The sequence below is a fragment of the Bartonella sp. AP21QHHD genome (genome assembly GCF_042196205.1).
GTDB lineage: Bacteria > Pseudomonadota > Alphaproteobacteria > Rhizobiales > Rhizobiaceae > Bartonella.
The window spans coordinates 22,671-80,341 of sequence record NZ_JBHIPT010000011.1 but is presented as its reverse complement, the minus strand read 5'-3'; the positions used below and the strand labels follow the sequence as shown (position 1 = coordinate 80,341).

General features: G+C 38.4%; 40 protein-coding genes (1 of these 40 only partly in view). 22 read left to right on the top strand and 18 right to left on the bottom strand.

All coding sequences use genetic code 11. The features are described 5' to 3' along the window. From rpsA to pncB, 3 genes are all read left to right on the top strand, one after another. On the top strand, positions 1-1,593 hold the 3' portion of the coding sequence (gene rpsA, locus ACFIMC_RS00700) for a 30S ribosomal protein S1 (RefSeq protein ID WP_026500132.1). It extends 108 nt beyond the left edge of the window; only the last 1,593 of its 1,701 coding nucleotides appear in the window; its start codon lies off the left edge, out of view; its stop codon occupies positions 1,591-1,593. A gap of 226 nt (positions 1,594-1,819) precedes the next feature. Continuing rightward, positions 1,820-10,390 (top strand): GH36-type glycosyl hydrolase domain-containing protein, encoded by an 8,571-nt coding sequence (locus ACFIMC_RS00695; protein ID WP_375680931.1) that lies wholly within the window; start codon positions 1,820-1,822, stop codon positions 10,388-10,390. A gap of 132 nt (positions 10,391-10,522) precedes the next feature. Beyond that, positions 10,523-11,827 carry a nicotinate phosphoribosyltransferase gene (pncB, locus tag ACFIMC_RS00690; protein WP_375611404.1) on the top strand — a complete coding sequence of 435 codons (1,305 nt, stop codon included), beginning with the start codon at positions 10,523-10,525 and terminating at the stop codon, positions 11,825-11,827. A 1,466-nt stretch (positions 11,828-13,293) separates the two neighbouring features. On the opposite strand, the gene ACFIMC_RS00685 is transcribed toward pncB, so the two are convergent. The 10 genes from ACFIMC_RS00685 to nth all read right to left on the bottom strand — a co-directional run bounded on the left by ACFIMC_RS00685 (position 13,294) and on the right by nth (position 23,041). After that, entirely contained in the window at positions 13,294-13,680 is a 387-nt protein-coding gene (locus ACFIMC_RS00685; RefSeq protein ID WP_273790249.1) for a YbaN family protein, read from the bottom strand. 411 nt (positions 13,681-14,091) lie between these two features. Then, positions 14,092-14,997 carry a metal ABC transporter permease gene (locus ACFIMC_RS00680; RefSeq protein ID WP_273790250.1) on the bottom strand — a complete coding sequence of 302 codons (906 nt, stop codon included), beginning with the start codon at positions 14,995-14,997 and terminating at the stop codon, positions 14,092-14,094. Then, complete coding sequence (locus tag ACFIMC_RS00675) at positions 14,994-15,860, bottom strand: metal ABC transporter permease (RefSeq protein WP_273790251.1); 867 nt, start codon at positions 15,858-15,860, stop codon at positions 14,994-14,996. The genes ACFIMC_RS00680 and ACFIMC_RS00675 overlap by 4 nt, the downstream gene beginning before the upstream one ends. After that, entirely contained in the window at positions 15,857-16,687 is an 831-nt protein-coding gene (locus tag ACFIMC_RS00670; RefSeq protein ID WP_375615605.1) for a manganese/iron ABC transporter ATP-binding protein, read from the bottom strand. Before ACFIMC_RS00670 ends, ACFIMC_RS00675 begins: the two co-directional genes overlap by 4 nt. Beyond that, complete coding sequence (locus ACFIMC_RS00665) at positions 16,684-17,592, bottom strand: metal ABC transporter substrate-binding protein (protein ID WP_375671730.1); 909 nt, start codon at positions 17,590-17,592, stop codon at positions 16,684-16,686. Before ACFIMC_RS00665 ends, ACFIMC_RS00670 begins: the two co-directional genes overlap by 4 nt. A gap of 290 nt (positions 17,593-17,882) precedes the next feature. Then, the gene (gene pheT, locus ACFIMC_RS00660; RefSeq protein WP_375671731.1) at positions 17,883-20,297 is read right to left on the bottom strand and encodes a phenylalanine--tRNA ligase subunit beta; all 2,415 of its coding nucleotides are present in this window, start codon (positions 20,295-20,297) and stop codon (positions 17,883-17,885) included. A 32-nt stretch (positions 20,298-20,329) separates the two neighbouring features. Further along, the gene (pheS, locus tag ACFIMC_RS00655; RefSeq protein WP_375680930.1) at positions 20,330-21,412 is read right to left on the bottom strand and encodes a phenylalanine--tRNA ligase subunit alpha; all 1,083 of its coding nucleotides are present in this window, start codon (positions 21,410-21,412) and stop codon (positions 20,330-20,332) included. 94 nt (positions 21,413-21,506) lie between these two features. Further along, a complete protein-coding gene (gene rplT, locus ACFIMC_RS00650; RefSeq protein ID WP_012754515.1) occupies positions 21,507-21,908 on the bottom strand; it encodes a 50S ribosomal protein L20 in 402 nt (133 codons plus the stop codon). Positions 21,909-21,941: 33 nt separating this feature from the next. Further along, positions 21,942-22,145: a 50S ribosomal protein L35 gene (gene rpmI, locus ACFIMC_RS00645; RefSeq protein WP_183193590.1), complete on the bottom strand. Its 204-nt coding sequence runs from the start codon at positions 22,143-22,145 to the stop codon at positions 21,942-21,944. A gap of 155 nt (positions 22,146-22,300) precedes the next feature. Then, complete coding sequence (nth, locus tag ACFIMC_RS00640) at positions 22,301-23,041, bottom strand: endonuclease III (RefSeq protein ID WP_375611411.1); 741 nt, start codon at positions 23,039-23,041, stop codon at positions 22,301-22,303. 120 nt (positions 23,042-23,161) lie between these two features. Between nth and ACFIMC_RS00635 the strand changes: the two genes are divergently transcribed. The 3 genes from ACFIMC_RS00635 to ilvD all read left to right on the top strand — a co-directional run bounded on the left by ACFIMC_RS00635 (position 23,162) and on the right by ilvD (position 26,681). Beyond that, positions 23,162-23,593 (top strand): Hsp20 family protein, encoded by a 432-nt coding sequence (locus ACFIMC_RS00635; RefSeq protein ID WP_375612819.1) that lies wholly within the window; start codon positions 23,162-23,164, stop codon positions 23,591-23,593. Between the two features lie 26 nt (positions 23,594-23,619). Next, positions 23,620-23,871, top strand: a complete 252-nt coding sequence (locus ACFIMC_RS00630; RefSeq protein WP_012754519.1) for a DUF1150 domain-containing protein — start codon at positions 23,620-23,622, stop codon at positions 23,869-23,871. A gap of 971 nt (positions 23,872-24,842) precedes the next feature. Further along, complete coding sequence (ilvD, locus tag ACFIMC_RS00625; RefSeq protein WP_375611414.1) at positions 24,843-26,681, top strand: dihydroxy-acid dehydratase; 1,839 nt, start codon at positions 24,843-24,845, stop codon at positions 26,679-26,681. Between the two features lie 1,031 nt (positions 26,682-27,712). Here the strand turns inward: ilvD and mutS are convergent. After that, positions 27,713-30,457, bottom strand: a complete 2,745-nt coding sequence (gene mutS, locus ACFIMC_RS00620; protein ID WP_375680929.1) for a DNA mismatch repair protein MutS — start codon at positions 30,455-30,457, stop codon at positions 27,713-27,715. A gap of 195 nt (positions 30,458-30,652) precedes the next feature. On the opposite strand from mutS, the gene ACFIMC_RS00615 reads away from it, so the two are divergent. Further along, complete coding sequence (locus ACFIMC_RS00615) at positions 30,653-32,953, top strand: NADP-dependent malic enzyme (RefSeq protein WP_375671733.1); 2,301 nt, start codon at positions 30,653-30,655, stop codon at positions 32,951-32,953. 67 nt (positions 32,954-33,020) lie between these two features. Here ACFIMC_RS00615 and secB read toward each other — a convergent pair whose 3' ends face one another. Then, positions 33,021-33,497: a protein-export chaperone SecB gene (gene secB, locus ACFIMC_RS00610; protein WP_375611417.1), complete on the bottom strand. Its 477-nt coding sequence runs from the start codon at positions 33,495-33,497 to the stop codon at positions 33,021-33,023. 142 nt (positions 33,498-33,639) lie between these two features. Continuing rightward, positions 33,640-34,134, bottom strand: coding sequence for an FxsA family protein (locus ACFIMC_RS00605; RefSeq protein ID WP_375612822.1), 495 nt, complete (start codon positions 34,132-34,134; stop codon positions 33,640-33,642). Positions 34,135-34,308: 174 nt separating this feature from the next. Between ACFIMC_RS00605 and ACFIMC_RS00600 the strand changes: the two genes are divergently transcribed. Continuing rightward, a complete protein-coding gene (locus ACFIMC_RS00600; protein ID WP_375612823.1) occupies positions 34,309-35,001 on the top strand; it encodes a Tim44/TimA family putative adaptor protein in 693 nt (230 codons plus the stop codon). Between the two features lie 52 nt (positions 35,002-35,053). Continuing rightward, complete coding sequence (locus ACFIMC_RS00595) at positions 35,054-35,644, top strand: Smr/MutS family protein (RefSeq protein ID WP_375612824.1); 591 nt, start codon at positions 35,054-35,056, stop codon at positions 35,642-35,644. A 913-nt stretch (positions 35,645-36,557) separates the two neighbouring features. Here ACFIMC_RS00595 and ACFIMC_RS00590 read toward each other — a convergent pair. After that, entirely contained in the window at positions 36,558-37,094 is a 537-nt protein-coding gene (locus tag ACFIMC_RS00590; RefSeq protein WP_375617530.1) for a GcrA family cell cycle regulator, read from the bottom strand. A 492-nt stretch (positions 37,095-37,586) separates the two neighbouring features. On the opposite strand from ACFIMC_RS00590, the gene ACFIMC_RS00585 reads away from it, so the two are divergent. Genes ACFIMC_RS00585 through ACFIMC_RS00575 form a run of 3 tightly spaced genes read left to right on the top strand, consistent with a single transcriptional unit; the run spans position 37,587 to position 40,771 of the window. Next, positions 37,587-38,801 (top strand): aspartate aminotransferase family protein, encoded by a 1,215-nt coding sequence (locus ACFIMC_RS00585; protein WP_375671742.1) that lies wholly within the window; start codon positions 37,587-37,589, stop codon positions 38,799-38,801. After that, the gene (gene argF, locus ACFIMC_RS00580) at positions 38,798-39,733 is read left to right on the top strand and encodes an ornithine carbamoyltransferase (protein ID WP_375671734.1); all 936 of its coding nucleotides are present in this window, start codon (positions 38,798-38,800) and stop codon (positions 39,731-39,733) included. The genes ACFIMC_RS00585 and argF overlap by 4 nt, the downstream gene beginning before the upstream one ends. Before the next feature lie 36 nt (positions 39,734-39,769). Next, a complete protein-coding gene (locus ACFIMC_RS00575) occupies positions 39,770-40,771 on the top strand; it encodes an Hsp33 family molecular chaperone (RefSeq protein ID WP_375671735.1) in 1,002 nt (333 codons plus the stop codon). An 841-nt stretch (positions 40,772-41,612) separates the two neighbouring features. Here the strand turns inward: ACFIMC_RS00575 and ACFIMC_RS00570 are convergent. The 4 genes from ACFIMC_RS00570 to ccmA all read right to left on the bottom strand — a co-directional run bounded on the left by ACFIMC_RS00570 (position 41,613) and on the right by ccmA (position 44,533). Further along, a complete protein-coding gene (locus ACFIMC_RS00570) occupies positions 41,613-42,227 on the bottom strand; it encodes a DsbE family thiol:disulfide interchange protein (RefSeq protein WP_375630725.1) in 615 nt (204 codons plus the stop codon). 191 nt (positions 42,228-42,418) lie between these two features. Continuing rightward, positions 42,419-43,198 (bottom strand): heme ABC transporter permease, encoded by a 780-nt coding sequence (locus ACFIMC_RS00565; protein ID WP_375638163.1) that lies wholly within the window; start codon positions 43,196-43,198, stop codon positions 42,419-42,421. Between the two features lie 46 nt (positions 43,199-43,244). Further along, positions 43,245-43,910, bottom strand: a complete 666-nt coding sequence (gene ccmB / locus ACFIMC_RS00560) for a heme exporter protein CcmB (RefSeq protein ID WP_375611427.1) — start codon at positions 43,908-43,910, stop codon at positions 43,245-43,247. 11 nt (positions 43,911-43,921) lie between these two features. After that, positions 43,922-44,533: a heme ABC exporter ATP-binding protein CcmA gene (gene ccmA, locus ACFIMC_RS00555; protein ID WP_375611428.1), complete on the bottom strand. Its 612-nt coding sequence runs from the start codon at positions 44,531-44,533 to the stop codon at positions 43,922-43,924. 295 nt (positions 44,534-44,828) lie between these two features. Here ccmA and acnA point away from each other — a divergent pair, with 295 nt between their 5' ends. The 10 genes from acnA to cyoD all read left to right on the top strand — a co-directional run. Then, on the top strand, positions 44,829-47,516 hold the full coding sequence (gene acnA, locus ACFIMC_RS00550; RefSeq protein ID WP_375612829.1) for an aconitate hydratase AcnA: 2,688 nt from the start codon (positions 44,829-44,831) through the stop codon (positions 47,514-47,516). Positions 47,517-47,753: 237 nt separating this feature from the next. Continuing rightward, positions 47,754-48,020, top strand: a complete 267-nt coding sequence (gene rpsT, locus ACFIMC_RS00545) for a 30S ribosomal protein S20 (RefSeq protein ID WP_273790272.1) — start codon at positions 47,754-47,756, stop codon at positions 48,018-48,020. A 701-nt stretch (positions 48,021-48,721) separates the two neighbouring features. Continuing rightward, a complete protein-coding gene (dnaA, locus tag ACFIMC_RS00540) occupies positions 48,722-50,293 on the top strand; it encodes a chromosomal replication initiator protein DnaA (protein WP_375680928.1) in 1,572 nt (523 codons plus the stop codon). 186 nt (positions 50,294-50,479) lie between these two features. Further along, positions 50,480-51,601 (top strand): DNA polymerase III subunit beta, encoded by a 1,122-nt coding sequence (dnaN, locus tag ACFIMC_RS00535; RefSeq protein WP_375680927.1) that lies wholly within the window; start codon positions 50,480-50,482, stop codon positions 51,599-51,601. Between the two features lie 20 nt (positions 51,602-51,621). Continuing rightward, a complete protein-coding gene (gene recF, locus ACFIMC_RS00530; protein WP_375611469.1) occupies positions 51,622-52,755 on the top strand; it encodes a DNA replication/repair protein RecF in 1,134 nt (377 codons plus the stop codon). Between the two features lie 54 nt (positions 52,756-52,809). Continuing rightward, a complete protein-coding gene (gene aroQ / locus ACFIMC_RS00525; RefSeq protein ID WP_375611431.1) occupies positions 52,810-53,262 on the top strand; it encodes a type II 3-dehydroquinate dehydratase in 453 nt (150 codons plus the stop codon). Between the two features lie 130 nt (positions 53,263-53,392). Continuing rightward, a complete protein-coding gene (gene cyoA, locus ACFIMC_RS00520; protein ID WP_375611432.1) occupies positions 53,393-54,364 on the top strand; it encodes a ubiquinol oxidase subunit II in 972 nt (323 codons plus the stop codon). Positions 54,365-54,440: 76 nt separating this feature from the next. Further along, on the top strand, positions 54,441-56,459 hold the full coding sequence (gene cyoB / locus ACFIMC_RS00515; protein WP_375680926.1) for a cytochrome o ubiquinol oxidase subunit I: 2,019 nt from the start codon (positions 54,441-54,443) through the stop codon (positions 56,457-56,459). Then, entirely contained in the window at positions 56,456-57,124 is a 669-nt protein-coding gene (locus tag ACFIMC_RS00510; protein WP_375671738.1) for a cytochrome (ubi)quinol oxidase subunit III, read from the top strand. Before cyoB ends, ACFIMC_RS00510 begins: the two co-directional genes overlap by 4 nt. Next, positions 57,124-57,671, top strand: a 548-nt coding sequence (gene cyoD / locus ACFIMC_RS00505) for a cytochrome o ubiquinol oxidase subunit IV (RefSeq protein WP_375685617.1), incomplete at its 3' end; no start/stop codon positions are given. The genes ACFIMC_RS00510 and cyoD, both read left to right, overlap by 1 nt.

The window sequence follows — 57,671 nt, the reverse complement described above, 5'->3', positions numbered from 1 at the left end:
ATCGAAAAAGACATGGCCATTATTGATGCTGGTCTTAAAGTCGAAGGACGTATTCCTCTCAAAGAATTTGGAGCTAAAGCAAAAGATGGTTCTTTGCAAGTTGGCGATGAAGTTGAGGTTTACATTGAACGCATTGAAAATGCGATGGGTGAAGCTGTTTTATCGCGTGAAAAAGCACGGCGCGAAGAAAGTTGGGTCCGTTTGGAGGAAAAATTCAATGCTGGTGCACGCGTTGATGGAGTGATCTTTAGCCAAGTAAAAGGTGGTTTTACAGTTGATCTTGATGGTGCCGTTGCTTTCTTGCCTCGCAGCCAAGTTGATATTCGTCCCATTCGTGATGTTTCACCCCTCATGCATAATTCACAGTCCTTTGAAATTTTGAAGATGGATCGTCGTCGTGGCAATATTGTGGTCTCACGCCGCACTGTTTTAGAAGAAAGTCGCGCTGAGCAACGTTCAGAAATCGTACAAAATCTTGAAGAAAATCAAATCGTTGAAGGTGTGGTGAAAAATATTACAGATTATGGTGCCTTTGTTGATCTTGGTGGGATTGATGGTCTCTTGCACGTTACAGATATGGCATGGCGGCGTGTTAATCACCCATCTGAAGTGCTCACAATTGGCCAAACGATTAAAGTGCAGATTATTCGCATTAATCAAGATACGCACCGTATTTCTCTTGGAATGAAACAGCTTGAAAGTGATCCTTGGGAAAGCATCAGTGTCCGGTATCCGATTGGTAAAAAAATTACGGGTGCTGTTACCAACATTACTGATTACGGTGGTTTTGTTGAAATTGAACCAGGAATCGAAGGGCTGATCCATGTTTCTGAAATGAGCTGGACAAAGAAAAATGTTCATCCTGGAAAAATTCTGTCTACATCACAAGAAGTAGAAGTGGTTGTTCTTGAGATTGATCCTTCTAAACGGCGTATTTCTCTTGGCTTAAAACAAACATTTGAAAATCCATGGGAAGCTTTTGCCAATAAATTTCCTGTCAATTCGCAAATTGAAGGAGAGGTTAAAAATAAAACAGAATTTGGTCTGTTTATTGGGCTTGAAGGCGATGTTGACGGTATGGTTCATTTGTCTGATCTTGATTGGAACCGTCCTGGTGAACAAGTTATTGATACTTATAATAAAGGCGATATCGTTAAGGCTGTGGTCCTTGATGTTGACATTGAAAAAGAGCGCATTTCTCTTGGAATTAAGCAGCTTTCCAGCGATAAAGTTGGAGAAGCAGCTGCTTCTGGCGAATTGCGAAAAGGTGCAGTTGTAACATGCGAAGTGATTGCTGTTAACGACAATGATATTGGTGTGAAATTGATTGACCACAACCTTGAGACAACCATTCGGCGTGCTGATCTTGCGCGTGATCGTGATGAGCAACGTCCTGAGCGTTTCGCAATTGGGCAAAAGGTTGATGCTCGCATCACAGCATTTGATAAAAAAACACGTAAAATTTCAGTATCGATTAAAGCTTTAGAAATTGCAGAGGAAAAAGAAGCTGTTGCACAATATGGTTCTACAGATTCAGGTGCTTCTCTTGGTGATATTCTGGGTGCAGCTTTGAAAAAACAAGAACAAGATTAATCATCAATCATTAAAGTTGGTTTTATTATTAAGGTCACTCATTAGGAGTGACCTTTTTATTTTATAAAAAAATTGTCTGCTTATTTTTAAATTATTGAAACAAAAATTATAAATGCTTGCAAATAAAAACAAAAAGTTTGTTTTTTGTCTAACAACGGTTCACTATTCAGATAAAATGCTTAAAATTTAAATAAAAAACAATGTAATTGAATAACAATGGGACACTATGACGTGCATAATACCTTTCATAAAGTGCTTTTTTTCTCAAAAAGAGAAAAAAGATCATTTTATTAATACGGATTTTCCTCTTCGTGCAATTTATAAGGTACAGGAAGATCTTTATAACTTAGGGCATGATATAGCTTCTGGTAAAGAAATTTTACTCCCTGAATATGAAGGAGTAGGAGATTTTCGCAAGAGATTGAATGAAAATGCTAAACTTATTCTTCATGCCTTTCATACCAGTGATTTTGCTGCTCGAAATGATGAAACCATCGCACCATCTGCTCAATGGCTCATTGATAATCATTACACCATTGATAAAACCATACAAAAGCTACGTCGTAATCTACCCAAGTCCTTCATAAAGCAACTTCCTCTTTCTACACACAAAGCCGGAATACCACGAATTTTTGCTTTAACTTGGCTTTATATTGCGCATACCGATAGCAGCTTTTCACAAGAAACACTCATGGCTATGACCAACGGATTTCAAGAAGTTTGTGCGCTCACAATTGGTGAATTGTGGGCTCTTCCTTCAGTTATGCAAATGCTGCTCATTGAAAATGTCCGTCGTCTTTCAGTACGTATCGAAAAAGCGCGACATATGCGCCATCTTGCTAGTCAAGTAGCTGATAAAATTTCTCTTGTAGAAAATAAAACAAATCTACACTCTCTTTTTACGCAGTATAAACCATTTACTGTTGATCCAACTTTTTCAGCACATTTATTCTATCGCCTGCGCAGTGCATCTGTCGATTCAACCGTAGCATTAACTTGGCTTGAAAAGCAATTGAAAAGCCAAGGCAGTAGCTTAGAGATTGCAACAGCTGATGAACATACCCGACAAGCAGCAGATGGTGTGACCATGGGAAATATTATCTGTTCTCTTAAAGCTATAGATGATGTTGATTGGACAGCATGGTTTGAAACAGTGAGTTGTGTCGATTCTATTTTGCGTAAAAATAGTGATTTTTCTGAAATTGATGCTCACTCACGCAATATTTATCGACAAGTCATTGAAAAAGTTTCTCGCTTTTCGCCTCTTAGTGAACTGGAAGTTGCACATAAAGTTGTAGAAATGGCAAATTCCACTTCTAAAGATATGCCTCATCATTCTTGTGTGGGGTGGTACCTTGTTGATGATGGTCGTGGCATATTTGAAAAGGCTTGTGGGTATATTCCGCCCTTTCTCATAAAATGGACACGCGCTTCCTGTTGCTCAAAATTGAGAGTCATCGCCGTTCCTGTCTCTCTTCTGACGCTTGCTCTTTTGCTGGTAATTTACGCCCTTTTACAGCTATCTGGCATGACACAATGGATGTCTTTTTGCTTTACTGGATTGGCGCTTTTTCCTGCTATCGATGCTGCTTTTGCTTTATTTAACACTGTTGTTTCGTGGTTTGTCCCATCAAAACAACTCATTGGTTATGAATATAAAGAAGGTATTCCAAAACATGCACGGACAATGGTTGTTGTACCTACTTTGATGACATCACGCGCTGACATTGATGAACAAGTGCGCAATCTTGAAGTGCACTATCTTTCCAATCCTAAAGGTGCCATTCATTTTGCACTCATTACAGATTGGGTGGATGCTCCATTGAGAGAAACGCAAGATGATCTTGATTTATTGCACTATGCGCAAAAGAGTATTGATAAACTCAATAGTCGTTATCATCGTGATGAACTTCCGCTTTTCTTCCTTTTACATCGCCGACGCCTTTATAATACAAGCGAAAAATGTTGGATGGGATGGGAACGAAAGCGAGGAAAACTTCATGAACTTAATCGGCTCTTAAGAGGCGATAAAAATACAAGCTTTTATCCTCCCAATCCACATCTTCCCATGGATTGCCGTTTTGTTATGACGCTGGATTGTGATACACGTCTTACTCCAGAGAGCGTCGCGAAACTTGTTGGAAAGCTTAACCATCCACTCAATTATCCCGTTTTTGATCCACAAAGTGGAAAGGTTGTAAAGGGCTATAGCATTTTACAACCACGCATTATTCCTTCTCTTACAACAGGAAAAAAAACATCAATTCTCCAACGGGTTTTTTCTATAAACCGTGGCATTGATCCTTATGTTTTTGCTGTTTCTGATACTTATCAAGATCTTTTAGGAGAAGGCACCTTTATCGGTAAAGGTCTTTATAATATTGATGCATTTGAACAAGCGCTTGATGGCAAAATTAAAGAAAATACTATTCTTAGCCATGATCTCTTAGAGGGAGGTTATGCTCGTACTGCTCTGGTAAGTAGCATAGAAGTCATTGAAGACTATCCAACCGCTTACAATATTGATGTTATGCGTTATCATCGTTGGGTCCGCGGTGATTGGCAGCTTTTGCCTTATCTTTTTCCCCACCGTCAAATAAGTTCCGTGACGCGTTGGAAAATGCAGGATAATTTACGTCGTTCTCTCACGCCACTTATGTGGTTAATCGCAGCATTTGCAGGATGGGCTTTTTTGTCTTTAAAGAGTGCAATCGTCTGGCAACTATTCTTGTTGTTTAGCTCCTTCATTTCACCCATTCTATGTGTATTAAAAACGCTTGTCTCATCCAATATAGATCATTCTTTGCGTGGACATTTTCAATTAATTTGGAACAAAATTGCTCTTACAAGCGCTGATATATTTCTTAAAACGACGTTTCTTGCTCATTCGGCGTATTTTATGACCGATGCGATTATTCGTACACTCTATCGTATGACGATTTCAAAACAGCATCTTCTTGAATGGAAAACTTCTGCCGCAACAAAATCAATACCCAATAGTTTGCGTTTCTATGTTTTTACAATGGCACCAGCATCGCTTATTGGTATTCTTACTATAGCACTCCCTCTTTTTTCTGATAGTTTTGCAAGCTTGGTTGCTTTGCCTTTTGGGATAGCATGGTTTTTTTCACCCTTCATTGCTTGGATTGTGAGTCAACCTTCAACCTTTCAAGATAGCCTTGATCTTTCTTCAAAAGATGAAAAAAAACTCCGTTCTATTGCACGTCGGACATGGCTTTATTATGCAACCTTTGTCAATGCACAAAACAACTATTTGCCTCCCGATAATTTTCAAGAAGATCCTGAACCTCTTGTTGCTCAACGTACATCGCCTACGAATATTGGGGTTTATCTCCTTTCTATTATTGCAGCACGTGATTTTGGCTGGATTGGTTTTGAAGAGACCATCACCCGTATTGAATGTACATTACGCTCTCTTACAAAAATGGAAAAGTTTCGTGGTCATCTCTATAATTGGTATGAAACGGATACACTCAGGCCTCTTTTACCTACTTATGTATCAACCGTTGATTCAGGAAATCTTGCCGGTCATTTGGTAACACTCTCTTCTGCTTTAAGTGAATGGGCTGAAAAACCGCCTCTTTTTTTCCAAAGTGATCGAGAAGGCTTATCGGATGTTCTTGCTATTCTTGAAGAAACTGTCAGAGAAATTCCAGATCATCAACCCAGTTTACGCTCTTTACGCCAAAAAATCGAAGAAAACATCACTCGTTTTCATGACTCTGTCTTCACTTTTTTAGAACAAGAAAATACGGTCCCTTCTCACATCATAGATCTTTCACTTGCAGCCCACGATATTGTGCACTTAGTCGGTGAACTTGACCACAAAATTCAAACGATAGAATCTGCTGGTGCGCTTTCTTGGGCTAAATGCCTTATCGACACCTGTAACGCTCATCATAATGATGCGACTGCTCATTGTGATACTGAAAAATTAAGTAAAAAACTAAACAGGCTGGCTATAATGGCACGGCAAATAGCCTTTGATATGAAATTTGACTTTTTAGAACAGCCTAAACGGCATCTCTTATCCATAGGATATCGTGTTCAAGAAAACAAACTCGATGAAAATTGTTATGACCTACTTGCTTCAGAAGCACGTCTTGCAAGCTTTTTTGCCATCGCAAAAGGAGATATAAAACTTAAACATTGGTTTCGTCTTGGTAGACTTCTCGTACCCATAGGTGGGAAAGGTGCACTCCTATCATGGTCTGGATCAATGTTTGAATATCTTATGCCATCTCTCGTAATGCATGAACCTTTAGGATCTCTCCTAGATCAAACAAATCGATTGATTATTCGTTGTCAAATACAATATGCCCATAAACGGGAATTGCCATGGGGTATTTCAGAAGCCGCATTTAATGCTCGCGATCATTTAATGAATTACCAATACGCTCATTTTGGTGTTCCAAACCTCGGACTCCAACGTGGTCTTTCACGCAATGCTGTCATTGCTCCCTATGCCAGCCTTCTAGCGGCACAATATGCTCCTGCTTGCGCTGTCGCTAATTTAAAACGACTCCGTGATCTTGGAGCTTTAGGAACATATGGTTATTATGACTCTGTTGATTTTACTCCAACACGTGTGAAAACAGGGGAAAAATACGCCATTGTACGCAATTATTATGCGCATCATCATGGCATGTCTATTCTTGCTCTTAACAATGTTATTTTTCAAGGGCGAATGCGTGATCGTTTTCACCGTGATCCCGTTATTGAAGCAACACAATTGCTCTTACAGGAAAGAGCGCCTCATCTCATTCCTATTATTCATACCAAAGCTGTTAATCGTATGCGCAATAAGTCTCAAGCATTTGACGCAGCCCCTTTGCGCATTATTACAAACCCGTTACTCAAACCACGAGCAACTTTACTTTTGTCTAATGGCTTTTATTCTACCATGTTAACAGCGAACGGTTCTGGTTACAGTCGTTGGCACGATTATGCGATTACGCGCTTTATTCCTGATGCAACAGAAGATCAACAAGGTACTTTATTCTTCTTACGTGATACGCATAGTGGACGGTGGTGGTCTGTTACTGGTGAGCCAACACGTGTTATTGAAGAAGACGCTGTCAGCATTTTTACAGATGAAAAGGCTGAATATACAAAAATGGTTGATGGTATTAAATCAACACTTGAATGTCTTATTACATCTGAAGGATGTGGCGAAGGGAGACGTATTCAACTGATGAATACGACAAATAAAGACCGACTCATTGAAGTGACTTCTTATGGTGAATTAGCACTTGCCACGATGGATACAGACCAAGTTCATCCTGTTTTTTCCCGTATGTTTATAGAGACAGAAATTACTGAAGAAGGTAAAACAATTTTTGCCAAAAGGCGCAAACGCTCGCCTAGTGACCCTGAAATCTATGTTGCTCATTTTGTTTCTAGTACAACAGATATTCTCCAAGAGACAGAAGCTGAAACAGATCGCTCTCTGTTTATTGGTCGGGGGCGATCCATTCATCGTCCTGCTGCATTTGACCAAAATGCTCGTTTCAGTAACAGTCAAGGTTGTGTTCTTGACCCTGTTATGTCATTGCGATGCCGTATAAAAATTCCAGCCCATGAAAAAGCAGAACTTATTTTTTGGACTTTTGCTGCTCATACAAAAGAAGCGCTAAATAATCATATTAAACATTATCGACAACCTGATATGTTTCAAAAAGAACTTTCAATGGCATGGACGCGCTCACAAGTCGCATTGTATCAGAGCGGAACCCAGCTTAAAGAAGCTATTGTCTATCAAAAATATGCAACACCACTTATTTATCCAGAAAGAACGTGGCGTCTTCCTTCTGAAATATTAGCAAAAACGCTAGGAAAACAGTCTAATCTTTGGCCCATGTCTATCTCAGGAGACAATCCACTCTGTCTTCTTAGATTAAATAACGAGGGAAATATAACTGTACTGCGCGAGCTCCTTAAAGCACATGAATATTGGCGTATGCGTGGACTCATTGTTGATTTGGTCATTCTTAATGAACAAACATTTTCTTATATACAAAGTACACAACGCGCTCTTGAGTGGGTCTGTGAATCTTATTATCACCACACGCAAAAAGCAGATGAACGCCAACATATTTTCATGCTTCGACGCGATCAAATGAGTGAACAGAGTTTTAAAACGCTTCTTGCATCAGCGCGTATCGTTCTTGATGCCCAAAATGGCTCTTTATCTGAACAACTTAAACGACTTGATGAGAATGATTTTAATCTCACAGTTCGTAAAAATTATCAAGAACCTTATGATCAATTAGACTTGCCAAGATATAACGAAGGACAGCAATTTACAACACAAACTGAACAAAATCTTTTTTCTTCCATTGGTCTTATTAGCCAACAAAAACCATCCTCTTTTCTCCCAAATGGAGAAGATCTAAGATATTGGAATGGTTACGGTGGTTTTAATCAGCACAATCATTATGTAATACGTCTTCATGGACGTACCACTACACCGCATCCGTGGATTAATGTCATTGCTAATCACAGATTTGGTTTTCATGTCTCTGCTGAAGGTGCAATTTTTACTTGGGCTAACAATAGCCGCGATTATCAACTAACTCCTTGGGCGAATGATCCAACGTCTAACCGACCAGGAGAAGCTCTTTATCTGGTTGATCGCCAGTCTTTAAAACGTTTCTCACCCGTTTCTACTGTTGAATGTGACGAAAATATTGTCTATGAGGCGTGTCATGGGTTTGGATTCTCAACTTTTAAATCAACACATTCAGAAATCGCATTAGAATTGACTCATACACTTGATCCCGAAAAACCTATTCGCTTTTCACGTCTTATCCTTACGAATGAAGGGAAAAAACCACGCAGTTTACGCCTTTATAATTATGTTGAATGGGTTTTGGGAAATGTCCGTACAAAATATGCCCCCTTTATTGTTTCCTCTTATGAGACCAGATGGGGTGCACATTTTATTCAAAATCCCTATCACATCGAGAAATCTCAACAAGTTACATTTTTATCAGCGTCCGAAATGCCAACCAGCACTACGACCAATCGCGCTGAATTTATTGGTGCAACGGGAACCGTAACACGTCCAAATGCGATCCGTAAAGCCGCTGCTCTTTCGAATACCATTGAAGCAGGATGTGATCCTTGTTCAGCATTCGCCTATGATATTGATCTTCAACTAGGGCAAACAAAAGAAATCATCTTCTATCTTGGCAGTGCTGAAAATAGGCAAGAAGCTGAAAAATTACTCAATCAAGTACGTGCAAGTGATTTTGAAATTCAGCTCACAAAACAAAAACAGCAATGGAGTGATTTTGTTTCTCCTTTCCAAGTCAAAACACCTGATGCTTCTTTTAATCTTATGGTCAACCATTGGCTTCCTTATCAAATCTACGCATGCCGCATCATGGCACGCGCAGGCTTTTACCAAGCGAGTGGTGCATTTGGTTTTCGTGACCAGTTACAAGATAGCTTGTCTTTGTTATTGCTGGAACCACAATTAGCACGTGAACAATTGTTAAATGCAGCAGCGCACCAATTTCTTGAAGGTGATGTGCAACATTGGTGGTTGCCTGACACAAATGCTGGTGTTCGTACATACATTTCTGATGATATCGTTTGGCTTGCATATGCAACAGCTCTTTATGTCACTACCACTGGTGATGACGCTTTTCTTGATACGCTCATTCCTTTTATTGAAGGTGATGTTCTCAAAAGTGGGCAACAGGATGCTTATTTTCAACCCACCCAATCCCCAAAGGTTGCAACAGTTTATGAACATTGTGTTTTAGCTTTAGACCTTGCCATTAAACGCTGCGGACCACATGGTCTCCCTCTTATTTTAGGTGGGGATTGGAATGATGGCATGAATTTGGTCGGTGTGGAAGGAAAAGGCGAAAGCATTTGGTTAGGATGGTTTCTTGGGTACACATTACAAGCATTTATCTCTTTAGCCAAAAAACGTGCTGACAATAGCCATATGCAAATATGGAGTACGTACCTTGAACATTTAACAAAATGCCTAGAGAAAAATGGTTGGGATGGTGCTTGGTATCGACGTGGTTATTTTGATGATGGAACACCTCTTGGCTCTAAAATCAATGATGAATGTCAAATTGATACCATTGCTCAATCTTGGGCTATCATTTCTCAAATGGCATCGCCTGAACGTCAAAAACAAGCAATGACATCAATGTTGGAACATCTCTATGATAAAAAAGGCGGACTCATTCGCCTTTTTTGGCCGCCTTTTGATAAAGGTACGCTCGAGCCTGGTTATATAAAAGGTTATCCTCCAGGAATTCGAGAAAATGGTGGTCAATACACGCATGGTGCCATTTGGAGTATTTTTGCGTTGGCTGAAATGGAACAAAACGATAAAGCTTATGCTTTATTTTCTATGATAAACCCAATTACCCATGGACAAGATCCTGAAATTTATCGTGTTGAACCTTATGTAATGGTCGCAGATATTTATGCTGTTGAACCACGATGTGGTCAAGGCGGTTGGACTTGGTATACAGGTTCAGCCGGTTGGTTTTATCGCGCCGCAACACAAGCTATTCTTGGAATACAGCGTCAGGGAGACCTATTGTTTTTGCAGCCACATTTACCCTCTATTTGGCCAAAATATGAAGCAACAATGAAGTTTTATGATGCCGTTTATTGCATTAAAGTAAAATGGGGACCTAAAAATATGCTCTATATTAATAGCAAAGAATATACCGAAGTTCATATAGGGATAAAGTTACAAAAAACAGGTCAGCATGAAATTATACGTATTGTCAAATCTTAAAGATTAAAGATGAAAAAAGAGAGCAGACTTTTTATTCTTGTCCAAAACTGTAGAGTTGTTATATTGCACCGCCTATATTAGCCGTGTTGGTGCATAATATTTTAGATTTTATGAAAATGAAAGAAAAAGGTTATGAATCATCCGGATATTGCTAGACGTGTTTACAATCACACTTGGAAACTTGATCCCATTATTCGGTCACTTCTTGATACGGATTTTTATAAGCTTCTAATGGTGCAGATGATTTGGGGGTTATATCCTAATGTTAATGTTACTTTTTCCCTCATAAATCGCTCTAAAACAATACGTCTTGCCGACGATATTGATGAGAGTGAATTGCGTGCCCAACTTGATCATGCTCTTAGTTTGCGCTTTACAAAAAAAGAAATGATTTGGCTTGCTGGTAATACATTTTATGGACGCAAACAAATTTTTGAACCGGATTTTCTTCAGTGGCTTGAGAATTTTCAACTTCCAGAATATGAACTCACCCGCAAAGATGGCCAATATATCCTTCATTTTCATGGACCCTGGGCCCATAGTTCCATGTGGGAAATTCCTGCCCTTGCTATTATTAGTGAATTACGTTCACGTGCTGCTCTCAAAAAACTAGATCGTTTTGCTCTTGATGTACTTTATGCGCGTGCTAAAGCAAAAATGTGGAGTAAAGTTGAACGTCTCAAAAAATTGCCTGATATTAAAATATCTGACTTTGGGACAAGGCGTCGCCATTCTTTTTTATGGCAGCGCTGGTGTGTGGAAGCATTAAAAGAAGGCATTGGTCATTCTTTTACTGGAACTTCTAATGTTCTTCTTGCCATGGATACGGATTTAGAAGCTCTTGGAACCAATGCACACGAATTGCCTATGGTTATTGCGGCTCTCAGCAACAATGATGATGAATTACGCAGAGCTCCGTATCAAGTCTTGCAAGATTGGAATCGTTATTATGGTGGAAATCTTCTCATTGTATTACCTGATACCTTTGGTACAGAAGAATTTTTACGCAATGCACCAGATTGGGTCGCTGATTGGACGGGTTTCAGACCCGATAGTGCGCCTCCTATTGAAGGTGGTGAACGTATTATTCAATGGTGGAAAGAAAAAGGAAAAGATCCACGCAAAAAACTTTTAATTTTTTCTGATGCTCTTGATGTCAATACAATTGAAAAAACCTATCATCATTTCCATGGTAAAGTGCGCATGAGTTTTGGATGGGGCACGGATCTTACCAATGATTTTACAGGCTGTGCACCTCAGGAAATTGAAACTCTTGATGCTCTTTCCCTTGTTTGTAAGGTGACCTATGCCAATGGTCGACCAGCCGTAAAACTTTCAGATAATCCTGAAAAAACGATCGGTGATTCAAAAGAAGTACAACGTTATCTCAATTTTTTTGGTAATAAAAAACGAATTGCTAGACCTATAAAGACATAGTTTCCGGTTCTTTAAAACAAGTATATTGATCCATCATATTGTTTATAAGATTGATTTTTGTCCTACCCTAAGGACGAGGATTCTTAACCTTTGCTGGTCTGTAAACAGTTCGGCTGTTTTTGAGCAGATTCTACTTGGCCTACCACGCATACGCTTCACTTACATAAGGCGCGATAGATAAGACTTAAAAATATTTACGACGCATTAAAAAAATACTTAACGGGCCAAGGAAGTTTAGCCAAGGAGATTTTCTCATTTTAACCCTGTTAAATCAAGCACACTCATCTCCTTGCATGTATGAAGGTTTTCAAGTTCTAAGGGTTATTGTTGTAGTTTGACAGTAGGTTTTATACTAAGTGGGAAGAGGTTGGATTAAGTAGGAATACGTGGTAATTTGTTGTTTTTATGTACAATTTTGACCATTCAATGCGCGTTTTATCAAAATAGATTTTGACACCTAAAATTGCAAAAATTACCGAAAATCAGAAAAAAGTGCGTTTCCATAAGTAAAAATGAGAAAAGGCTTTCAAAACCCTTTGAGAACATCTTTAAACTCTTTGAAAAAATAAATTGGTACAAAATCTAGTGTCAAAATATACAAAACCAGATGACAAGCTATAATTGTAGCATTAGGAATTACTAAGGCAACATTGGAGGATGACAAATAGCATGGTGACTATTGGTGTGCATTTTGAAAGGCAAGGATGATGGTGCTCAAATAGATTTTATACACGTTACAATGAGATTTTACTTTATCCATGTATGGTCTGCTATTATGAAATGAGTAAAGCGTTGAGAAATGTTTCATTAAAATAAATGTGTAAATAACATGATTTGGGAGACCTTTTGTTTTACGTGAGGGGCATGACTTCATTAAAAAACAGAGAATGCAATAATATTTTTATTTCGAATAAGCTTTATATCAAGACAGAGAAATTATTTATTCGCATATTATAATGAGAATGCGTGTATGTATAAACCATTTGAAAAATTCTGTTGTTTCTTATGAATTATTCTTAAGTTAAGAACAGATGTAACCTTAAAGATTGATATAATAGACCGGCTTCTTAACTGTATAAGTATAAAAATGAGGGTATTTAGTAAGCTTTGTATTATATCCTCATTAAGAGATATGAAAACAAACGAAATGTCTATCATATCAATGACTTTTCAATGATGTATATGTAGAGATTCATACAAACATGCTTTACAAAAATAATGACTCTCTTCCATGAATGTGATTTATCATTGTTTACCAAGTGAGAACATTTTGAGTGTTCGTAAACAATCTTCTTTGTTCATAAAAATTATTTCACAAACATATTATTAATTAATTGCGCTCAAAAAGCTTGCTATTTCATATGTATTTTGGATATGGAGAGCTTATATTCAAAACTTAAAAGTCCTCATAGTTTTTACAAATAAGTCGAAGCTAAAAAGAGTATCTCATAAAGCCTTTTTTATCATTAAGAAGATGGACGTGTTACAATATAAATGGCAATCAGCAATAATATAACCGCAACAAGTAAGGAAATCCATAAAGGAGGGTGTAGCATTACGAAAAAGGATAAAAATCCTCCTGTCATACTCATCATTGCAAAAACTTTAACGAATGGAGAGATTGCTTTTTTTTCTTCCCATCGCTTAATAGGGGGACCAAAAATACGATGATTATTCAACCATTGATGAAAACGTGGAGAAGAACGCGTAAAACACCATGAGGCAACCAATAAAAAAGGCACCGTTGGCATAATAGGTAATACGACACCGATAATACCTAATATAACCATCGCCCACCCTGCTATATAATAGCAGATACGTAAAGGGTGCGATATCTTCGAATCTTTTTTCATTCTCTCGTACTATTTTCCTCTACGCAAAACCCTATACAAAAACATTGTATCTGTTTTTTTCTGTTTACATGTCTGAGTGCACAATTACGCTCTACCCCTTCATGCGTAAGTGTCTTTGCTGTTATAAGTTCCTTGAAAATACCGAATAGCTTACACAATATTATAATCATTTTAAATGATTTCAAGAAAAGAGGAGAGATTTTAGAAAAACAAAAAAATAAAAAGGCTGCAGAAAAAATCAATGCAGCCTCTTAATTAAGAATGCAGTGTTGGGGGGGGGGAGAAAATTTACTGCATTCACCTGCTAGATATTAGGAGGAAAAATAACCTAGCACCCCAAACTCTAATTAAAATAAAAATGAGAAACAATATATAAAAATGCATGGCTGATATGCATGAATTTTAACACTTTCAAGTTTCTTGAACTGTGTTTCGACGAAAGAAAATCATCATGAAAATAGCCATAAAAATCAACGTCAAGATCAACACAATTGTGGAAGCAGAATCAGAGCCGATAAATAAGCTGAGATAAATCCCTAAAAAACCAGAAAAAGCTGCAACAAGTATCGCGATCATTAACATAAAAGAAAACCGCTTTGTGACAAGATAGGCAATTGCTCCTGGTGCTATCAGTAAAGAAATAACGAGCACGATGCCGACAGCTTTCAAAGCTGCAACAATTGTAAGAGAAATCATCGTTAGAAGGGTATAGTGGAGTAGAGATATTGGTAACCCCATTGCACGTCCTTGAACTGTGTCAAAAATATACAGCATAAAGTCGCGCCATTTTGCTGCTAAAATAAAAGTGACAACAGCAGAAATGATTGCCGTCTGCGTTATATCAAGCCAGTTAACACCCAAGAGATTACCAAATAGAATATGATTCAAATCTAAGCTACTATAAATAGACGTGGCTAAAACAAGCCCTAAACCAAACATTGAAGAAAAGACCACGCCCATCACCGTATCCTGTTTGATACGGCTATTGCTCCCTAAAAAACCCGTTAATAGTGCACACACCATTCCTGCAACAAAAGCACCGCAAGTAATCAAAGTCATTGTAATATTCTCTGGACGCATATGCTGAAACCAAGCAAATGGCAAAGAAGTTAAAAATGCGATTACCCATGGTGTTGTCATATAACCAACAACAACACCTGGAAAAACTGCATGAGAAATGGCATCGCCTAACAGCGCCCATCCTTTCAAAATAAGAAAACAGGAAAGCATCGCCATGGGAATAGAAAGAATCATGACAATAAGCATACCCTTAAGCATAAAAGAAAACTGAAACGGAAGCAGTAATTGATCAATCATGATAATATTACACCCTTTTTTGCTGCATTTATGCGTAAGCGCGCGGCAATAAACCCATGTTTAGGAGCAAAAATAAAAGCTAAAACAAATAAAGATGCTTGAAAAAGCACAACAACCCCCCCCGTTTGTGCATTCAAAAAATAACTCACATAAACACCCAAGATACTTGTGAAGGTTCCAATTACAACTGCAATAACCAAGATGTTCACGAAACGATCACTTAAAAGATAGGCCGTTGCCCCAGGTGTCACAACAAGACAAATGACTAAGAACGCTCCAACGGTTTGCATCGCAGCAACGGTACAAGCGGCAAGCAATGTGAAAAAGAGAATCTTTAAAAATTTTACATTTAATCCAATGGCATGCGCATGCGTTTCATCAAATAACGAAACAAGAAGATCTTTCCATTTCAAAAGCAATATAAGCAACGAAACAAAGCCGATAAAAGCCAATTGTAGAATATCTGTTGAACTCACTGCTAAAATATTTCCCAAAACAATCGTATCAATATTAACGGCCATTGGTTTTAATGATTTGAGAAACAACCCAAAGGCAAAAAAAGAAGAAAAAATGAGCCCAATAATGGTATCTTCTTTAAGCTTTGTCCGATGGTTAAAAAAGAGCATTGCTGCTGCTGCAAGACCACCAGAAAAAAAAGCGCCGAGTGAAAAAGGTAACCCTAAAAGGTAAGCTCCTGCTACACCAGGAACAATCGAATGGGAAAGTGCATCACCAATCAATGACCAACCTTTTAACATCAAAAAAGCCGAAAGAAAGGCACAAACACACCCAACTAACCCAGAAACCCACATTGCATTCACCATATATTGATAGCTCAGTGGCTCAAGCAACCAAGAAATCATGCAACGTGCTCCACTCTTTCAATATCTTCACAAGCTGCAGACTGCTTTCTTCCCATGAAAACATCATTTTTTTTTGCGCTTTGAAGGTCAAAAATATGGTGGTGCAAAGATCCTCCAAAAGTTTTTTCCAGATTTTGCTTTGTAAAGATTTTTTCAGTTAATCCGGAAGCTAACACTGTTCCTTTTATTAAAACCGTATGATCACAAAATTCACGAACAGAACCCAAATTGTGAGTTGAAACCAAGATCACAGCTCCTTCTTTACGAAGATCTTGTAACAAAGCAATGATTTTATCTTCTGTTGTAACGTCAACCCCTGTAAACGGCTCATCTAATAAAATAGCTTTTGCTTTCTGTGCAAGAGCGCGTGCTAGAAAAACACGCTTTTTCTGTCCACCAGAAAGTTCTCCAATTTGGCGCTTGGCAAAAGCCAGCATATCAACACGTTCTAAGGCAATACGAACGGCTTCATAATCTTGTGTACGGGCATAGCGAAAGAAATTCATATGACCGTACCGCCCCATCAATACAACATCTTCAACCAAGACAGGAAAATTCCAATCAACATCTTCACTTTGAGGAACATAAGCAATAAGATTTTTTTTCAAAGCTACATCAACGGGCAAATCAAACATGCGAATTTTTCCCTTTGAGGGGCGTACAAACCCCATAATCGCTTTAAATAACGTTGACTTACCGGATCCATTAACACCAACCAATGCCGTAATAGAACCCTTTGGACTTTCAAAATTCACTTCGCGTAAAGCTGTATGTCCATTACGATATGTTACCGTTACTCCTTGGGCAAAAATTCCACATTCCGTCATTGGTTTTTTATTCCCTCTACTAAAGCATTGCTAATACGCCCACTCGTGACACGTAATAAATCAATATAAGTGGGTACCTCACCATTTTTCTCACTTAAAGAATCAACATAAAGAACACCACCGTATTTAGCTCCTGTTTCTCTGGCAACCTGCTTAGCAGGCGCAGGGGAAATAGTGCTTTCAGAAAAAACTGCATGAATATTGTATTTGCGAACCATATCAATAACATGCTTGACCTGCTGTGGTGTTCCTTGTTGGTCAGCATTGATGGGCCATAAATAAAGTTCTTTTAGATCAAAATCACGCGCCAAATAGCTAAAAGCCCCCTCACTGGTCACAAGCCAACGTTTATCTTGCGGTACAGCTTCTAATTCAGCCCTAATTGGATCAATCGTTGCACGAATTTTCTGTTTATAAATTTCAGCATTCTGTTTATAAATTTCAGCATGTTCAGGATCATATTTTACAAAAGCATCGCGAATATTATCAACGTAAATCAAAGCAGAGGTCGGTGACATCCACGCATGAGGATTGGGTTTACCGCTAAAGGGGCCCTCACCAATTTTAATGGGTACAATACCTTTTGAAACAACAACACTTGGAACATCCTTGATATTTTGAAAAAACTTTTCAAACCAAAGCTCTAACTCTAAACCATTCCACAATACAAGGTTAGCTCCCTGAGCACGCATAAGATCGCGTGGGGTGGGTTGGTATTCATGAATTTCCGCACCTGGTTTTGTAATGGATTCAACATCAGCGGCATCACCTGCTACATTGCGTGCCATATCAGCAATGATAGTGAATGTCGTAACAGCTTTAAATTTACCAGCACACAAAGCAAAATTGGGTGTAAAAAAAATAACACTTCCAAAAACTATGGTGAAAAACGTTCTTACGTTCATTGATTCTCTCTTTCCTTTATATGCCTTCTTTTTATTGCAAATAATTTGCATTATCATTTAGCAATAGCAGTTATCTTTTACATTTGCAATGAAGGATTAAGAGAAAAAATAACTTTTCAAGATGTTTAAAAACAGTTTTTTCATATTGAAAAAACTGATGATTTAAGCAGCTTGTTTTGGTAATAAAATCCCCTTTCAAGAAGCTCTATAGCTCTTGAGTGCTAAACAAAAAGGGAGTACTCAAACAAGCTCCCACTTCATGTAAAATATCTCATAAAAAATGAGAATACTCAGTAGCGTAAATATGCACCTGTCATTTTGGTAACATTATCCACGATCTTTGAGGCAAGCTTTTCTAAATCTTCATCTGTTAAAGTCCGTTCTATGGGCTGAATAGTTACTTCAATTGCAACAGATTTTTTATCTTCACCAAAGCTTAAATCTTCAAAAATATCAAAAACCTGCACTGAATGAATAAGTTTTTTATCGGCTCCACTTGCCGCCCGAATAATAAGAGAAGAGGCAACAGTTTTATCCGCTATAAAGGCAAAATCACGCCGCACCATTTGAAAAGGTGAGAGTTTCAAAGGAGGACGGCTTTTGGTCGTTTTTTTCTTTGATTCTGGAATTCGATCTAGAAAAATTTCAAAGCCGCATAAAGGGCCACTGACATCTAACTTTTCTAATGTAGCAGGATGAAAAACACCAAAAAAACCAAGAATAATCTTTGATCCAAGTTTTATGACACCTGAACGACCAGGATGATACCAATCCGGTGCTCCAACTTCAATCTGCACTTTCCCAACATCCATATCGCATGCTTCTAAAATAGCTAAAGCATCTGCTTTGGCATCAAAAACATCAACGACGGTTGCATTTCCATTCCAAAAACGCCCAGCCCCTTTAAATTGCTCTGTTCCGCGACGAATTCCACTAACAACACGGTGTTGTTTATCAGGGGTGTCGCCCTCATAAATACTTGAAACTTCAAACAAAGCAAGATCGGAAAAACCACGATCAGCATTTCTTTGTGCCGCCATAATCAAGCCAGGTAAAAGGGAAGGACGCATCATTGACATATCAGCAGCAATAGGATTAACTAATTTAAGCTCTTCTTGACCTCCTCCAAAAGCAAGAGCTTGATTTTCAGAAATAAAAGACCATGTCACCGCTTCTTTCATACCACGTTGCACTAGAGCCAAACGTGTAGCACGTAAACGAATTTGTGCGCATGTTAAAATTTGATCTTTTCCTTCTGCAAAGTTTTCCAAAGGAATAGGTTTAATTTTATCTAACCCATAAATTCTCATAACCTCTTCCACCAAATCGGCTTTACCCATAATATCAGGGCGCCATGATGGTACTTTTACCGTAACGACTTCTCCTTTTCCTTCAACAAAAAATCCAAGTTTTGTTAAAATAGAGATGACTTTTTCAGGTTCTATTTCCAAATTTGTTAAACGTTTAATTTCAGAAAAAGGAAAAGCGATCTGTTTGATTTCTTGTTGCTGATAGCCAACGATCTTCTTTTTAGATACTTCACCACCACAAAGACGTAAGACCAATTCTGTTGCAATCTCAAGTCCTGTTTCTATAAAAGCCGGGTCAACACCTCGTTCAAATCGATAACGTGCATCACTAATAAGACCTAATGCTCTTCCTGTTTGTGCAATGCTTCGCGCATCCCAAAGCGCCGATTCAATAATAATGCGATGTGTTGTTTCATCACAACTCGTTCTTTCACCGCCCATGATACCGGCAATCGAAACAACCCCCTCGTCATCTGCAATGACACAATTCTTAGGGCCCAGATGATAGATTTTTCCGTTCAGTGCTTGAAGCTGCTCTCCTTCACGCGCGCAACGTACACACAAATTACCTTTAATTTTATCTGCATCAAAAACATGGAGCGGACGACCAAGGTCAAAACTGATGTAATTGGTCATATCAACAAGCGCATTAATCGGTCTCAGACCAATTGCATTCAAACGCTGTTGCATCCACTGTGGTGATGCACCATTTTGAACATTGCGCACTTCACGCCAAGCAAAACCTAAACATAATGATGAATCTTGCGAAAAATCTAATGAAACATCGAGAGGTGTTTCAAAGGAAGGATCAAATTTTGACAAGGATAATTCTTTTAATTTTCCCATTCCAGCGGCAGCAAGATCACGTGCAATACCACGAACACCTGTGCAATCGGAACGATTAGGGGTCAAACCAATATCAATAACCGGATCATCTAAACCAGCATAAGCTGCAAATGAACCTCCAATAGGTGCATCTTCTGGAAGTTCAATAATCCCATCATGCTCATTTGATAATTCAAGCTCCGCTTGTGAACACATCATCCCAAAACTTTCAACACCTCGGATTTTTCCTACAGATAATGTTACATCAAGTCCTAGAATATAAGTGCCTGGTAGTGCCAGAACACCAACAAGACCTGCGCGTGCATTTGGTGCTCCACAGACAACTTGAACAGGTGTGGAAGTCCCTGTATCGACTGATAAAATTTGAAGTTTATCTGCATCAGGATGCTTTATTGCTGTTAAAACTTTTGCAATCACAAAACCTTTTAAAGAAGACCGATCATCAACGTAATCAACCTCAAGACCTATAGCGGTTAATTTTTCACAAATTTCATTCAAAGATGCATTTGTTTCTAAGTGATCTTTTAACCAAGACAATGTAAACTTCATTTTAAAACCTCACATGAAAGCGATGACTAAGATCACACATTTCTATTAGGAAAAAAAGCAGGCATATCAAAGCAACGAAAGCCATAATGGTCTAACCAACGCAGGTCAGCATCAAAAAAAGCCCGCAAATCAGGCATACCGTATTTCAACATGGCAATACGATCAATGCCCATGCCCCATGCAAAACCTTGATATTCATCTGGATCTAAACCAACATTTTTCAACACCTGGGGATGCACCATTCCGCATCCTAAAATTTCCAACCAATCCTGCCCTTCTCCGAACTTTACTTCTGAACCAGAACGATCACATTGAATATCTACCTCCATAGATGGTTCGGTAAAAGGGAAAAAAGAGGGACGAAAACGCATTTTTACAGAGGGAACTTCAAAAAATGCTTTACAAAAAGTTTCATGCAGCCACATCATATGTGCAATGGTGGAGGTTTTATCAATGACAAGACCCTCGACCTGATGGAACATGGGAGAATGTGTTGCATCCGAATCCATGCGGTAAGTTTTTCCAAGAATAATGATTCGTATCGGTGCTTTTTGTTTTTCTAGTGTGCGAATTTGTACGGGTGATGTATGGGTTCGCAATAATTTTCGTTCTCCCATTTTATCAACATCAAAAAAGAAGGTATCATGCATTTCACGCGCTGGATGCCCTTCAGGAAAATTCAATGCTGTAAAATTATAATAATCTGTTTCAATATCAGGTCCCTCTGCAAGAGAAAAACCCAACTTTGTATAAATGGCAATAATTTCCTCAATCACTTGTGAAATAGGATGAATGCGTCCCCGTTCTATAGGTGAAGAGCGAACAGGCAAGGTAACATCAACTGTTTCACGAGAAAGACGGGCATCCATTGCCTGTCTTTTCAGAAGATCACGCTTTTGTGCCCATAATTCTAAAATGCGATTTTTTAATCCATTAAGAACTGGTCCAACTTTATGGCGCTCGCCAGCATCCATTTTTCCTAATTCTTTTAATTTTTCAGAGATACTACCTTTTTTACCCAATGCTGCAATACGCACTTCTTCAAGTGCTTGTTCATCACCTGCTGCCTCTAAGGCTAAACAAATTTCTTGTTCCAGACGCTCAATATCATTCATATTTTTGCCTATTTTTTAATAAAGAAAAACCCGCACTCGCAATAGCCAGCACGGGACCTCGAATAAATGAATGCTTTAAGAGAACACGACTGGCTTATTTGACAGCGCCTTCGAAAGCATTAGGTGTCGTATCTTTTAAATATTCTAAAGCTTTTTTTGCCGAAGCAACTAAAGCAGAAAATGCTTCTGCCTCATGGATTGCTATATCTGAAAGAACCTTACGATCAACCTCAATACCGGCTTTTGATAAGCCATCAATAAAACGTCCATAAGTTAAACCTTCTGCGCGAACAGCCGCATTAATTCTCTGAATCCACAAAGCACGGAAAGTACGTTTCCTATTTTTGCGGTCACGATAAGCGTATTGCTTTGAACGATCAACCGCTGCTTTAGCTGCACGAATGGTATTTTTACGACGACCGTAAAAACCTTCAGCCTGTTTAAGAACTTTTTTGTGCTTAGCGTGTGCTGTCACACCTCTTTTCACACGAGCCATATTATAATCTCCTCAAAATCAAAAGCGTAAGGTTTAAATACCATTCGGCAAATAATGCTGAATGACTTTTTTAGCATCTTGTTCACACAAAACCATTGTTCCACGTGCATCGCGAATAAATTTATTCGAACGCTTAATCATGCCGTGGCGCTTACCGGCAGCTGCTACTTTAATTTTGCCTGACGCAGTGATTTTAAACCGCTTTTTAGCGGATGATTTGGTCTTCATCTTGGGCATTTTGCTACTCCGTACATTAATTTATTCAATCAAACATTTTATTCACTCAAGCGGACCAACGCTTGAACAAGCATTTAAACAGCCACGGCATGCCCTGCCGGGCGGCTCTTAAAGACGTTTTCATAAGCTAGTATACACAAAATAGCAAGACCGTATTACAAAAAAATCGGCGCTCCATTGCCGTGAAGCTCAACCAAAGGTGCTGGAATTGCATTTGTTTTGATGGCTGCTTTACATAAATCGGCAATAATGCATTGCGTACATTGTGGTTTACGGGCTTGACAAATATAGCGACCATGTAAAATCAGCCAATGATGCGCATGGCGAATATAATGAACCGGTATAATCTTTAATAATTTTTTCTCAACAATTTCTGGTGTTTTTCCAGGCGCCAAACCAAGACGATTGCTTAAGCGAAAAATATGTGTATCTACTGCCAATGTAGGCTGACCAAAAGCAACATTCAAGACCACATTAGCCGTTTTGCGCCCCACTCCAGGAAGGGCCATGAGTGCTTCACGCGTATCGGGTACTTGACCGCCATAATAATCAATTAAACAGTTGCAAAGCGCATAAACATTACGTGCTTTTGCACGCCAAAGGCCAATTGAACGGATATGATTTGCTATTTCTTCTTCCCCTAATGCAACCATTTTTTCCGGTTGATCAGCAAGGCAAAATAATTCTTTTGTCGCTTTATTAACGCTTACATCTGTCGCTTGAGCCGAAAGCACAACGGCAACTAAAAGTGTAAAAGTATTTATGTAGTTAAGATCACTCTTAGGTGTTGGGCGTTGCACAGAAAAACGGCGAAATATTTCCGCAATTTCATCTTTATTATACAATATACTAGATAAATTTCGCACCTTTGATAATTTTATGTTACTTTGAGGCATTGAACTCTCTTAAATCTTCTCTCTTGAAGTTATCATTCACGCTCGCCATATGAGAGGAGTGCAGCGAACACTTTTATAGAGTTTGGTCAAGTAAAGCCGTTTTAAAGAGGATACTCATGAATGACACATGTGACGCCTTTCTCCAATCCTTTTCTTTTAGGGTTTGAAACCGTAGAAAAAATATTGCAACGTATCGGTAAAGCTGATGAGGCTTACCCAGCCTATAATATTGAACGTTTGCATAAAAGTGATGATGCAAATCATATCCGGATAACTTTGGCTGTTGCTGGATTTAAGATTAACCATCTTAATATTTTACTCGATGATAATCAATTGGTTATTCATGGTAAACAAACAGACAACCAAAATCATCAATATTTATATCGCGGTATAGCTGCGCGACAATTCCAGCGAACCTTTGTTCTCGCGGAAGGGATGCATGTTACAAATGCAGAGTTGAAAAATGGTCTTTTATCAATTAATCTGTATCAACCAAAATTAAAAAAAGAAATAAAACAGATTCCAATTAAAGTCAGTAGTGGTGAGTCATAAAAGTTAAGGCGTAAAGGAACAGTGAAATGGGAGAACACAAACAAAACTTGTCGTTTCAGAACACATCCTACTCTGATGCGGGACAGATTGCCTATTTAAAAAAAGTTTGTACAGATGATCTGGCTAAAAACTTTCCAGATCTTCCACCAATGACCCCAGGCATTACGATATGGGCTCTCTTTGGTGAAACAGGTTATCCTATCATTTTATCCGATGAGCGTTCTATCGCCCTTGCTGGAGCCAATGAGCATGAACTACAAATTGTAACTCTGCACTAGATTACCTTACGAGAAAAAGCTGTACTCTTTATAAATTCTATCTGTTTTTTCGTAAAGGGTGTAATGTGAGTTATAATTAGATTAAGTATTGATTTATATTCATAATTAATTTTTTACAACTGGAATGAGAGTCCCGAATATCGTAAGGTTCTCTCATTTGAGATCTTCTTATATTGAAACAATTAAAGTCACTTGCTTGATGTCATAAGCAGGGAGAGCCATGTGGATAAAAACACTTGAAGAAAGGAATAAAAATATCTCTTTTTAATTGTCTCAATTACCAAGGACGTTCACGATATGGGGATAAAAAAATGTATGATGGTGTCAGTTTTCTTCTTCATAAGTGTGAAGATGTCCCTTATAGATTTATATTATTCACGGGGGCTGTTATACCATTCATAGGCGCTATCGTGAAATGGGCTCGAGTGCATTGAAAGATGTCTCTTTAAAATGAGTATAAAGGCTATACAAGTGTATTTTGTTTGGTGTGTTTTGTTCTTCCTGAGGGGAGTAGCTCTATTGAAGAGTGTAAAAACAAAAGCATGAGATAATGCGTCATCATTATTTAAAAGATATTTTTATGAATGCGTTTGAAAGGTGTAAAGCTGAATTATAAGGAGATGATAGATTTTTATCACGATTTCTTTATATTCTTTCCAATTCCAGAAATTACGCAAACAGATAGATGCAATATGCTAACCAAATCTGGCATACAAAAATCTGGAACAGTTCGTGTTATACTGAAGCGTTTTGATATTTATCTCAAACGTGGACTTGCACAGGGATTAGATGTTGACTAACAGGTAATAAAAAACAAAGGCTTTATGAAAAAGTTTATGCAGAGCTTTTAATTTTGTGCTTCAAATGCCGCAGTACAAGGTATTTTTCTCTTTTGAATATTAAAGCTCTTGTTTTTATAATGAAGTTACAGCACAACAAGCAAAATGGAATTATTTGAGGGGAAAAAAATAATGCCTTCTTACCGTTCAAGAATATCAACCCACGGGCGTAATATGGCAGGAGCCCGCGGACTTTGGCGTGCAACAGGGATGAAAGATACTGATTTTGGTAAACCCATTATTGCGATTGCGAATTCTTTTACACAATTTGTACCAGGGCATGTTCATTTAAAAGATCTTGGGCAATTAGTCGCACAACAGATAGCAGTTGCCGGTGGTGTTGCGAAAGAATTTAATACCATTGCTGTAGATGATGGAATTGCGATGGGGCACGATGGAATGCTCTATTCGTTGCCCTCACGTGAAATCATTGCTGATTCTGTAGAGTATATGGTTAATGCACACTGTGCAGATGCACTTGTTTGTATTTCTAATTGTGACAAAATTACACCTGGTATGTTAATGGCTGCTTTACGGTTGAATATTCCGACAATCTTTGTTTCAGGCGGTCCTATGGAAGCAGGTAAGATTAAATGGAAGGATCAAGATCTAACGGTTGATTTGGTCGATGCCATGGTTGCAGCAGCTTCAGAACAAAATTCAGAAGAAGAAGTTGCTGAAATGGAGCGTGCTGCTTGTCCTACATGTGGTTCTTGTTCAGGAATGTTTACGGCCAATTCTATGAATTGCTTAACGGAAGCATTGGGGCTTTCTCTTCCCGGAAATGGATCAATGTTAGCAACACATGCAGATCGACGAATGCTTTTTGAAGAAGCTGGAAAACAGATTGTTGCATTGGTTAAACGTTATTATGAAGAAGATGATGAAACAGTTTTGCCGCGCTCTATTGCTTCACGCAAGGCTTTTGAAAATGCAATGACCGTTGATATTGCCATGGGGGGATCAACCAATACAGTACTGCATCTTTTAGCTGCAGCGCAAGAAGGTGAGGTGGATTTTACCATGACGGATATTGATCATCTTTCACGTTGTGTTCCTGTTTTATGTAAGGTTGCTCCTGCTGTTGCAAATGTACATATGGAAGATGTTCATCGCGCTGGTGGTATTATGGGGCTTTTAGGTGAACTGGATGCGGCAGGACTCATTGATACATCAACTTATACGGTTCACGCAAAAACAATGAAAGAAGCTCTTTACCGCTGGGATGTAAAGCAAACTAATGAGCCAACAGTTCATGCATTTTATCGTGCCGCTCCAGGTGGTATTCCAACACAGACAGCTTTTAGTCAATCTTGTCGCTATGAGACCCTTGACCTTGATCGTGAAAAAGGTGTGATTCGCGATAGGGAACACGCATATTCACAAGATGGAGGATTGGCAGTTCTTTATGGGAATCTTGCAAAAGATGGCTGCATTGTAAAAACAGCAGGCGTTGATCAATCAATTTTAACTTTTAAAGGTCCGGCAAGAATTTTTGAAAGCCAAGATTCAGCTGTTTCAGCTATATTAACTGATAAGATTAAAACAGGTGAAATTGTTTTAATCCGTTATGAAGGCCCACGTGGTGGACCTGGAATGCAAGAAATGCTTTATCCAACGAGTTATCTCAAATCTAAAGGATTAGGCAAGGTTTGTGCACTTGTTACAGATGGACGTTTTTCAGGGGGAAGTTCAGGGCTCTCAATAGGACATATTTCACCAGAAGCTGCTGAAGGAGGAGAAATTGCGTTGGTGGAAGAGGGGGATATCATAGAAATTGATATTCCAAATCGTAGAATTCATATGTTGGTGGATGACGTTGAGATGAAGCAGCGCCGTTCTAAGATGGAAGCAAAAGGAAAAGGCGCTTGGCAACCGATTGAGAAGCGTCAGCGTAAAGTTTCAAAGGCTCTCAAAGCCTATGCAGCGATGACCACATCTGCTGCAAAGGGTGCAGTACGTAATATTTGATGAGTTGAATAGAGATAGTGCTCTGATTTTTTGCATCTTTTGCACGATATTCTAAGCTAATTATTTTATGAGTTTATGAACTTATCAGAATATTTCGAGTCATGATGAGTATGATTAAAAAGCTATCAATACAACTAAAAACTGCGGTAGATTGCTTATTTTAGCAGCTATGTAAGACAGATACAGTATAATTACTTTTCATATCATATTCCAATCTTATATGAGATTATGATTTCTTATTACTCATAATTTATGAAAGATATTTATTGTACTGGTGGCATTATCTTGTTGTACCGTAAAAACACTGTCATTTAGAGCTGTGATATACGGCATCTTCCTTAAATATTAAGTGTGTTTTTAGTGTGTGGTGAATATTCTTAGACTTGTTTGTAAAGCTTTGAGTTTAAGAGAAGCACATGATTAGGAAGTCAAGGAAAATCCGTTAGAAGCTGGACTATTTGCAGACTTTATTCGAATGAAAATCCTTATCCATTAAGGTGTGGGAAGGAGTTGAAGGATGTTTATGAAAATAAAGTACAGCTGTGATATATCTGATTATATGTTTCATATGAAAACAGTAAAAGAGCTCTTTATAACTTAAAATGTGAAGAAAATACGAGACCCATTATCTATGAATTTATTATGCAAAATGGGATGGCATTCCAACACCAACAGCTTTAAACTAGAAATGTTGCTATGATAACAATAATATCGATCGTGAAAAAGCATAATTCACTAAATATGGCGTATTTGCAAGGTGGAGGAGATTTCATGACAATCTTTACAAAAAACGACTATCTTGTAAAAATAGTCGATCTTGACCAATTTTTTGTATAAGAGCCAATATTAATCTAAGGGAATATGAAATATAATGCATAGGGTTTTGCCTATAGGCAATTACACTTATCAAAATATATTATGTAGAAAAGCGATGGGAATACGATAAATAACTGTTTATGCTGTGGTATATCAAAAATGGTTACGTTATCTCCTATTAAGAAGGTTTTTTAATAAAAAATAACATCTGTTTTCTATAAAGGGTTACTCTTTTCAAGCTGTTTGAGGTGGTAAATTGCTTCTAAAGCTTGTTTAGGAGAGAGTTCATCGGGATGAATATTTTTTAAAGCTTCGTGAAGTATACAATGTTTGTTTTTTGCTTCATTGACGGGAGATGTTGCTTTAAGAGAAAAGAGTGGTAAATCATCAATGAGTTTATGTCCTTTTCCAGCCATTTCGCCTTGTTCTAATTGATGGAGTACATCTGTTGCTCGTGTAATAACGGCTGGGGGAAGTCCAGCAAGCTTTGCGACTTGTACACCATAGGAACGGTCAGCGGCTCCTGGTGTGACCTCATGAAGAAAAACTACATCACCATCCCAATTTTTGACTTTCATGGTTACATTATGCAGTCTGTCAAGTTTTTCGGTAAGTGCAGTCATTTCATGAAAATGGGTAGCAAGAATAGCACGACAATGGTTAACTTCATGGAGATATTCAACAGCAGCCCAAGCAATAGAAAGTCCATCAAAGGTTGATGTTCCACGTCCTATTTCATCAAGAATAACAAGGGAATGGTGGCTAGCATGATTGAGAATCGTTGCTGTTTCAACCATTTCCATCATAAAGGTTGAGCGCCCTCGTGCAAGATCATCGGAAGCCCCAACGCGACTAAATAGGCGATCAACGACACCAATATGTGCTGAAGTTGCTGGAACGAAGGACCCCATTTGCGCCATAATAGCAATAAGAGCATTTTGCCGCAAAAAAGTTGATTTTCCTCCCATATTAGGCCCTGTCAACAGCCAGATTGCTGCATATTGCTGATTTTCTTGCACAGAGAGATCACAATTATTGGCAATAAAAGGTTCTGCTGCTTGTTTGCGGAGTGCTTGCTCAACGACAGGATGGCGTCCTGCTGTAATGCGAAAGGTAAGTGAAAGATCAATTTTAGGGCGGCAATATCCTTGTTCTTCAGCAAGATATGCTAAAGCGACAGAGACATCTAAAATAGCAAGTGCTTCAGAGGCTTTACGAATAAAATCAACTTGTTTGGTAATTTCATGAACGAGAATATCAAAAATCTCTAGTTCAAGTGTCAATGCGTGATTGGCAGCATGGGCAATACGGCTTTCAAGGTCAGCGAGCTCTGTTGTCGTAAAACGCATAGCGTTTGCCATTGTTTGCCGATGAATAAAACGTGCTTTAGCTTGTGGATTATTTGTAAGGGAAGATGCTTGTGTGCTGGTTACTTCAATGAAATAACCTAGAATATTATTATGCTTTATTTTAAGCGTCTTAATATCTGTTTCTTGGGCATATTGCGCTTGAAGTTCAGCAATGACACGGCGAGATTCATCACGTAAAGCACGCATTTCATCGAGCTCTTTATGATAATTAGAACGAATAAAACCACCATCACGTTTAAGGAGTGGGAGATCATCAGCTAATGCCTGTTCTAAATGAAAGTATAACGCTGTGGGTAATTTTGAGAACACCTGTTGTACATCACTTATTTCTTGAGGCAGAAGCTCATTATCAAGAAGTTGATGCAATTCACGAATGATTTCAAAGCCACGCTGGATTGTCGCCATATCACGGGGACCTCCTCGTCCAAGAGCCAAACGTGAAACGGCGCGGGGCATATCTGGTCCCCCCTTTAAAATAAGCTTTATCGCTTCTGCAAGAGAAGGATTACGTAGAAAAAAATCGATAGAATCCAAACGCGTATCAATAGCTGAAGGAGTTGTGAGGGGAGCAATAAGGCGGTCAATAAGAAGGCGTGATCCTCCTCCTGTTACAGTGCGATCAATAGCTTTTAATAAACTTCCATCCCGTTGACCTGATGTCGTACGAATAAGTTCAAGGCTTAGTCTGGTTGCAGCATCAATAAAAAGAGTTGCACTTTCATTTTGGCGCTCAGGCTGCATGAGGGGAGGGCGATGCGTGATTTGTGTTTTTTCGATATAACGAATAGCAGCTACAATTGCAGAGAGTTCACAGCGTGAATAATCGGCAACGCCTTCAAGAGTTGAGAGTTTAAAATAATTGCAAATATCGCGTTCAGCGGTGAGTGCATCAAAGAGACAAGCAGGTTGAGGTGAAACGATACGATCAAGAACACTAAAAAGTGACTTGTGAGATTTATCATGAAAAAATGAATCAGAAACAATGATTTCTTGTGGATCCACACGCATAATATCTGCTAAAAGTTTTTCTTGGCGGCTCTCTGTTACACGAAATATGCCTGTTGAGATATCAATCCAAGAAAGAGCAAATTCCTCTCCATCGCTAGTTTTTATACGGGAAAGTGTCATCAAATAATTTGCGCGTGTTGGATCAAGGAGTTTTTCTTCTGTTATTGTTCCAGGTGTTACAAGACGAACAACATCACGCCGAACAACAGATTTTGAGCCACGTTTTTTTGCTTCAGCAGGATCTTCTATTTGTTCACAAACAGCAACTCGGTAACCACAAGCAATCAGTTTTTGTAAATAATCATCTGCAGCATGAACGGGAACACCACACATAGGAATATCTTGTCCTAAATGTTTTCCGCGTGCTGTGAGTGTGATTCCTAAAGCCTGAGCAGCTTCAATCGCATCATTAAAAAATAATTCATAAAAATCCCCCATTCGGTAAAAGAGAAGGGAATCATGATGGACGGCTTTGATTTCTATGTACTGCTCCATCATAGGTGTAAGACGTTCTTGAGAGGAAGCAGATGGGGAGGCAGGCTGTGGAATTAAATTATTTTTATGATTGTTTTTTTTATCCATTTGTACGAGGCCTGTTTCCTTTAAGTGAAGTTTTTACTCTTTTTTGTTTACTTCAATATCTATTTATCTCTAAATTGCAACGCATCATCAGATTTGCTAAGGCAAGAATAGCGATTTCTAATATATGAATCAAATTTAATGACTATACGCATTATCAAGCAAAATTTACACTGTTTTTGGAGAAAATAAAGTGAGATGAAAAAGAGCGAGCAGGATCAGAAAATGTCTCAAACTGTTTACAGTGCGAGCGAAAGAGAAGCTCTAGATTTTCATAGTCGTGGTCGACCAGGAAAGCTTGAGATTATTGCAACAAAGTCTATGGCAACACAGCATGATTTAGCACTTGCTTATTCACCAGGTGTTGCCGTTCCAGTTAAGGCAATTGCTCAAAATCCAGCGCTAGCTTATGATTATACAGCAAAAGGTAATCTTGTTGCTGTTATTTCAAATGGAACCGCTATTTTAGGGTTAGGCAATTTAGGTGCACTTGCCTCTAAGCCGGTCATGGAAGGCAAAGCAGTGCTGTTTAAGCGTTTTGCGGATATTGATTCCATTGATTTAGAAATTGATATAAATGATACGGAAAGTTTTATCAATTTGGTGCGTCATTTAGAACCTTCTTTTGGTGGAATCAATCTTGAAGACATTAAGGCACCTGAGTGCTTTATGATTGAAAGCCGCCTACGCGAGGTGATGAATATTCCTGTTTTTCACGATGATCAACATGGTACAGCGATTATTGTTGCTGCGGGTGTTCTCAATGCTTTGACTTTAACAGGGCGCGATATGCAAAATACGCGGTTAGTCTGTAATGGTGCTGGTTCTGCAGGGATTGCTTGTATTGAATTGATTAAAGCGATGGGCTTTCGTTCCGAAAATATCATATTATGTGACACAAAGGGTGTGGTCTATGAAGGCCGCAAAGAGGGAATGAATCAGTGGAAATCTGCGCATGCTATTCAAACAGATAAACGTACGCTTATGGAAGCAATGGAAGGTGCAGATATATTTTTTGGGGTCTCTGCTAAAGGTGCTCTTACTCCTGAAATGGTAAGATCCATGGCACCCCAGCCGATCATTTTTGCTATGGCTAATCCCGATCCAGAAATTACGCCGGAAGAGGTTATGCAAGTGCGTCATGATGCCATTGTCGCAACAGGACGTTCCGATTATCCAAATCAGATTAATAATGTTCTTTGTTTTCCTTATATATTTCGTGGTGCGCTTGATGTGCGTGCAAGAGTTATTAATGAAGACATGAAGATTGCTGCGGCAAAGGCTCTTGCTAATTTAACGCATGAAGAAGTGCCTGACAGCGTTGCAGAAGCTTATTATGGAAAGCGATTAAAGTTTGGTCCTAACTATATCATCCCTGTTCCTTTTGATCCGCGTTTATTTACGGTTGTTTCAATAGCGGTAGCAAAAGCAGCAATGGAAAGCGGTGTTGCGCAAAAGAACATAGATGATTTAGAGGCCTATGAGCGCGATTTGAATGCGAGACGTGATCCTACTTCCTCGATGATGCGTAGGGTTTATAACCATGTTCGTCAAGCGCCAAAACAAATTGTATTTGCAGAAGGTGAAGAAGAGCAAGTTATGCGGGCAGCTGTTTCCTATGTTCATCAAAAATTGGGACAAGCAATTTTGGTTGGTCGTGAAGAGCAAGTAAGAGAAGCGGCTGTTATCGCTGGAATTGATCTGGAGCGTGAAGGTATTTCTATTATGAATGCTAAGCTTTCTTGCCATACAGATGCTTATGCGAATTATCTTTATAAAAAAATGCAGCGTCAAGGTTGGCTGTTGCGTGATTGTCATCGTCGTATCAATAATGATCGCAATTATTTTGCTGCGTGTATGGTGGCACTAGGAGATGCTGATGCGATGGTTACAGGGGTGACACGCAATTATGAAACAGCGTTGATCGATATACGTCGTGCAATTGATGAAAAACCAAAAGAACGATTGATTGGTATTTCAATGGCTATTTGCCGTGGACGAATTGTGTTTATTACGGATACAGCCGTTTATGAAAATCCTAATGCTGAAGAACTTGCAGATATAGCTGAACAAGCAGCTTCATTTGTGCGAGGATTTGGATATCAACCACGGGTAGCATTTTTAGCATTTTCTACATTTGGTTATATGAAAGGGAAGACGACGCAGCAAATTCAGGATGCGATTAATATTTTACATGAACGCAAAGTTGATTTTGAGTTTGATGGAGAAATGAGTGCTGATGTGGCACTCAATTCCAAATTGATGCAGCAATATCCATTTATGGGATTAACGGAGCCTGCTAACATTTTGGTTATGCCTGGATATCACGCATCTTCCATTGCAAGCAAAATGTTACAAGAACTCGGTGAAGCAACTATCATTGGTCCTATTTTAATTGGATTGGAAAAATCTGTCCAAATTGTACCGTTTAGTGGGAGCGATACAGATGTTGTCAATATTGCAATGCTTGCGGCTTATCATGCCGCAAAAGTCGTCTAAAGGAAAAAAGCCCCTAATATACCAATAATATATCAAGGGGCTTTTTGATAGCAAAAAAATAAATTTTTTAAGAGGGCTGTATTTGATTGTCTTTTTGCTCTTCAGAAAGACGCTTTTGGAAGAGTGCTGCAAAATCAATAGGATCAATCCACAAAGGTGGAAAACCACCACTTTGAGTAGCATCAGATATAATTTGGCGAGCAAATGGAAATAAAAGACGGGGACATTCAATAAAGACCAGTGGCATAACATGTTCTTGTGGAATGTTTTTAAGGTGAAAAACACCACCGTAAATAAGTTCTACATGAAATAAGGTTTCAGTTTCATCATTGGCTTTGACGGAGAGAGACAAAACGACATCATAATTGTCATCACCAATTGGGTTAGCATTGACGTTAATATTGATATCAATTTGTGGTGATTTTTCACGTGCACGTAATGAACGAGGAGCACCAGGGTTTTCGAATGATAAATCTTTTAAATATTGAGTTAATACAGCAAAAACCGGCTCTCCACCACTGTTATTCATTTCATCTTCGGCCATACGACAAACCTCTTCCATTATAATATGTATATTTATTTTAGATCTAAAGACCAGATTGGTTATCACGCCTTGCAAAAGGTTGCAAGAAATGCGCTCTTTATCTTGAATATTTTTTTAGTTTGTTACAGATTTTTTAGGCATTTCAATGGTTATCATCATTTTTGCGCCATGGAGATTCTGTCGTATCATGAATTGTGTAATCTTCTGCTTTTAGATCAATTATTTTTTCAGAGTCATTTTTTCTTTTAGTATTGGGATTCATTTTGTTTTTTAATGATGCAAAGAAATGCCAAGCAACAGAGCGAATTGGTTTAATAAGAAGTAATATTCCCAAAAGGTCAGTTACAAAGCCGGGAAGAATAAGTAAAATTGCACTAAACATGATGAAAGCATCATTAATAATATTATTCTCTAATGTGCGTCCTTGGATAAGTTCATTTTGTATATTTTTTAAGAGGCTAATCCCTTGAATTCGCAATAAAACAACCCCAACTATGGTTGTGAGAATAACCAAGCTCAAGGTTGCCAAAATACCAATTTCTTGACCAACAAAGATAAAACCAGCAATCTCGATTAAAAGAATGCAAAGAAAGATAACAACAAAAAAACGAGGATTTATAGAATAAAGTTTTATCACATGAAAGTTTCCTTCTAGATGAGTAGGGGGAGAAATTCTTAAGAGAACTCCGTTTAAATACAAAATCTATAAAAATATTTGAATGATAAGATTCCTTATTTTACATATTTATTGATAAATGGTATTGACTGCAATGTTTATTAGAGACTTAAGCTTTGGAGATTGACAGCGCCTATGGAATTTGACGTTATACTTGTCATAGCTCTTGTTGTTATGGTTGTTATTTTTGTGCAACTCCGTAATGTATTAGGGAAACGAATTGGGTTTGAAAAGCCACCCTTTGATCCTTATTCACGACGTTCTAAAAAACAAGTTGAAGCAGAAACGGCTGATAATATTGTTTCGTTCCCTCATCAGAAAAATTCACAAAAAGACGACTTTAGTGAAATTGATAAAATTTCACCGGAGGGGAGTGTTTTGAATAAAAATTTGCGGGAATTTCATAGAATTGATCCTCATTTTTCTCCTCAACTTTTTATAAAAGGTGCACAAATTGCGTATGAAATGATTGTAACAGCTTTTGCCAAAGGTGATCGCAATCAACTTAAAAGCTTGCTTTGTCAGGATGTTTTTGAGAGCTTTTGTATGGCTATTGAGCAACGAGAAAAAAATAAAGAAAGAATAGAATTCACTTTTGTTGGAATTAATAAGGCCGAATTTGTTGCGGCGGCAATACAAGAAAAAGATGAACTTTTAACGATACGTATTGTCAGTGAGATGATTTCTGTTACTTATAATGAACAGGGCGAGCGTATAGACGGTGATCCTGATGCTATTGTAGAAATCAGGGATATTTGGACTTTTGTTCGCAATAGTTTATCGTCAGATCCCAACTGGAAGCTTTTTGCTACAGAAAATGAAAATTAAAATACTTTTTGTTTTTCTTCCATAAGCATTCAATGATTTATGAGAAATTAAAATGTCCTCAAGTAAATGGAGACAAAAAAGAGATTTATTGGCTTCACAAGATCGTCTTTTATGGGAGATGGTTTGTCGTACGATAACACCGCTTCACGGTAAGATGCTCTCTTCTGCTTCAGAAACTATTGCAAATATTAATGATAAAAAACAGCCTGTAACTCAAATCTCCTCATTGTCTCAGGAAAATCAACAACCCTCGACAATTATTAAAAGAGAAAAGAGGTCAGTTACACAAGCACAAAAGATTCATTTCTTTGATCATGTTGCATATCGTAAAATTTCCCAAGGTCGTTGTCCTCTTGAGGCGCGTCTTGATCTCCATGGTTATATACAGGAAGAAGCTTATTTTTTCTTAAAAAAATTTCTACAGTCCTCTCAGCAGAGAGGATTGCGTTATGTCCTTGTGATTACAGGAAAAGGACGATCCGTTGGGAGCGATGGAGCTTTGTATAGATTTGTTCCGTATTGGTTATCAACACCAGCTTTTCGATATTATGTCCACGCGTTTGAGCAAGCAGCGCGTCAGCATGGCGGAGAAGGTGCGCTTTATGTTTGGTTGCGCCGTTTTGTGTCGGGAGAAGGAAAGTGATGTTATTGTGGTCGCTCTAGATTTTATATTTATTTATACTTATAATTTATTGTTTTTGTATATTTCGTAAGAGCCTTGAATACAATATTCCCTTCTTTATAATTTTTTATAAAAAATTATAAAGATATTATTTTACATTCTACGTATTGCTTCACGCTTTTGTTTATCGCATTCTTTAACGGGGCACATCCCTCACGCAAAACAGAATGATATTGAATTGCATATATTCACAGGCTTGTTTTAAAGAAACATCTCTCAACGCTCCCAAGCTTATTTTGCGACGGCATTCGTGAAGAGTATAATGATAAATCCATGAAGCACCCCCTATCTTTATACTTAATAAAAGGGCAATCTGGCATCATCATACACTTTGCCATCTCCCAATGTTGCAACAACCCTTTAAGTCCTTGGCACTTGAAAGCATTTATAAGAGGCATGCTTTTCTTTAAGTGTTTTTAACTCTCTACAGTTCTCATCTCGCTCGTGACGCCCAAACAAAAGATTTTGATTGTTTCAATATAAGAGGACTTAAAATGAGAGAGATATAAATGGATCTCATTCAGGTTGCAAAGCGATAAATTATTTTTATAAACCACAGCATTACTCTATATAAATACACGAAGAATAAAAACATGAGAAATTGAGAAACTAGCTTATTCAAAAGATGTCACTATGGATAGTGTTAAAAGCAGTACAACTAAATTAAAGAAAATTGTGAAAATAAACAGGAATATAACTTTACAACACACAGCTGCGCAATAGCACCAAAAGATACAGTTTCGTTGAATAGTTTCATGAAGAAATTTTTTCATTTATTAAAAGCTCCATTAAATTTCTTTCTCATAATAATTCGATAATTAAAATTTAATAGCGAAGCGCAGAAGGCGTAGAATACGAGATTCAATTGAGGATATTACACTCTTATCCGACGTCTTTCAGATATTGGTTGAAATGCTAGCTTAGCATGAAAGGCACAATAGGGGCTATTTTCATCAGAATCTGCACCACAAAAATGAAAATCTGCTGATAATGGATCGCCAACCGGCCATCTACATGTATTTTCACTCAATTGTAGAAGATTAAGTTGACGTGATATAGGCACAACTACATTGGATTTTGTGGACATATCAACTTCTTTTACATCTTCCACTACAAATTCTGTCTTTAAAGCGGTTTCTTCAATACTTACAGATGATGTGTTTATTGGCGATACCGTGGATGTGTTGCGACGCACACGTGGAGATGATGGGCTGCTACTTCCCACGGGAGTTTTTTGCGCACGCGTGCTTCCTTGTGCTGTCTTACCACGTCCTGGTAACTTTAATCGATGTACTTTGCCGATGACTGCATTTCTGCTGACCCCACCTAATTGAGCAGCAATTTGACTTGCACTTAACCCTTCACTCCAAAGCTTTTTAAGAAGCTCAACGCGTTCACATGTCCAACCCATACCAGCACTCCATTCCGATTACGTCACTAAGATGCTCTCCCCCGTTGCATCTTCAAATGTTTAAATAATGTTTTCATTACGCTGAATGAAAGAACTTTACACTCTACGTGAGCATAAAAAAATCATCCAACCTGTGGATTTACAAATCAAAACACATCATCTTGCTTATTATATTGTAAATTACAATATGCACTCACTCTATGACAAGAGTCTTTACCTCTTAAAGAGTTTATTTAGAATGTTTTCCCCAACTTGCAAATCAATCATAGGTTAAACTTTCACTTTTGTTTAAGGCTTTTTCCCAAAATGCTTATTTGTAGAACCTTCATTGACTTTTTTTCAATTGGTGTAATGATCTATTCTATAGGTGTAATCACTAATCGTAATGAAATGTTGAAAGCACCGTAACGAAATATACCATGCTGTTTTATTTGTAGTGTTGCTTTGTATATATATATATATTGAAAAGACTAAAATATAAAGGGAATTATGATGGATGCCGTCTCTATACAACCACTTTATGAATGCTTCGCAAGACGAAATTTGCATTTTGAACAAGGGCATGGTGTATGGCTTATTTCCGATAAAGGAGAACATTATCTTGATTTCACATCTGGTATTGCTGTTAACGCATTAGGGTATTCACATCCAAAATTGATTGATACGCTCAAAATACAAGCTGAAAAACTTTGGCATATTTCTAATATTTTTCAATCTCCTGAACAGGCATCTTTTGCCACGCGGCTTTGTGCAAATAGTTTTGCGGATAAGGTTTTTTTCTGCAATTCAGGTACTGAAGCATTGGAGTGCGCATTCAAAACGGCACGCCATTATTACTATGCTGCTGGTCATTCAGAACGCATTGAAATAATTACTTTTGAAGGGGCATTTCATGGACGTACACTTGCTGCACTTGCTGCGACTGGGCATGAAAAATATCTTGAAGGCTTTGGACCTAAAGCTGGTGGATTTATTCAAGTACCTTTTTGTGATGAAGTCGCTTTGCGTAACGCTATTAATAAAAATACCGCCGCTATTCTTATTGAACCTATTCAAGGAGAAGGAGGAATACGAACGGTCCCTCATGAATATTTAAGATTTTTGCGCAAAATATGCGATGATAATGGTCTGTTATTGATTTTAGATGAAGTCCAAACGGGTATAGGACGAACAGGAAAGCTTTTTGCTTATGAATGGAGTGATATCACGCCTGATATTCTTACCCTCGCAAAAGGATTAGGAGGGGGATTTCCATTAGGTGCTTGCCTTGCAACGGATAAAGTTGCAAAAAGCATGACACTTGGGACACATGGCTCAACCTTTGGAGGAAATCTTCTTGGAATGGCTGTAGGAAATAGTGTTCTTGATGTTTTGTTAGAGCCAAGTTTTCTTAACCATGTTCAGCGTATGGGGGATAAACTAAAAAGTGGACTTTTGCACATTCTCAATATCTATCCTGATATTATCTGCGCAGTTCAGGGGATGGGGCTTATGTTGGGTATTCAGTGTATTGTACCTTCAAATCTTGTCGTTAATGCTTTGGAAAATGAATATCTCTTAAGCGTTGCAGCCAACAACAACGTTGTGCGCTTATTGCCTCCTCTTATCATTAGGGAAGAAGAAATAGATGAAAGTTTACATCGTATTGAAAAAGCAATAGCGTATCTTTCACAAGTAAACAAAGAAAGACAAATATCACACACATGACAAATGCTCTTCGTCATTTCACGGACTTATCCATTTTAACGCCAGCAATAGCACGTGCACTGATCGATTATGCAAAGATCCTTAAAGCATCTTTTAAAGCAGGAAAAGGTTCAAAACCTTTTATAGGTAAAACACTTGCGATGATTTTTGAAAAACCATCCACACGAACCCGTATTTCATTCGATATCAGTATGCGCCAGCTTGGCGGAGATACAATCATGCTCACGGGTTCAGAGATGCAACTTGGTCATAGTGAAACCATAGCTGATACGGCGCGCGTTTTATCCCGTTTTGTGGATATTGTGATATTGCGAACAACGAAACACCAACGTATGCTCGAATTGGCACAATATGCACAAATTCCTGTCATTAATGCCCTTACAGATGATACACATCCTTGCCAAATTCTAGCAGATATCTTAACCTATGAGGAACATAGAGGGCCAATTGCTGGCAAAATATTTGCGTGGATGGGGGATGGTAATAATGTGCTTCATTCCTTAATTGAAGCTGCAGCTCTTTTTGGTTTTCATTTGCGTATTGCCACACCAAAGGGCAGTGAACCACAGGAACAATTTGTACATTGGGCACGTGAGCGGGGAGCACATCTTATGCTAACCCATGATCCCCAAAAAGCGGCTCAAGATGCTGATTGTATTATGACCGATACATGGGTCTCCATGGGACAAGAATTTCGTGCTCGCAGTCGTTCTACTTTTCAGCCTTATCAAGTCAATGAATCTCTCATGAAATTAGCAAAATCTGATGCTCTTTTTATGCATTGTCTTCCTGCTCATCGCGGTGAAGAAGTTGTTGATTCTGTGATTGATGGACCGCACTCCGTTGTTTTCGATGAGGCTGAAAATCGTCTTCATGTTCAAAAAGCAATTCTTTCTTGGTGTTTACAAGATGCGTTTTTCTCTCCACAATAGCCTCCCTACAACAAATTATATAAAAAAGGCAAAGCTATGAGTGAACAAGCTAAAGATGAAGCCTCTCCCAACAACAACTTCTTGCATGAAGATGATAGTGTTATTCCCTTTCAAGTTGAAGAACTTGATATCCGTGGACGTGCCGTACAACTTGGGGAAACTTTAAATTCTATTCTTAACAGACATCAATACCCTGAACCGGTTTCTTATCTTCTAGCAGAAGCTTTACTTTTAACGGTTCTGTTTGGAACTTCTCTAAAACTTACGGGAAAATTTATTTTACAAACTCATTCCGATGGACCAGTTAATATGTTGGTGTGCGATTTTTTGCCTCCTTCAAGTTTACGTGGATACGCTCGTTTTGATAAAGAACAGCTTAAACAAGCCATAGACAATGGTCAAACCTCTTCAGAAACACTTTTAGGAAAAGGCACTTTAGCTTTCACAATTGATCAAGGTCCCCATATGCAACCCTATCAAGGGATAGTTGCATTAGATGGATCAAATTTACAAGAAGCTTCTCGTATTTATTTTGATCAATCAGAACAAATTCCTACCGATATCCGTCTGGCTGTTGCTATATTAATTAATCGTGACCAACAAGGAAAACAGCAGAAAAGCTGGCGAGCTGGAGGTATTTTGATCCAACTTTTACCCCAAGAATCGTCTCATCATAAAATAGATGCCCCTCATCAAAAGCGAGAAGAAACGAAAACTCATACCCAATTGGATAACCAATGGCAGGAAGCTAAAATACTCATGGCAACGATTGAAAGTTCAGAATTAACAGATCCCCAAGTCGGTAGTAAACAGCTCTTGTTCCGTCTTTTTCATGAACAAGGTATTAGAGTTTTTAACCCTTTTTCTCTTGTCGATCAATGTTCTTGTTCACACGAAAAAATTAAAGGAATCCTAGAAGGCTTTTCTATTGATGAACGCAATAAAATGGTTAAAAATAAATATATTTCAGTCACATGTGAATTTTGCTCAAAAACATATTGTTTTACACCGCAAGAATTTTTAGAAGAAAAAACATAATCAAATATTTTTCATAAAAAATGATGATTGCAACAAAAGCCTATTTTATTTGCGTCATAAAAGTTTACGCATAAGCTCATATGAACTTCTAGAATATTTTTTGTCTTAGAGTTTTTTAATGTATACGAGTGATTTTTCTGTTGAGATCAGTAATTACGTTATAGAGTGCTTAAAAAAGAGTTCTCTGTAAAATATATTTTCTCCTCTCGAAAAAGCTTCTTTTATACTTTTTACATCTCAAAAGTTTATTTCTTACAATGAATTCTTTTATAATGTTCATTGATAGATTGATTATGTATTCATAACTTATCTTCTCTGTTAAATGAGATTTTTTGATTGTAGTCATATTTTCTTACTCGAATTTATCTTATTAAGAGTCAAAAAAGCTCATTAGTTATAATCATAAGAGAAATTATCGATAGAATAAGAATGTATAGACTCAATATGGACTTTATAGAGTCTATTACGAACAGATAGTGTAATGGGAATAAATATAACAATGACGCTGCGAAGGAACGGGTTTGTTATTTTATAAAAAAGATGAGAATAGTGGTGAAGTCCCCTCATAACAATGTGCATTTTAGATAAAAAGCGAAGACCTATATGACTTTGAAAATAATAGTTGGTTGCTGTCACTAATCTAACGATGGTTCTATAGCAATATTGTTTTTGTCCAAGTAATCAAAAATAAAGCTCCTACACAGATATTTCTTTACACATGTTTTTGAATCAACAATGGTAATACTCTTGTAAAATTTTTCTAAGAAGAATGCGGGTCCGTATAAATAAAATAGCATACATAGCATGATAAAACGTTATGTTTTTACAAACCTGCATTATTTTATTTTTCTTCTGTCATAATCGCTTGTTCAATTTTTGGTAGAATTTTTTTTTGATAAATTTGCCATGTTAAGGGACCAACATGTTTGGCAATAATGATGCTCTCTTTATTCAAGAGAAAGGTTTCTGGGGGGCCATATATTCCCCAATCAATGGCTGTATATCCTGAAACATCAAAGCCAATAAATTTAAAAGGATTACCAAAACTGTTTAAAAAACGCAGAGCGTTTGTTTTATTATCTTTATAATTAATACCAATCAGATCAAAACGTTTATCTTGTGCAATTTGCATAAGAATAGGATGTTCTTCGCGACAGGGCAGACACCAAGAGCCCCAAAAATTGACCAATGTGACACGTCCTTTAAACTGTTTTGAATTGAGATAACTTTCTTTATCAAGAAGAGGAAGATGAATATTGGGAGCAGGTTTTTCAGCCAATGCGTTTGGGAGAAGAGAAGAATCTTGAAGGTGTTTTTTATCCATAAAGTTGAAAAAAAGCACCATGAGAAGAAGAAAAAGAACAAATGGTCCAAAAAAAACAAGCAGAACAGGCAAAGATATATTTTTTTTAAGTTTGGAGGGATGTTTTTCATTATACTTTTCTTTTTGTGACAGCTCTTTTTTGTTTAGTTGTTGGAGAATTTTTTTTTGGTATAGAGCTTTGCAAAGAATATATCCAATAAGACATAAGAGGGATATTGCAGAAAGCACATAGCTTAAAACAACAATTTGCTCGTGTTTAAGGGTGCTAAGGAAAAAATCAATTTTCTGAGATAGATTTCCTAAAAGTCCGCTGTGGATGCCATTTAGGTCGAGCATGATGAAGCGTCCTGTTGTTGTGCACGACGGGATTTTTTAATCTGAAGTATTCGGATATAATGACGATTGATTTCATTTCGCATAGCCATCAAATAAAGCACAATAAACATAAAGATAAAACAAAAGAGCATTGTTATAAGGGGCCATAACATAGCATTGTCGATTGTTGATCCTCCAGCACGTAACAATGATGCTGGTTGATGCAATGTATTCCACCAATTAACGGAAAATTTAATAACAGGGATATTAACAAATCCAACAAGTGTAAGAATTGCAGTAGCACGAGCGGCTTTTACTTGGTTGTCAAAAGCACGCCCAAGCAGGATAATGGAGAGATAGATAAAAAGCAGAATTAAAACTGATGTTAATCGTGCATCCCAGACCCACCATGTTCCCCATGTAGGTCGCCCCCAAAGCGCTCCTGTCATGAGAGCCAAGGCGGTAAAAATTGCCCCAATAGGCGCTCCACATTTAAGTGCTACATCAGCAAGATGATATTTCCAAATCAGATTTCCTAAAGCCGCTGCACTCATCGTTACATAGCAGAATGTAGACAACCACGCAAAGGGTACATGAAGGTACATAATCTTAACAGTAATGCCTTGTTGATAGTCATCAGGGGAATGCATCACTAGAATAAGCCCTAAGATAAGGAAACACAATGTTATGCCGGCCAACCAAGGTAAGACGACTCTGCTTATTTTCATGAAAAGGGTGAAACTTGCAGGGAGTAACCTGATTTTATATGTACGAGATAGTTTATTCATAAAATTCATAATAGGCAGAGTTTTGCTATGCGGCAATCATCTTTTATTATTCTGATAAAAGTTTAAGCGTTATCGCAGCAACAAAAGAGCTAAAGAGACTCAAAAGAAGTGAAAAAGCGCTGAGAAGAGCTAGAGAAGTGAGAAAAGAGGTATTTGGGTTTATTGGGGCTGTAGCAGCGGAAACACCAAAAATCATAATTGGAATGATCCACGGCAAGATAATGATAAAAATAAGCAAAGTACTGTGCAACAATGAGGTTGCGAGTGCAGCGCCTATAGCACCAATAAAAATAATAGCTGGTGTTCCGCATAAAAGGGTAAGTATTGTTGTAAAAGTTATTACTACATCTAAATGGAGCATGAGGGCTAAAATAGGTGTGGCAAAAATAAGAGGAAGCATTGTTCCTACCCAATGGGCAAGACATTTTGTAAAGACAATTAGTGTAAAACTTTGTCTTTTTCCTGAAAGGATAAATTGGTCGAGATTACCATCATCGCGATCGATTTGGAAAAGTTTGTTCAGATTGAGGAGTCCTGCAAGAAGGGCTCCAAACCACAATATACCTGGTCCTATTTGTGCAAGAGTTTTGGGATCTGGTCCAATGGCAAAGGGGGTTATGACAACAACAGCGATAAAAAACAATAATCCTGTTAGTGAAGTGGCTTGTAGCGCTAATAATAGTTTAAGATCACGCCAGAACAGTGCTTTCATTTTATTCTCTCCTAGAGAGGTAAAAATTTTTCCAGAGCGATTTTATGGTTTTCTGGAATGCCTATGGAATTATGAGTTGCAGCGATAATCATACCACCTTGATTGAGATGACGCTGGAAAATACGAGCGAGGAGTTTTTGAGCATGGTTATCAAGCCCAGATATTGGTTCATCTAAAATCCAAAGAGGACGATAGGAGAGCAAAAGGCGAGCAATAGCTACGCGTCTTTGTTGTCCAGTTGACAGAGCGTTAAAGGGTAAATGTTCAAGGTTAGAAAGACCAATATCGGCAAGAGCTTCATGCGCAAAACGTAAATGTTGACCGTAAAAATCTGCCCAAAATTGCAAATTATCAATGACAGATAAGAGAGGTTTCATAGCATTTTGAGGACCAAGATAATGACAAGCAGTTGCAACAGGGTATATTTGATCATGGTCTTTAAGTATTATATGACCTTCAGCAGCCTCAAGAAGACCGACAATGATTCGGAGTAATGTAGACTTTCCGATACCATTAGGACCGGTGATTGTCATAAGTTGCTGTGAAAATAAACAAAAAGAAAGACCTTGAAACAGAATTTCCTCGTTTCTGTAAGCGGCTAAATCTTTGCCTGATAACACCATGTGATTGCCTATTTTGTTTTTATTTTCATATTCTTTATTGCATTATAGAATAAAAAACACATTTTTTATGCAATTGTACCTAGAATAGTTCTAGAAATAGTTCTATAAGGGATACCTTACATCAATATCTGGTGTAAAATGGTTTCTGGCGCTGATTTCCGCATTATGCCTAGAGGGTGGAGGGGGAAATGGATGGCGGAGGTAATTGCGTCTGCGCTCAAGCTGCGACCTTGACTCGTAGTTTGTGTTGTTCATTCCTAGAAATTGGGTGGTTATAGTATGAGGGTGGACAGTCATGACTCAAATTGATAGCTTTAATTGTCGTAGAGTATTAAATGTTGGTGGCAAAGAATATACTTATTATAGCTTGATTGAAGCGGAGAAGAACGGACTTGAAGGTGTTTCTCGTTTACCGTTTTCGATGAAAGTTATTCTCGAAAATTTATTGCGATTCGAAGATGGTCGCACAGTTAAAAAAGAGGATATCTTCAATGTTGCTAAGTGGTTAAACGACAAAGGGAGCGCTGGGGCAGAAATTGCTTACCGTCCTGCACGTGTTCTTATGCAGGATTTTACAGGTGTTCCAGCAGTTGTTGATCTTTCTGCAATGCGTGATGCTATGGTTAAACTTGGCGGTAACGCTGAAAAAATTAATCCTCTCATTCCCGTTGATCTCATCATTGATCACTCAGTTATTGTTGATGCTTTTGGCAATTCCATGGCTTTTAAGGAAAACGTTGAGCATGAATATGAACGCAATGGTGAACGCTATCGTTTCCTTAAATGGGGGCAACAAGCCTTTCAAAATTTTCGCGTTGTTCCTCCAGGAACAGGGATTTGTCATCAGGTTAACTTAGAATATTTAGCACAATGTGTATGGATGAAGAATGAAGAGGGCTGTGAGACGATTTATCCTGACACCTGTGTGGGAACTGATTCGCATACGACTATGGTAAATGGTTTAGGGGTTTTAGGTTGGGGTGTTGGTGGTATTGAAGCAGAAGCAGCAATGTTAGGCCAACCTGTTTCTATGTTGTTACCTGAAGTGATTGGTTTTCGTCTAACAGGTAAACTTAAGGAAGGTGTAACAGCCACCGATCTCGTATTAACGGTGACCCAAATGCTACGTCGGAAGGGTGTTGTCGGTAAATTTGTTGAGTTTTTTGGTCCTGGTTTGGAGCATATGACGCTTGCTGATCGGGCAACGATTGGAAATATGGCACCTGAATATGGAGCAACGTGTGGTTTTTTCCCAATTGATAAGGAGACAGTGCGTTATCTCAATATGACAGGGCGTGATGAAAGTCGGATTGCCTTAGTGGAGGCTTACACCAAAGCACAAGGGATGTGGCATGATGAAATGGTGGCTCATCCCATTTTTAGTGATACAATTGAATTAGATATGGGAACCGTTGTCCCTTCTATGGCTGGTCCTAAACGTCCTGAAGGACGTATTGCATTGGAAAATGTTGGGCAGGGTTTTGAGAAGGCATTGGTCGAAGACTATAAGAAGACTTCTGGACAAGATAAGCGTTATCAGGTTGAGGGTGAAGAATATACGCTTGGTCACGGTGATGTGGTGATCGCTGCGATTACGTCGTGTACGAATACATCGAATCCAAGTGTTCTTATTGCAGCGGGTCTTTTGGCACGAAATGCTGTGGCAAAGGGTCTTAAGAGTAAACCATGGGTAAAAACTTCTCTTGCACCTGGTTCACAAGTCGTTGAAGCTTACCTTCAAAATTCGGGTCTGCAAAAAGATTTAGATGCATTAGGATTTAACTTAGTAGGATTTGGGTGCACAACATGTATTGGGAATTCTGGTCCTTTGCATCCAGCTATTTCCAAAACGATTAATGACAATGGTATAATTGCATCTGCGGTTCTTTCAGGAAATCGTAATTTTGAAGGGCGTGTTTCCCCTGATGTGCAAGCGAATTATTTAGCTTCACCACCATTAGTTGTTGCACATGCGCTCATCGGGACGGTGTGTAAAGATTTAACCAAGGAGCCTCTAGGTGAAGATTCAAATGGCCACCCCATTTATTTGAGAGATATTTGGCCAACTTCTCAAGAAATACAGGAGTTTATCGAAAAAAATGTCACGCGGAAGGTTTTTGCCGAAAAGTATGCAGATGTTTTTAAGGGAGATGAAAATTGGCAAAAAGTTCAGATTCCTACGGGTTCTACCTATTCTTGGGATGAGCAATCCACCTATGTACGCAATCCACCTTATTTCGATGATATGCAGAAAACACCTGATATCTTACCAGATATTAAAGATGCACGGATTTTAGGTTTATTTGGTGATAAAATCACGACGGATCATATTTCTCCTGCTGGTTCTATTAAAGCAGCTTCTCCTGCCGGAAAATATTTAATGGATCATGGTGTTAAAGTGGCTGATTTTAATCAGTATGGAACGCGTCGTGGGAATCATGAAGTTATGGTGCGTGGGACCTTTGCCAATATTCGCATTCGTAATTTCATGTTAGGGGAAAATGGTCGAGAAGGAGGTTATACGGTTCATTATCCGTCAGCGGTAGAACAAACCATTTACGATGCAGCAATGGCGTATAAACAAGAAGGTATTCCACTCGTTGTTTTTGCAGGTATTGAATATGGTAATGGATCATCCCGCGATTGGGCTGCCAAGGGGACCAATCTTCTTGGTGTCAAAGCAGTGATTGTGCAGTCTTTTGAAAGGATTCATCGCTCTAATCTTGTTGGTATGGGCATTGTCCCTTTTGTTTTTGAGGAGGGGCTAAGTTGGAAATCTTTAGGCTTAAAGGGAGATGAAAAGGTGACAATTGAAGGGATTCATAACTTGAAACCTCGTCAAAAGACTGTAGCGAAAATTACTTTTTCTGATGGTACGGTAAAAACCGTTCCATTATTATGCCGTGTTGATACTGAAGATGAGCTAGATTATTTGCATCATGGTGGAATTTTGCAATATGTCTTGCGTAAGTTAGCCGTTTAAATTCTTTTGTTTGTTAAGGAATATCTATTATTAAGCTATAAAGTTGCGGATCAAAGAGTTTGGCTTCGTTTTTTTATGGCTATCTTTGAAAATCTAATTGACGTTAGCTTTAGGATTGCGCTATAACCCACACGGTTATAGGCAGCTTTATAGTTTTGCTTGGGTTGGATTTATTTATATTGGTAGAGTTGTTATTGAGACTCATTTTACCAAGGTGTTGAAAGAGAGATTATATTTATGGCGAATACACCTTCTGCTCGAAAAGCGGTGCGCAAGGTTGCGGCGCGCACACAGGTTAATAAGGCCCGCCGTTCACGCGTTCGTACTTTTATACGTAAGTTTGATGATGCTTTAGCGGGTGGCGATAAGGCATCTGCAGAGATTGCATTTAAGAATTTTGAGCCTGAAATTATGCGTGCAGTTTCTAAAGGGGTTTTTCATAAAAATGCTGCTGCGAGGAAAGTATCGCGTTTAGCTAAACGTTTGAAGGCTCTCAGCGTTTAAGCTTTTTCTCCTTTAATTGAGAACAAAGCCAGTATCCATAGGATGCTGGCTTTTTGTTTATTATTTCAAAAGTTTCTATTGAAAATAAGAATCGATAATGATTCTCCACTTGAAAAAGGAGAGAAAGTTTATAGAGGGAGGTATGGTTATCCACAAGCTTTGTGGATTTGTACAGAGTCTTTTTTGTCAAGCATTTTATTTTTTTTTTTTTAATCTGAAGAGATTCTTTAATTATTGGTAAATTTAGAGAAAAAAAATGAATTGAATCAATATTTTTTTCAGTCCTCATTAATATAAGCATTTTTTTCGGGTTTTTTGATTTTATTTTGACCTCTTGCATTTTACCTCTGCTGTTTTGTATGGTTCTTATGAAGACTAAGAAGCATGAAGGGGTCACATCAGCGCATTATTCTGTATTTTGTTGAATACAAGATGTTTTGATTTAGGCTTTTCGAAACTTTTGTGTTGGAGAGGTTTTCTGACGGTTTTTTAGTTTTCTTAATGGATATGTTTACCATTTTAGAAGGGTGGGTCATATCATGAGTGCAAGTAAATCTTATTGGTCATCTTTGTTAGTAGGGTTGTGATGAGGCTATCCTAGGGGAGGGTGAGTAATCTTATTTGGGGTAGGGCGTTTTGCCTTCGCTAGATTTATTTTAGTTGTTTGGCAGGACAAAATTTTATTTTTATCAGGATGGAAGATGGTGGATAAATTGAACTCTAAAGCTAGTTCCTTTAAAAGGGTTTCGGTAAATATCCTGTCGGTAGAGAACATAATAAAGAATAGGATGACGGAAAGTGATGAGAACGTTTGTAGAAATGCTTCTATAGGGCATTCTATTGTTTCAGAGGAGGAAAGTGCGGCGGCTTTTATACGTGTTATGGCGCAATTAAAGGTGCAGGTTGGTGTTGAGGCTTATACCAGTTGGTTTGGACGTGTGAAGCTTGCTGAATATAGTCATACTCTTGTAAAGCTTTCTGTTCCTACTGCTTTTTTACGTTCATGGATTAATAATCACTATGGTTCTCTTTTGACTCATTTATGGAAACAAGAGAATTCAGCAATTCTTCGTGTTGAAGTTATTGTTCGTGGTATGGAACGCGTTTCAAGAGATGTCGTTTGTAAAAGAAGTGTTCCTCCTGTTGTGCTAGAGGAGCAGGCGACTTCATCTTTTGTTGAAAGTTGCGCAGAGCATTCAGTTAAGAATTCTCAAACGGGAGTTTTTGGATCTCCACTTGATTCTCGCTATACTTTTGAAAGTTTTGTTGAGGGGGCTTCTAATCGTGTTGCTTTAGCAGCTGCGCGTTCCATTGCAGAGGGGCATAAAAGTGCCTTACGTTTTAATCCTCTTTTTATTCACGCATCTGTTGGCTTAGGAAAAACACATTTGCTTCAAGCGATTGCTGCTTCTGCATTGAAGCGTTTAACGTCTGCGCGCGTTATTTATTTAACTGCTGAATATTTTATGTGGCGTTTTGCAACAGCTATTCGTGATAATGATGCTCTTTCTTTTAAAGAACAGCTTCGTGATATCGACCTTTTGATTATTGATGATATGCAGTTTTTGCAGGGTAAGTCGATACAACATGAGTTTTGCCATTTGCTTAATATGTTGCTTGATAGTGCAAAACAGGTTGTTGTCGCTGCAGATCGTCCACCAGCAGAATTAGAATCGCTTGATCTTCGCGTTCGCTCTCGTCTCCAGGGAGGGGTAGCTCTTGAAATTGAAGCACCAGATTATGAAATGCGTTTGCAAATGTTGCGCCAGCGGTTGAAGGTGGCACAACAAGATGATGGCATGGTATCAATTTCTGATGATATCTTGGAATATATTGCGAAAACGGTTTTAGGGTCGGGGCGTGATATTGAAGGTGCGTTTAATCAGCTCTTGTTTCGTCAATCTTTTGAGTCTGATTTATCTTTAGAGCGGATTGATGAGTTATTAGGTCATTTGACACGTCCTGGTGAACCTAAGCGTATTCGGATTGAAGAAATTCAGCGTACGGTAGCACGCCATTATAATGTTTCTAAACAGGACTTGTTATCTAATCGTCGAACACGTACGGTTGTGAAGCCACGGCAAGTTGCAATGTATTTAGCAAAAGTATTAACTCCTCGCTCATTACCAGAAATTGGGCGCCGTTTTGGTGGGCGTGATCATACAACAGTTTTACACGCTGTGCGTAAAATTGAAGATTTGGTTTGTGGTGATCAGACCTTGGCTAAGGAACTTGAGTTGCTTAAGCGGTTGATTGGAGAACAGGCTGTATAGTGTTTATCGTTTCTTTCTTTGGAGAGACTTTAAAGAATTTAATGAAAAGATTTATTTTTTCTTATGCAGGAGTGACTTGCCATTTTAAGAGAGGTTTAATAAACTCTAGCAGGCGATTCTTAAAGAGGGTCTATTCTTTAAGTCTAAAGAATTCTTATAGTTTTTAGTAAATCATACGGGGCTTTTATGCGGATTACAGTTGATCGCAGTCAATTTCTCAAGTCTCTTGGTCGGGTTCACCGTGTGGTAGAGCGCCGTAATACTGTTCCTATTTTATCGAATGTGTTGATTGATGCAGAAAATGGCCGTGTACAGTTAAAAGCAACAGACCTTGATTTAGAGGTTATGGAATCTTTTGCAGTTAATGTTAAACAAGCTGGAGCAACAACTGTTCCGGCACATTTGCTCTATGATATCATTCGAAAACTTCCTGATAGCAATGAAGTTGTATTATCCCTCGATGAGAATCAAGCAGGTACAATGTCCGTTGTTTCGGGTTGTGCACATTTTCAGCTTCAATGTCTTCCGAAGGCAGACTTTCCAGAGTCGCTTCCTGGGCAATTTGGTTATCGTTTTTCTTTATCGGCATCAGGCTTAAAACATTTACTTGATTGTACACAATTTGCCATTTCTACTGAAGAAACCCGTTATTATCTTAATGGTATTTATTTCCATATTATTAATGATGGTGTTTTGAAATTGCGTTTGGTTGCAACTGATGGTCATCGTTTGGCACAAGTTGAGATGGAAGCTCCTTTGGGAGTTGAGGGAATGCCTGGTGTTATTGTTCCCCGTAAAGCTGTAGGAGAATTGCAAAAACTTCTTTCAGAAGAAAATGATAGCGATGTATGTATAGAGCTTTCGGAGACAAAAATTCGTTTTTCTATAGGCTCTGTGATTTTTACATCAAAATTAATTGATGGAACATTTCCAGATTATCAACGTGTTATCCCTCTTGGAAATGATAAAGAATTAATTGTTAATAGGCAGGACTTTTCTTCTGCAGTTGATCGTGTTTCAACGATTTCAAGTGATCGGGGGCGTGCAGTTAAATTAACGATTGAGCATGGACAGTTAAGGCTTGTTGTTAATAGCCCAGATTCGGGCAGTGCAGAAGATCAATTATCAGTAACTTATGCATCTGAACCGCTTGAGATAGGATTTAATTCACGTTATCTTTTGGATATTGCTGGGCAGCTTTCAAGTGATGAGATGGTTTTTATGTTGGCTGAGGCTGGAGCACCAGCTCTGATTCGTGATAATGATGATGCGGATGTGCTCTATGTACTGATGCCTATTCGCGTTTAGGGGCCGTTGTTTTGCAATGCATGGCCAGTCATGTGCACAAAGTGGCAGTGAGGCAGCTGAAGCTTTTACGTTATCGCAATTATTCTTTTTTCAATATTCATTTTTCTGGTCAGCATGTGGTTTTTACTGGCCATAATGGTGCTGGTAAGACGAATCTTTTAGAGGCGTTATCTTTTCTTTCTCCTGGTCGTGGTTTGCGGCGTGCTGTTTATTCTGACGTTAGTTTTGTAGATGGTGGTGGTGGAGGATTTGTTGTATTTGCGCGTCTTGAATGCGCTCTTTATGGTGAAGTAAAGATTGGTACAGCTTTTGAGGTTAGCGATAACAGTCGAAAGGTCCATATTAATGGTGTGAATGAGTCGAGTGATTGCCTAACAGATTATTGTCATATTAGTGTCCTAACACCGTCTATGGATGGTCTTTTTACAGGTCCTTCACTTGAGCGCCGTAGTTTTTTGGACCGTATGGTTTTGGCGATTGATCCCTTGCATAGGCGCCGCATAGCCGATTATGATAGAGCTATGCGCGCACGTAATCGTTTGTTTTTAGATGGAAATGAAGATTGTGCTTGGTTTGATGCTTTAGAAAAGCAAATGGCAGAATTGGCGACAGCTATTTCTGCGGCGCGTGTTGATGTTATTCGTCTTTTAAATGACATGTTTACACAAATGCCCTCACAGATACCTTTTCCACGAGCTTTTTTGCAAATTGATGGTTTTTTAGAAACAGCTCTTAGTGAAATATCAGCAACTGAAGTTGAAGAACAATTTTGTGATCGATTGCGGCATAATCGCGCAATGGATCGTGCTGCTGGTCGGACGTTAGAAGGACCACATCGTGCAGATTTGCAGGTTTTTTATGCTGATAAAAATAGAGCAGCAACATCTTGTTCAACAGGTGAACAAAAAGCGCTGCTAACAGGTTTAGTTTTGTGTCATGCACGTCTAACAGGTATGATGTCGGAAAGATCTCCCATTCTTCTTCTTGATGAAATGGCTGCCCATCTTGATTCGCATCGACGTGCTGCTCTATTTGATATTCTTGATGATTTAGCTGTACAAACATTTATGACAGGAACAGATCGTCTTTTATTTGATGACTTAAAAGGACGCGCAGAATTCTTTGAGATTAAGGATGGAGCTTTATTGCCGTAAAAACATGCTAAATATTTTTTTAATAAGTGATAGGTCTGAAAGAAAAGGCTTGCTATGTCAGAGATAATAACGATTTTAAATGGTCCTAATTTAAATTTTCTAGGTCAACGTGAGCCAGAAATTTATGGAACTGAAACTCTAGAAGATATTGAAAAAAGATGCAGAGAATGGGCAAAAAAAAATGATATTATAATAAATTTTTATCAAAGTAACTATGAAGGGCAATTAGTGGCATGGATACAAGAAGCAATAGAGGCAAGTTCTGGATTGATCATTAACCCAGCGGCTTACAGTCATACATCTGTTGCACTTCTTGATGCCCTAAAAATGTTTTCAGGGCCGAAAGTAGAAGTTCATTTATCTCATATTTATCAGCGTGAAGCTTTTCGTCACCATTCTTATACATCTGCAGGTGTAGACGCTATTATAACTGGGTGTGGAGGTGATGGATATCGGTTTGCACTTGAGTATATTGCAAAACAATTAAGCAAAACAATTAAATTGTGATAGGTAAAGAGTAAGCGTTTAATAAGAGTAATATAGGCATTTAATTCTCTTGATAATTATTTTCAAATCTGTACAATGTGAGGTATATATTTATGACAGTTTTTAGTGCGTATGACGGGGGTAAATAGAGATGAAAAGCTTTGTTAGACAATTAGAAATGCTTGTGATTTTAGGGGGAGCACTGCTTTTGTCTGGTTGTAAAATTGATGTTATGCAGCCATCAGGTTATGTTGCACGTCAACAGCTCATTTTGATCGTTGTTTGTGTGGTGGTGATGCTTTGTATTGTTATCCCAGTTATGGTGAGTGTGGTATTTTTAGCTATAAAATATCGTGCATCGAATATGAAAGCGGACTATTCTCCTGATTGGGCACATTCAAATAAAATTGAAGCATTGATGTGGGGTATTCCAGTTGTAATTGTAATGGTTTTAGGTTCATTAACAGCTTATTATACCTATAAGCTTGAACCTACAAATCCTCTTCCAGTGGAAGTTGTAGGTGAAGGAAAGCCATTACAGATTGATGCTGTTGCTCTTGATTGGAAATGGCTTTTTATTTATCCTGAATACGGTGTTGCATCGATTAATGAGATTTATGCGCCTGAAGGACGTCAAGTTTTATTGCAATTGACGTCAGAGAATTCTGTCAATGCTTTTTGGGTTCCCAAATTGGGTACAGTTCTTTACGCTATGCCGCAGATGAATGCTAAGTTGCATTTGGTCGCTGAAGAGCAAGGAGTATTCAAAGGGGCCTCAGCAAATTATAGTGGTGATGGTTTTTCGGGTATGCGGTTTAAGTGGCATTCTGTGTCTTTGCAGGATTTTGAGGATTGGATTGTAAAAGCTCGGGCTAATGGTCGAGTACTTGATCGTTCATCTTATCGTCAACTTTCTATTGCGCCTCGTATGGGTGATATTGCTGCGAAGGAAAAAGATGCTGAAGTTCGTTATTTTGCACCTGTTGAGAAGCGGCTTTACTATCGTGTTGTTAATCGATGTGTCGATGAAAAGACGGTATGTAATGAAGATTTAATGAAACGTGCTGCTGCTCAGACGCTATGGGGTGCACTATGTTCAGTATTTGATCCTGATGTTATTTAACAGAGTCAATAAAGTAAAGAGCCCTTTTAACAAAGGTTTCTTTTAAACTTGAATTTCATTTGAAATGGGTTGAGAAATGTTTGGAAGACTTACAGATCCTACGGCAGGTGCTTTTCATGCGCTTGCACATGAACCGATCGTTTTGTATACATGTATTGCGATTGTTTTGGTTGGTTTAATTGCTGTTATTGCTCTAACAGTACTTGGGTGGTGGGGGATTCTATGGCGAAATTGGATTACAACGGTTGACCATAAACGCATAGGTATTATGTACATCGTTCTTGGAATTATTATGCTTGTTCGCGGTTTTGCGGACGCACTTATGATGCGAACGCATCAAGCTTTAGCTCTTGGGAGTGAAACAGCAGGTTATTTGCCCCCTGAGCATTTTGATCAAATTTTTTCGGCGCATGGTACGATCATGATTTTTTTCATGGCCACGCCTATTTTATTTGGTCTTTTTAATTATCTTATACCACTTCAAATTGGTGCGCGTGATGTTGCTTTTCCCTTTGCAAATAATCTAGGTTTTTGGATTACGGCTGCAGGGGCGATATTGATTAACATATCCCTAGGTGTTGGGAATTTTGGTCGTGGTGGTTGGTTGATGTATCCACCTTTTACAGAATTGCAAACGAGTCCAGATACAGGGGTAGATTATTATTTATGGTCACTTCAGCTTTCTGGTATTGCAACAACAATGGGATCAGTGAATTTTATTGCAACGATAATTAAAATGCGTGCTCCTGGAATGACAATGATGAGAATGCCTATTTTTTGTTGGAGTGCTTTTGTCAGCAATGTTCTTATTGTAGTCATTTATCCTGTTTTGGCTGTAGCATTTGCACTCTTGGCATGTGATCGTTATTTGAACATGAATTTCTTTACCAATGTTGGTGGCGGAAATCCGATGGTATGGATTAACTATGTTTGGGTTTTTGGTCATCCTGAGGTTTATGTTTTGGTTGTTCCTGCTTTTGGAATTGTTTCTGAAGTTGTATCAACTTTTTCTTCAAAACGCCTCTTTGGTTATACTTCAATGATATGGGCCATGTTGGTTATTTTGATTCTTTCGCTTCTTGTTTGGGGCCATCATTTCTTCACAATGGGTGGGGGTGAAGCTGTAAATACCTTCTTTAGTATTGCTACGATGATTATTGCAGTTCCAACCGGTGTAAAAGTTTTTAATTGGCTGCTTACGATGTATAGAGGTCGGATTCGCTTTGAGCCTCCTATGCTTTGGTGCATGGGTATGATCTTTACATTTGTTGGTGGTGGATTAACAGGTGTTTTATTATCTATTGTTCCTGCTGATTGGCAGTTTCATAATTCGCTCTTTTTGATAGCACATTTCCATCATACAATTATTGGAGGTGTGGTTTTTGCGTACTTAGCGGGGATTGCATTTTGGTTTCCAAAAGTTTTTGGTTATAAACCAAATCGCATACTAGGTATTACATCTTTTTGGTGTTGGTTTATTGGTTTTTACCTTGCCTTTTTCCCCGTTTATGCGCTTGGTTTAATGGGGGCGACGCGTCGTCTTCAGCATTACATGGAACCTAGTTGGCAGCCGATGTTTATTATTGCTGCATTGGGTGCTTGTATTATCTTACTTGGTATCCTTTGTTTTGTGCTACAGGTTGTTTTGGCGATTTGGTACGGTATTAAGCATAAAGGGCACTTACCGGTAACATTAAATGATTCTTGGGGTGATGCACGTACACTTGAATGGTTTACCTCTTCACCGCCTCCTTCTTATAATTTTGCCCTCCTTCCAAAGATACAGTCTGATGATGCTTATTGGAATATGAAGAAAAGTGGTTATCAACGGCCGACAAGTGGATTTACAAAAATTCATATGCCATCGAATACATCGGCTGGAATTATTGCTGGCTTCTTCTCATTAGTTGTTGGTTTTGCGCTTGTTTGGCATATTTGGTGGCTTGTTGCGGTTGGACTGGTTGGTTTTATTGCAACGCTTGTGTGTCATTCATTAACAGGTGATCATCATGGTTACTATATTCCAGCTGAAGAAGTGCAAAAAACTGAAGATGCCTTTACGGCTGTTCTTAAAGAACAAGGAGTGACAGTATGAGTGCTGTAACAATGAATAACGCGAGTACTATAGATGAACTTCACCACGATAGTAGCTCGGTAATGACGTTTGGTTTTTGGGTCTATATTCTTTCAGACTTAATCCTGTTTTCGACACTGTTTTCAAGTTTTGCTGTATTTTCTGCTTCTTATGGTGGTGGTAAAGCGGGCAGTGAGTTTATAGATTTAAAGTTTGTTTTGGTTGAGACTGCTTTCTTGTTGTTTTCGTCCGTCACTTATGGCTTTGCAATGGTACAAGCACATAAAAATAACATCAGTGCTGTGCGTTTGTGGATGGCTATTACCTTTGGATTGGGGTGTTGCTTCATTGGTATGGAACTTTACGAATTTCATGAACTTTTGAGTGAGGTTTTTTATTTTGATCCAAATGCTTATGCGGGTATTGATCCTGCAACAGGTTTACAGCTTTTTGGACGGGAAATTCTCTCTGCTTATTGGTCAGCATTTTTTGCTTTGGTTGGCACCCATGGACTTCACGTAAGTGTTGGCCTTCTTTGGATGGTTGTGATGTTTTTTCATCTTCGTCGTAATGGCTTGGATCAGAACAATAAAACACGTTTAGCATGTCTTTCCATTTTTTGGCATTTACTTGATATTGTATGGATTGGTGTTTTCACCATGGTTTATCTATTAGGAGCGTTGTGATGAGCGTGCAAAATGAAACACATGGTCCCAGTACTGGTTCCTATTTGGTTGGTTTTATTCTGGCTGTATTTTTCACTTTGGGTTCTTTTATTCCTGTGATGTATGGAATGATGGAAAGTTGGGCAGTTAGTACAAAGGTTGCGTATCTTATTGGGATGGCGATTATTCAGATTATAGTACAAATTGTTTTCTTTTTGCACTTGAATTCTGGTCCAGACGCCAAGTGGAATTTAAGCGCGTTGTGGTTTGCTGCTATTTGCGTTTTTGTTATTATTGGGGGAACTTGGTGGGCTATTTCTCATTTGAATTATAATATGATGGGTGGTTCAGGACGTGTTATTGAACCGGAAATATCAAGTAGAGATGATTCTTCAGTGTCTGAGCAGTTATCAAACAAAGATATATCCGTAAGAAAACAGCCAGAAAAGATACAGGGCTCAGAGGTTTCGATGGAGCAAGGTGCAAGTACGCAAACTCCTGTAGATCAAGCACTTGGTTCAGAAATGCCTATGGGGCAGGGTCTAAGTACGCAAACTCCTGTAGATCA

Excerpts from the sequence above, each read along its gene's own strand:
- ACFIMC_RS00695 (WP_375680931.1), top strand. The coding sequence starts at position 1,820 with ATGACGTGCATAATACCTTTCATAAAGTGCTTTTTTTCTCAAAAAGAG.
- pncB (WP_375611404.1), top strand. The coding sequence starts at position 10,523 with ATGAATCATCCGGATATTGCTAGACGTGTTTACAATCACACTTGGAAA.
- ACFIMC_RS00685 (WP_273790249.1), bottom strand. The coding sequence starts at position 13,680 with ATGAAAAAAGATTCGAAGATATCGCACCCTTTACGTATCTGCTATTAT.
- ACFIMC_RS00680 (WP_273790250.1), bottom strand. The coding sequence starts at position 14,997 with ATGATTGATCAATTACTGCTTCCGTTTCAGTTTTCTTTTATGCTTAAG.
- ACFIMC_RS00675 (WP_273790251.1), bottom strand. The coding sequence starts at position 15,860 with ATGATTTCTTGGTTGCTTGAGCCACTGAGCTATCAATATATGGTGAAT.
- ACFIMC_RS00670 (WP_375615605.1), bottom strand. The coding sequence starts at position 16,687 with ATGACGGAATGTGGAATTTTTGCCCAAGGAGTAACGGTAACATATCGT.
- ACFIMC_RS00665 (WP_375671730.1), bottom strand. The coding sequence starts at position 17,592 with ATGAACGTAAGAACGTTTTTCACCATAGTTTTTGGAAGTGTTATTTTT.
- pheT (WP_375671731.1), bottom strand. The coding sequence starts at position 20,297 with ATGAAGTTTACATTGTCTTGGTTAAAAGATCACTTAGAAACAAATGCA.
- pheS (WP_375680930.1), bottom strand. The coding sequence starts at position 21,412 with ATGAATGATATTGAGCGTCTGGAACAAGAAATTTGTTTAGCCTTAGAG.
- rplT (WP_012754515.1), bottom strand. The coding sequence starts at position 21,908 with ATGGCTCGTGTGAAAAGAGGTGTGACAGCACACGCTAAGCACAAAAAA.
- rpmI (WP_183193590.1), bottom strand. The coding sequence starts at position 22,145 with ATGCCCAAGATGAAGACCAAATCATCCGCTAAAAAGCGGTTTAAAATC.
- nth (WP_375611411.1), bottom strand. The coding sequence starts at position 23,041 with ATGCCTCAAAGTAACATAAAATTATCAAAGGTGCGAAATTTATCTAGT.
- ACFIMC_RS00635 (WP_375612819.1), top strand. The coding sequence starts at position 23,162 with ATGACACATGTGACGCCTTTCTCCAATCCTTTTCTTTTAGGGTTTGAA.
- ACFIMC_RS00630 (WP_012754519.1), top strand. The coding sequence starts at position 23,620 with ATGGGAGAACACAAACAAAACTTGTCGTTTCAGAACACATCCTACTCT.
- ilvD (WP_375611414.1), top strand. The coding sequence starts at position 24,843 with ATGCCTTCTTACCGTTCAAGAATATCAACCCACGGGCGTAATATGGCA.
- mutS (WP_375680929.1), bottom strand. The coding sequence starts at position 30,457 with ATGGATAAAAAAAACAATCATAAAAATAATTTAATTCCACAGCCTGCC.
- ACFIMC_RS00615 (WP_375671733.1), top strand. The coding sequence starts at position 30,653 with ATGAAAAAGAGCGAGCAGGATCAGAAAATGTCTCAAACTGTTTACAGT.
- secB (WP_375611417.1), bottom strand. The coding sequence starts at position 33,497 with ATGGCCGAAGATGAAATGAATAACAGTGGTGGAGAGCCGGTTTTTGCT.
- ACFIMC_RS00600 (WP_375612823.1), top strand. The coding sequence starts at position 34,309 with ATGGAATTTGACGTTATACTTGTCATAGCTCTTGTTGTTATGGTTGTT.
- ACFIMC_RS00595 (WP_375612824.1), top strand. The coding sequence starts at position 35,054 with ATGTCCTCAAGTAAATGGAGACAAAAAAGAGATTTATTGGCTTCACAA.
- ACFIMC_RS00590 (WP_375617530.1), bottom strand. The coding sequence starts at position 37,094 with ATGGGTTGGACATGTGAACGCGTTGAGCTTCTTAAAAAGCTTTGGAGT.
- ACFIMC_RS00585 (WP_375671742.1), top strand. The coding sequence starts at position 37,587 with ATGGATGCCGTCTCTATACAACCACTTTATGAATGCTTCGCAAGACGA.
- argF (WP_375671734.1), top strand. The coding sequence starts at position 38,798 with ATGACAAATGCTCTTCGTCATTTCACGGACTTATCCATTTTAACGCCA.
- ACFIMC_RS00575 (WP_375671735.1), top strand. The coding sequence starts at position 39,770 with ATGAGTGAACAAGCTAAAGATGAAGCCTCTCCCAACAACAACTTCTTG.
- ACFIMC_RS00565 (WP_375638163.1), bottom strand. The coding sequence starts at position 43,198 with ATGAATAAACTATCTCGTACATATAAAATCAGGTTACTCCCTGCAAGT.
- ccmB (WP_375611427.1), bottom strand. The coding sequence starts at position 43,910 with ATGAAAGCACTGTTCTGGCGTGATCTTAAACTATTATTAGCGCTACAA.
- ccmA (WP_375611428.1), bottom strand. The coding sequence starts at position 44,533 with ATGGTGTTATCAGGCAAAGATTTAGCCGCTTACAGAAACGAGGAAATT.
- acnA (WP_375612829.1), top strand. The coding sequence starts at position 44,829 with ATGACTCAAATTGATAGCTTTAATTGTCGTAGAGTATTAAATGTTGGT.
- rpsT (WP_273790272.1), top strand. The coding sequence starts at position 47,754 with ATGGCGAATACACCTTCTGCTCGAAAAGCGGTGCGCAAGGTTGCGGCG.
- dnaA (WP_375680928.1), top strand. The coding sequence starts at position 48,722 with ATGGTGGATAAATTGAACTCTAAAGCTAGTTCCTTTAAAAGGGTTTCG.
- dnaN (WP_375680927.1), top strand. The coding sequence starts at position 50,480 with ATGCGGATTACAGTTGATCGCAGTCAATTTCTCAAGTCTCTTGGTCGG.
- recF (WP_375611469.1), top strand. The coding sequence starts at position 51,622 with ATGGCCAGTCATGTGCACAAAGTGGCAGTGAGGCAGCTGAAGCTTTTA.
- aroQ (WP_375611431.1), top strand. The coding sequence starts at position 52,810 with ATGTCAGAGATAATAACGATTTTAAATGGTCCTAATTTAAATTTTCTA.
- cyoA (WP_375611432.1), top strand. The coding sequence starts at position 53,393 with ATGAAAAGCTTTGTTAGACAATTAGAAATGCTTGTGATTTTAGGGGGA.
- cyoB (WP_375680926.1), top strand. The coding sequence starts at position 54,441 with ATGTTTGGAAGACTTACAGATCCTACGGCAGGTGCTTTTCATGCGCTT.
- ACFIMC_RS00510 (WP_375671738.1), top strand. The coding sequence starts at position 56,456 with ATGAGTGCTGTAACAATGAATAACGCGAGTACTATAGATGAACTTCAC.